Genomic DNA, 57671 nt, shown 5'->3' with positions numbered 1-57671 from the left:
GGCCGCCACCGACCGGGCGGAGCTGGCGCGGCTGCTGAACATTTCAGACAATCAGCTCTCCTACATCACCAACGTGGATTCCGGCCGCGGTCTTATCAAGTGCGGCAGTGCGATCGTTCCCTTTGTGGACAACTTCCCCAGGCATACCCAGCTTTATCAGCTGATGACCACCAAGCCCTCGGACTCCGATGCCAGATACGACGGAGGGCAGGCGGCGTAATGCGGTCTGTCCAGGAGAGGGGGGTGTGGTGATGGATAAGATCAAAGAGAAACCAAAGGTCGCTGGCACTGTGCGGGAAAAAGCAAAAAATGCACCCAAGGAACTGGTGCGCCGCGGTATGGAGAATGGAACGGAGCGCCTGAGAAGTCAACTGCGGGATACCGCACAGAACGGCCAGCAGGATGAATATGGCGGCGACCAGATCGAGGACACTGCGGCCGGAAGTCTGCGCCGTATGGAACGTGGGGCCGGGAAACTCATTAAAGGACGAAAACCGAAACAAATATCTGAGCCTGCCGTTGGGCCTGCCGAATATGGGGATACTGGCACACCGCCCATCATCCGTACTAAGGAGGCCGAGCCTGTCGGAAACACACGGTATCAGGTTCAACCCCGGCAGCATAGGCAGGCATCCGGGCATTCCGTCAAGACAAAGGACTCCTATGTGCAGGGGCAGGCAGCGACGCAGGTCACAGAGCTTCCCCCGGAATACACCCAAGGCAAACAGGCATTCATCCGGGAACGCGGGCGGTTGTCTGCGGAAAGGGCAGCGGAGCGCCGTGGAATGGAGTGGAACCAACGGTGGCCGGTGCAAGCGACGGAGCGGCAGGTCATACAAAATGCTCCGCAGGCGGATCGACTGGGAAGAACACGCCAGTCGAAGCCTGTTGCTCCTTCTGCGGATAAACCGCCTAAAGGTACTCTGGCGGTGAAAAAGCCGCAAATCAAGGAAGTCTCTCATTCATCTAAACCAGCAGAACGGACTGCGGGACGGGCAATCAAGACCGTCGGAGACCTGAATCAAGCCCCTGCGTCCACGGTACAGACAGCCTCCCATGCCGCAGCTCAGAGTGCAAAAACCATGCAGGCGGCACAGCAGGCGTTCCGCTATCAGGAAACAGTAAAAGCGGCAGGCAGCGCGGCCGAAAAAGCAGTCCACGCTGCCGGAAAGGCCCTGCGGTCGATTCTGGCCGCAGCCAGAAGTCTGATGGCGGCGCTGATGGCCGGTGGTACGGTCACGCTGTCTCTGCTGATTTTGATTTGTTTGTTCGGTATGCTGGTGGTCTCGCCCTTCGGTATCCTATTTATTTCTGAGCCGACTGAAGAAGGAACCGTGGCACTCTCTACAGCCATCGCTCAGGTCAATATGGAATATGCTGCAAAGCTTGACGAACTGCAGGCCGGTGATTACGACGAGATCATCGTCGACGGTGCACCGCCTGACTGGAGAGAGGTGGTCGCTGTGTTTGCGGTCAGGACTGCGGGAGCGGATGACGGCGTGGATGTGGTCACGCTGGACGGTGACCGGATAGGCCGGCTGAAAGCGGTGTTCTGGGATATGACAGAGCTCTCCTCTGAGGTGGAGTCCATAGAACACAGCGACAGCGATCCGAATGACGGAGTTGATGACAGCTGGACGGAGACTATCCTGACCATCACCATCACCGCCAAAGCTGTCGATGATATGCGGACGCAGTACGCCTTTACCGCGCAGCAGAACAACACACTGGATGAACTATTGGAGAATCTGGGTCTGCTGGGTGGGCTGATCGAAAACCTCAGTGTGACGGAAGCTGACGCAAAAGCATTGTTGGCAGCGCTGCCGGAGGATCTGAGCGCCGAGCGCCGGGAAGTCCTCAAAGCCGCCTGTTCCCTCGTCGGCAAGGTCAATTACTTCTGGGGCGGCAAGTCCCTTGTGCTGGGCTGGGATTCCCGCTGGGGAACCACCATGAAGGTCACGGCGGAGGGCAGCTCCACCACCGGCACCTACCGTCCCTACGGCCTGGACTGCTCCGGCTTTGTCGATTGGGTGTTCTACAATGCCACGGACGGAGGCTATGTCATCGGCCATGGAGGCGGCGCGGCAACACAGCACATCTATTGCACCAGTATCACCTGGAATGAGGCTATTCCCGGCGATCTGGTGTTTTATGACGATGACGAACATGTGGGCATTGTCGGCGGCAGAGATGAAAACGGCGCCCTTATGATCATCCACTGCGCCAGCGGATACAACAACGTGGTCATCACCGGACAGGAGGGCTTTACCTCTATCGCCCGGCCGATCTACTACACAGAATGATGGACCGCGCCCCAACTGGGGCGCGGTTTTACTTACGAGAGAAAGGAACGAACCATGAAAACATCTTACAAGAAACTGTTGCCCGGCGTACTGGCACTTCTTTTGGCCTTTTCGCTGGTTATGCCTGCTTCTGCCGCGGAATGCGGCTTTTCGGATGTCTCCGCAGATTCCCTATGGTATGAAAGTGTGGCATATATTGCGGAGCGTGGTATTACTGTCGGGACCGGCGAGGGACGGTATTCTCCGGATACGCCCATCACGACACGCCAGTGGGCAGTCATGCTGTGCAGGGCCTACGGCAAAACCGAGGCGCTGGCCGGAAACGCCGGCGAATTTGGCGCCGCATGTCTGGCGGAAGCCTATCGCAGCGGATGGCTGTCCGCGGAAGCTATGATGCAGTCAGATACGCGGATGTGCCGGGGCGCTTTGTATCAGAGTGCCTTTGCCGCCATTGGCCTGCCGGTCTATGATTCTACGCTGTATCCCGGTGGTATGCCCATGTCTGATTATGAAAACTGCCTGCGGATCGGGGGGGAATTGGGCCTCTGCCCGGAGGGAACAAGTTCTGCTGAGATCGTCACCCGCGGTGAGACAGCAGCATTGCTCCATGCCATTTTGACACAGGAATTTCGGGTTGACGAACCGCCTATTCTTTCTGAGTTTCCCATTCAGAACAATTCGGGGATAAACATGAACGACTTTCTATTGGCACTACAGGAAGTGCCGGAGCCAATTCTTCAAGAATTTCAGGATATGGGATGGACATATACGGTGGATTTTGATTATCTTGCTGACCTAAGTGAGCGTTATGGAATGTCCTGTATTGGTGCTGCAGACTACGGAGCCAAACGAATCTATGTCTCTCAAGCTGATGCCACGCTCCATGAATTCGGACATTTTCTGGATAAAATCCTGGGATTTCCTTCGGAGCACGAAAAGCTATTCCTTAACGAGGTGGCTAGCTCGGGGTTAAGGGACTATGCAAAAACAAACAGTCATGAGTATTTTGCGGACTATTTCGCATGTTGGCTGCGATTTCACAGGGATTCAAAGCGAGCAGAAAAAATGCGTGAACTCACACCACAAACTTTTGGGTATTTCTCAGTGCTCTCGGAAGAAAACTGGCAGCACTTCTTGAAATAATTACAATGGTATCTGACATTCCGCGATATCTCTGAACAGCCGTTGACATATACATTCTGATATTTTTGTGCTGCACTTTCGTAAACATTTTTCGACATCATTCGCAGAACGTCGATGATAAAATAAATCAAATATTAAATTCAATATTTCGGGATGCCTCTCTAAAGGGGTGGCATCTAAGGTGGAATGGGGTGCGAGTCCCCGCGAACAGGTCACCGTGAAGCTCCAACCCAGGGAGATAAGTCGGACACACACCGAAAAAGGAATGATTCTGCACACGCCTGAACCCGGGGTGCAGACAGAGCAGGACGGTCTGCCTTTTCGTATGGAGCGTACTGCTGTCTGTCTGTGTCTAAAAGCGCAGATGGACTTTGCAAGAAAGAGCCTTTCGCAAAGTCTGCCACTTTGCGAAAAATCAGAGGGAATCCCGCATTATACCGCACTTAATGCCCAGGCATGACGGCTGTTTCTGACGGCGAATTCCATTTCACGCACTTTGGGCCCTGCCAGGGGAAACTAATGTGTTGACTGCGCAAATATAGTTGCGCTTCTGCTGCATGCTGGGATGCACATAGATCTGGAGTGTGGTTTTGACATTGGAATGGCCGAGGATCTCGCTCAGCGCTTTGGCGTCCGCGCCGCTGGAGATACAGCGTGTAGCAAAGGAATGACGGAGTGTGTGGAAATTCCGCTTCCGCAGGCCGTTTCGGGCCAGGAAGCTCTGAAAGCGGTACTGCAGTGTGCGCGGCTCCATTGGCTTATCACAAGATCCTGTCAGCACATAGGCATCTTCCGGTGCATCGCACCGAAGTGCTTTCAGCAGAGTATGCATTTCTGCTGTTAAAGGGATAAAACGGTCGGATGTGGAGCTCTTGGGCGTTTGCACCGCGAGTTCTGTCTTGTTTCCGGTTTTCAGCCGCAGGACCGTCCGCTGCACATGAAGTACATTCTCATCAAAGTCGATATCTGACCATTTCAGTGCACAGATCTCACCCAACCGCAGCCCGGAATTCAAACTGAGCAGGTAGGCAGCGCCGTTCAGATCCGGAGCTAAGAGGACGGCGGCGGATAATGCGGCCGTTTCCTTTTCCCCGAATGTGTCGATTATCTTCTGATGAGCTACGGGCGCGCTGATCTCAGAGAATAATTCGTTCGGAACCGCATACGTCTTTCCTGCATACCGCAAGGCGGATTTCAAGACTACTACCAGATCATTGACCGTCTTTGGCGACAGTCCGCCTTCCCCGTTCACTCTTCCAGAGCGCAGTTCCCATTCAATATATTCTCTGAGTTTCTGCACCGCCAGTCGGTCGACACGGTACGCTCCAAGGCGCGGAATGATGTGTTTCTCTACCAGAACGGAGTACCGGCCAAAGCTGGATGGTTTTACAGAAAGGCGCTTTTGAGCAAGCCAGAACTCAAAAAGTTCTTTTACCGTCAAAGGACATCGAGGCAGCTGCGGCTTTTCCTCTGCGCGCTTCTGCCGCAGCTTTTCCTTTACCTCTGCATAAGTCCGGCCATAGATAGAACCGTATTGAGCGGTCCCATCTTCTTTTCGTCCTCGAATAAAGCGTCCCTCCCAGCGCCCATCACGCCGTTTATAAATGTTCTCACCTTTCCTTGCCATGAGAGCCTCCTTTGCTGACCACATTTTCGACGGCGAATTCTTCTGGTATCACATGTAGCGAGTCTGTTCCCACCACAAAATTGGATGATCATACCAATTGCAAACCTGCATCTGAACACATTGGAACAAGTGCGTTTTGTGCCAGCCCTTTTTAAAGCAAAAAATGGAATGGATGATTGACATTTTTTTGGCTTGTGCTATACTGGAAGAGGAATAACAGGCAAAGATTCTTTCGCAAAGTGGCAGACTTTGCGAAAAAGATGCTGAATTTAGCATCTTTCGTATGGAAAATCGTCTTAAACTATGCATAAACTGAAAACTGAATATCACATCCGGCTTTTGTGGCAAATGCGCGACCCGTTCCGCATCGTGGAATGGACACGCATCCTTGTTCGGCTGAACAAGGGAATCAGGTGAGAGTCCTGAACATGTTTTGCAGCAACAACTGAGACGAAAGTTTCGGCAGACGTGCAATTCAATAGCTGTGTTTGTGGAGTGTATTCGTTTTCTGCGAAAGCAGGTCACTGGCGGTCGTAATGGCTGAGCTGGGAAGGCAACGGATATGCGATGGCGGTTTTAAAACCGCTGGGACACATGAGTCAGAAGACCTACTAAGAGCTCACCCCCGATCTTCGGGGCTGCTCTGATAAAAAATGCCTGATGAAATGTACGCACACATGCAAATGTGTGTTTTGTGTGCATGCATTTCACCCTCCGAAAGGAGCAGAAGCGGACGTATTGGATACGTCCGCTCTTTTTGCTTTCGGGGACAAAGACGGACGTATTCTATGCGTCTGTCTTTTTTTGTTAATATTGCCTTTTTCTGTGGCCCGCAAGGGGCTGAACAAGGGAAGCCGGTGAGAATCCGGCGCAGGCGCGCTGCTGTATATGCGGCGCTGCGGCACAGCCATTGCTCTTGCAGAGTGAGAAGGCGCCGCGGCGGTCATCCGCATGAGCCAGAAGACCTACAGGAAAGCATGAAATCTGCAGGACGCGGTACTCCGAACGATCTCACAAATCTGCATATGGGCGAACTGCGCCCATACAAGGAGGTCGTTCCGTGAGCGATAAACGTTTTCATGGAGATCAATGGTTCAACAAGAAAGCTGAAGGCCGGACAAAAGAAGCGCTGCGAAAGCGCAACGCGGAATTTGCACGGGAACACAGCGGCACAAGCGATGAGGAGCTGCTGGAATATGTCCGCGAGCAGGCCGGACGGCTCGGCTTCACGCCCAATGCCGGTGAGATCATCGGCGGAGAATACATCTCTTCCCGCTTCGGCGGCTGGAACAGCGTAGTGGCCCTGGCGGGGCTGCGCTCTCCCAAAAGGCAGCCGCCGATCACAAAGCGGCAGATTTATAAGGAAGAGTTCAAGCGCCAGGCCCAGATCTTCAAGAAGGAACGGGAGGCCCAAAAGGAAGCGCTCCGGGCGGAACACCGGGCAAGGAATGACGCGGCCATAGCAGAGCAGCAGGTCCGCGCAGTGCGGGATATGGCCTGGGGCGAGGAACACCGGGAGGACACAGACGGGGAGATCCTGGAGTATGTCCGCCAGTGTGCCGCCGAGAATGGCCGCACGCCCTTTGAGAAGGAAGTCCTGGGCGGCGTGTACATCCGAGAGCGGTTTGGGAGCTGGCCGGTGGTGATCCATCTTGCCGGGCTGCCTCCACGGCACGGCATGAAGCCCGTGAAGGCCACAACATTGAACGCATATCTGAAAAAGAAAAAAGCCGGGGAAGCCCCGGCAGAGAAAGAACCAACATCAGAAAGCTGACAGCGGGCCTTTGCCCGTTTCCATAAACGGCGATTCGCGCCGACAACTGAATAGCCACATCGGGAGAGAATACCGGCTGCGGGGAAGCACGCGAAGAAATGAGCGTGCCAAGGGTCGGACAACCTGGTCCACGTCGCGGCGGGCGGGAGCAGAGGAACCGGTACTGATATGTGGTGCAAGAAGAGAAAATAATGACGGCCAATGAATAAGCGCTGCGGCAATGCATGGCGTCTGTCATGCCAGATGCCGCGCGATGTTGCTTTTAGCTATACCTGTCAACCGGGCCATCTGCTGAATGGACAGGTCATTTTCCAGCAGGATATAAAAGAAGCGGATTTGTTCCGCTTTTGGCAAACGGATAAAACTGGCGGCAGAGTCCAGCCCGGTAACGGAACGTAGAATCTGCTCTGCCTCGCGGTCGGAAATGCGCTCCGGGAAAGGGTGGATATTCGGCTGCTCGGAACGAATGAACGCATCCAACTGCTCTGCGGTGATGTCCACCGGCAGTTCAGCGTAGGGGACGGTTACTTTGTCACACCCGCAGGGTGGGACTAAGGAACTGTCCCCGGAGCCTCCGGAGTTATCCCCGTATCCCCGGTACCCGCACCAGCGGTATTTTCCCGCTTCACCGCAGAGCCCGGCCTTGACCGGGTTCAATGCGATATAGCGATATACGGCAAGAAAATATGCGTCATCGTCCACCGGCTCACTGCGAAAACGGTCCTGAAAGAGATGCCCGGTGCGTTGATATTTCCAGTTGTAGTAGGAGGCAAAACGCACACCGATCCGCTTCATCAGTGTGGAGAGCCCCTCGCGCCCTTCCCGTAGAAGCAGATGCACATGGTTCCCCATCAGACAATAGAGGTAGACTTTTGCTTCAGCGTCAGCGTAGGGGACGATTACTTTGTCACACCCCGCGTAGGGGACGGTTTCTTTGTCACACCCGTAGGGTGGGACTAAGGAACTGTCCCCGAAGCCCCCAGAACCCCCGGAGCTCCCGGAACGGAGGCAGTTTCCCAGCACCTGCAAAAACTTCTCGCAGTCCTCGTCATCGTGGAAGATTGTAGAGCGGTTGATCCCGCGCAGCATCACATGGTAGATGCCGCTGTTGCTTTTTTGTCTGGCTCGTCTTGGCATAGGATATCACCTAAATTCATTGAGAAAGGGGTTTTACTATGAATAGAATCACACAAGCTGATCGAGAACACAAGGAAAAATGGGACAAAAGAACCGTCCCCAAATACCCAAATACCATGCATCACTGGGCACCAACCCCGTTTTTACGCCCGAGGGCGATTATATAGATATATAAAAGAAAGGAAAGTGTGAACTGATGAGAAAAAGAGTATTGTCTCTGCTTCTTACAATTGTCATGCTGCTCGGTATGCTGCCGGGCACGGCGCTGGCATGGACGGGAACGGAAGATTATGTAATCGTCACAGCCGAAAAGTATGACGCCGCAGGAAACGGCACATTTTTGCTGAAGCCGATGCGGATCAGCAAAGTAAGCGCCGGTGACATGGCTGAATGGATTTCGCAAGCCTATGGAAGCAGCAATGTCAAGATGGAAGAAGATGACTGGGGTCCTTGCGACATAACAGGCTATGTGGATGCAACGCAGACAGATGGCTGGTTGGACAACGGCGATCTGGGCGAATCCTCCAAATGGCTGGTATGGCTGCGGGCCACCAACCAATACGGCGAGGACAGAAGATATACTATCCCGGTTGATTATCGTAAAATTTCCGCCCTGGATATGGTGCGTCTTGTCTTTGTTGCGGATGGCGCGCAGATCGATATGGACACGGTCAAGAAGGATGATCTGCTCATCCTGACTTCCGGGATGAATGATGACCAGATTGACGCCGCAGGCGTGGCTTATCAGGGCGCTCTGGACATGCTTCTGAAGAAAAATGCCACACAGGATGAGGTCGATAAGGCGTATGCGGCGCTGGAGCGCGCGCTGCTTCCCTCGAACCCGGCAGTTGGTATCCAGGTCAGCCCGAATCCTGTGGAGGTCAGCGTTGGAAAGACGAAGGATCTCACCGCTACGCTGCTGACAGTGGAGGGCAATGAGAGCACCGACACGGTGACTTGGGAAATCGCAAACACGAGCATTGCCACAGTCAGTGCAGAGGGCACTGCAGCAGCTGTCACAGGTGTTGCCGAGGGCGAAACGACTCTGACCGTCAGAGCGAATGAGACTATTTTTGTGACCGTTCCTGTCAAGGTAGGCGATATCCCGGCTACCGGCATCACCCTGCCGGAGACGGCAAGCGTGGAGGAGATGAATACCACGCGCCTTATTCCCACGCTGACACCAGCGGACTCCACCGACACCGTGACCTGGAGCGTTGCGGATTCGACCATTGCCACTGTGGATCAGGAGGGCCTTGTCAGGGGTCTTACGGCGGGCGTGACCACAGTCACTGCTACGGCCAACGGCCACAGCGATACCTGCACCCTGACGGTCACCGCAGCTCCCTATGTGTACTTCGAGTACAGTGACGGCACCAAGAAGCTTCCGGAGGACGGCTCCTTCACTCTGACCTCTCTGGATGTGGGCAAGTTTGTTGTAGCAAACAGATCGGGCGCTGTCTGGAGTTGCAACGGTAATGTTCCTGACCCCAACCCCGAGTATCCCGACGCAGTTCGGACGCATTATTGGATCAACTCGGAAACCGGCGTGTGGACGCCCTCCGGCACCCAGCCCACCACTGCGACTGTGTCGGCAGGCGGTTTTAGCGACAGCTTCACGATCAACTATCAGACTGCCTCCGGTATCACCGAGCTGAAGACCCTTGTCAATGGTGTGGAAGCCAACATGGAGACTCCCTTCTCCATGGATGGTACCGGCAAAGCCGGCATCGTCACCCAGGGTCTGCTGAACGGCGAATGGATCACTGTGCCCCAGCAGGCGCTGAAATACACCACCAGCGATACCACATACAACATCCGCATTCTCGGCAACGAGCTGATTCTCGGCATGGAAGGCGGGGCCACCCTGACCGCCACCATGATCGGTGAGAGCGTGAGCGCCTCCTTCCAGGCACAATGCGGGAGTGTTCCCTTAACCGGCTTTACCATCGCAACGCCGGAAACCTTTACCATTACCGGCGAGAAGAACTTCATGAACGATCAGTACTATGGACTGGAGTTGTACTCGCAGAATCTGGTCATTACCTACGAACCCAGCAATACCACCCAAACGGAACTGGAATGGGAGTGCTTGACCCCCGACATTGCGTTCTATACAACAGAGCATCTCGCCGGTATCGTTCCCTTGAGATGCGGTACCGCGCAGTTCAAGGTTACCAGCAAAAGCAACTCCGAACTGACACAGACTGTTACGGTCAAATTCCTGTATCAGAACCCCCTGATAAGCGCATCGCTTGCAAAGACGGCATATACCCTTGAGGTGGGCCAGAACGAAGCTCTGAATTTCACTTTCACTCCTGAAAACGCAACCGATAAGGGCTTTACCTATTCCTACGACAAAGCAGGAATCGTAGAGGTCAAGGACGGTAAGATCTTTGCACAGGCTGTGGGTCAGGTGACTGTAACCGCAACGCCCTCTGACCAGACCATGGACTGCCAGCCTGTCACCTTCACCGTCACGGTAAACAGAGACAGCTCCACTCCTTATGAGAACGTCAAGCTTAATGTGGGTGAAAGCAAAACCTACATTGACAACACCGGCGACTATACCGGCGCTTCGCTTGAGGGTCTCAACACCGATGTAGCGACGGTCACTCTGGAGGCTGAGACGTCTGATCCCATCGTCATCGGCAACCTCGGCAATGATAGCAGCTTCAACAGCGCCACGGTTGATATTTCCAAGTGCCTGTACAATTTCAAAAAGAACGACGACGGCACCTGGACCATTACCGGCACCGATGCCAGCGGCAATACCGTTTACCTGTACCCCGGCAACGGCAAGGATGTGGCGAACGGCGACAGAACCGCCGGCTATCCCAACGCCGCTGCGGACAACTCGCAGTTGGATGGCATGACCATCACCATTTCCCAAGGTAATGATGACGGCTCCTTCTATATCTGGAGTAACGAGAACGCCTGGCAGAACGAATACGGTGGATACCTGTACTTCAACCGTATGGATTATAACTGGAATCGTTCGCAGACCATCACCAGCGATACCGATCGGTCCTACTGCTCTATGTTCCTGTACAGGGCAGCTGCGGACGACGAGACCTCCAGTGAAGCGATCCCTGGCTATGTCCGCGTCACCAGTGTTGACGCTCTGACCGACGGACAGTACCTGATCGCGGCGCCCGGCGGCGACGGAAACTGGTATGTGGCTTACCCCAGTGCCAGCACTGCCAGCCTCTACGCCCAGATCGCCCGGGTTTCCTCCAGCTCTGCGGCCAGCACGAAGATCACCATCACCGGCGTAGCCGCCGGCGAGACCTCCGTGACGGTGAACGGCGTTGCGTACGAAATCACGGTCGTCGAAGCGGATCGGACTCTGACCTCCGACTGGCCGAGCTTCCGCGGCAATGACTACAACAACGGCGTCACCTCCTATCGTACGCCCAGAAACGCCGCAGAAACGGCACAGAAATGGGTCAATCAGATCAGCACCGGCTGGTCTGATACTCCCAGCCCCATGATCCTGGTGGACGGCGATCTTGTGATCATGTCCGGCAGTACGCTTTACAAACTGAGCACCGCTACCGGCGCGAAAGTCGATTCCGCTACCATGGCCGCAGCTCCCAGCTATGCCACGACCCCGCCGCTTTTTGCGGACAACATGATCTTCTGTCAGCTGGACGGCGGCAAGGTTCAGGCCTTCAATGCAGACACGCTGGAGTCCCTGTGGGTCTATACCGATGAAAACGGCGGTCAGGCGCAGAGCCCCATCGCCTATTCCGACGGCAAGCTCTATGTGGGCTTCAACTATAACGACAATGGCACCGGTAATTGCAGCTTCGTCTGCCTGAACGCCGAAGACGGCACTCTGGTCTGGCGGGATGTGGATGGCTACGGCTACTACTGGGACGGCGCCGTTGTCGTGGGTGACTATGTCATCTATGGCACCAATGGCGGCAAGGTTGTCAGCCGGAACAAAGCGGACGGCGAGGTTGTAACCACTTTGGATGTGGGCAACAAGGTTCGCTCCTCCATCTGCTACGAAGCCGGTAAGATTTACTTCGCGGACTATGCGGCAAACCTGTGCTACGCGGATCTGAACACCGCCACCGGCGCGCTGTCTAACCTGACCAAGGTGGACTGCTCCGTTTACGGTTCCTATTCCACCAGCACGCCTGTGGTGTACAAGGGCATTGCCTACTTCGGCGTGGGCGGCTGGAGCGGCAATAAGAGCATTGTCGCTGTGGATGTCGAGACCAATGCCATCAAGTGGGCCATCGAAGAGCCTGCCTATCCGCAGTGCTCCATCTTGCTGTCCACCGCCTATGAGGCGACCGACGGCTACATCTACCTGTACGTCACCTACAACAATAACCCTGGCGGCGTCAACGTCATCAAGGCGAAGGCCGATGGCAGCGAAGCCGCCCAGGAAACCCTCTATACTCCCGCATCCGACTATCAGCAGTACTGCATCTGCAGCGTGATCGCCGACAGCGACGGCACGCTGTACTACAAGAACGACTCCGGTGCCATCTTCGCGCTGGGTAAAGCCGAGAATGCGGCAGATGTGGCGGCGGCTGCTGCAGTCATTGCCTCCATCAACGGCATCGGCACTGTCACGCTGGGTAGCGAGACCGCGATCACCGCAGCCCGCGCTGCCTACAACGCATTGACCGACGATCAAAAGGCGCTGGTCACCAACTATAGCGTGCTGGTTGCCGCTGAGGCCGCGCTGGCTCACCTGAAGAATCCCGGCACCACGCCCGACCCTGAGGATGACAAAATCACCGTTACCTTCCGTCTGATCGGCGCTGAGAAGGCGACGCAGGACGTGGATATGAAGAATTCCGACTATGTGCCAGAGTATGTTACCTGGATCAAGACCACTACCTACAAGGTCGATGAGGACGCCAAGGTCTACGATGTTTTCATGAAGGCGCTGGACAAGGCCGGCCTTGACCAAAGCGGTGCGGAAAACAACTATGTCCGTTGGATCACGGCACCGGCATCTCTGGGTGGCTACCGGCTGGGAGAGTTCACTAACGGCCAATATTCCGGCTGGATGTACACCATCAACGGCCAGCATGGCGACTATGGCTTGAAGGAGCAAGGCCTGGAAGATGGCGATGAGATTGTCTGGCATTATGTGAACGACTATCGCTATGAGATTAAGGACTGGTACGGCGGTTCCGACGGCGACGAGAGTACGTGGAACAAGTGGCTGGACGCCAAGGACGTCAATCCCGCTTCCTCCGGCAGCGGCGCCGGCGGCGCCGGAGGCGGTGCTGTGAGTGCCGCCGACCAGAATGCCGCCGACAAGGTTGCTGATCTGATCACAAACATCGGTACCGTTACCAAGGACAGCGGCAGTAAGATCGAAGCCGCCCGCAAGGCCTACGATGCCCTGACGGACGCCCAGAAGAAGCTGGTCGGCAACTACGACAAGCTGGTGGCCGCCGAGTCCGCCTATGCGCAGCTCACGCTGGGTCTGCCCTTCACCGATGTGAAGGAGAGCGACTACTACTATGAAGCGGTGAAGTGGGCCGTGGAGCAGGGCATCACCAATGGCACTACGGATACCACCTTCAGCCCCAATGCGAGCTGCACCCGTGCCCAGATGGTGACCTTCCTGTGGCGCGCCGCCGGCTCTCCCGAGCCTGCCGGCAAGGCAAGCTCTTTCACCGATGTGAATGAGGACGCCTACTACTTCAAGGCGCTGTTGTGGGCCATCGAAAACGGCATCACCAATGGCACCTCCACCACGACTTTCAGTCCGGACATGACCTGCACCCGCGGTCAGATGGCGGCCTTCCTGTACCGCAGCGCCAAGACGCCTGCTGTCAGCGGAAGCGCGTCCTTTACGGATGTGAACGATGGTGCGTATTACAGCAGCGCCGTTGTGTGGGCCGCCCAGGAGGGCATCACCAACGGCACCGGGGATGGCACTACCTTCAGCCCGGACGCCACCTGCACCCGCGGTCAGATGGTAACTTTCCTCTACCGCTATCTGGCGGATTGACGTGTTTCCCCTGTTGTTTGCGGTTTTAGACAAGCTGCAAACATGCGTTTCTCCCTTTCCGGCGGCCTCCCCCGGGGCTTTTGGCCCCCGGGGGAGGCTCCGCCGCAGCAACTGAACAGAAACAAGATTGCAAAGAGAAAACTCCGTGAGATCCGGGACGGGCCTGCCCCCGCCGTTACAGTCGGCCATCTTTGCAGAAGTACGGCGGGAGATGAAACAGCAGTCGGCTCTGCTCCCTCCACCGGGAAGCAGAGCCTGTTTTTATCTTCCGAGCCCGGCAGTTGATTCAGAAAACAGATCTTTTCAGAGCAAGGAAGAGATTTTATGAATACAGACAACATGACAAAGGACGACCTCAGCCGCGCCAGACAGGAGCTGGAACGCCGCAACGCAGTTTCCCGGGTGAATGGCTTTGAAACGGAATGGTGTGAGGCATGGGTCTGGCAGTATTATCATCCTGACGGGGTGAGGGGACGACAGATCTATCGGAGCTATTCCGACGAGGAACTGCTGGATATCCTGATCCCGGTGATGGACCAGCCGGGGCACAAGCCGCAGTTTGACCGGGTCCATCACATCTATAAGCTCTATCTGACCCGCCGCTTCCAGGACCTCAGGCGAGCTAAGGACAAAGCCAGAGCGCGGCGGAAGGCGCTGGAGCAGCAGGCAAAGTGGCCGCCGGACTGGCCGGAGGCTGTATCTTCCGAACCGGTTTACCGGCGAATCGGAGAACAGGGAAAAGAGATCACGGAGCAGGACCGGGCAGCCATAGAGAGCCTGTGTGAACAGGTCCGGCAGACAAGGCTTCCGCCGGAGTTGTCCGATCCGGTCTGCCAGCCGCTGAAAAAATACTGCGGCATCAAGAAAGCCCTGGAGATGATGAACATTCCCGCGCTGAACAAAACGGAACGCAGATTTATGCTCCGCTATTGGCAGAAAAAGCGCACGTCATAAACTCCGGTGGGCGTACCCGCAGAAAAATTGTAGGAGGAATACTCATGGCTCAAGTGAAAAAACGGGCGGTCAATCTGCTGCTGGCATGCATCATGCTATTCAGCCTTTCCGTCAGCGCCCTTGCGGTTTCGGGCAGCACGCTGTCCGGCGCTGTTACAGATACGGCGCAGTACATGTATAAGACCGTCAAAAATCCCCAGGTGGGTTCCATCGGCGGCGAGTGGGCGGTGCTGGGCCTGGCTCGCAGCGGCTATGCGGTCCCGGAGGAATACTACCAAGACTACTGTGCCACCGTGGAGAAGTATGTGGAGGCCTGCAAGGGCGTGCTCCACGAGAAAAAGTACACCGAATACTCCCGCCTGATTGTGGCCCTCTCCTCCATCGGAAAAGACGCCCGAAATGTGGCGGGCTACGACCTGACCTATGCACTGGGCGATTACGACAAGACCATCTGGCAGGGGCTCAACGGTCCCGTCTGGGCCCTCATCGCCCTGGACAGCCGCAATTATCCCATGCCTCAGAACAAGGATGCCAAGACCCAGGCCACCCGACAGATGTACATTGACCGCATTCTGGCGTGCCAGCTCCCAGACGGCGGCTGGAGCCTGTTCGGCGGAACTGCCGCCGCGTCCAGCGGAGATAATGTCTCCGACCCGGACATCACCGGCATGGCTTTACAGGCTTTGGCAAAGTATCAGGATCAGCCCGCTGTCAAACAGGCTACGGAGGAAGCTCTGGCCTGTATGTCCGAAATGCAGAATGCCAACGGCGGCTTTGGATCCTGGGGCACGGCCAACTCCGAAAGCTGCGTCCAGATGATCGTGGCCCTGTGCGAGCTGGGCATTTCTCTGGATGACCCCAGATTTGTGAAGAACGGAAACACCCTGCTGGACAACCTTATGACCTATTACCTGCCGGGGAACGGCTTCCTCCACACCGCCGATGGCTCCGGCAGCAACCAGATGGCAACAGAGCAGGGCTTCTATGGCCTGGTGGCTGCTCAACGTGCTGCCCAGGGGAAGAACAGCCTGTACCGCATGGGGGACGCCATTACCGTTTCCGCCGGGGAAGGCCTGCAGTCCGGACAGGGGCTGGCGGGCAAGCACCCCGACGTGAAGGCCCAGCCCATTACCAACCCCGGCAAGACCTTTGCGGACATCTCCGGAGTCAATGCCCACGTCAATCAGGCGGCCATAGAAGCCCTGGCCTACCGGGGCATCATCAACGGCTACGATGAGAGCCGTTTCGGCCCCGACCAGACCATGACCCGCGCCCAGTTCGCCGCCGTCGTCGTCCGGGCTCTGGGCCTGCCCCAGAAGCCCACGGACAATTTCACCGATGTGCCCTCTGATGCCTGGTGCGCTTCCGTTGTAGGCGCAGCCTACACCTATGGCATCGTCAACGGCACCACGGCCACTACCTTCAACCCCAACGGCACCATCACCCGGCAGGAGGCTGCCGTCATGGTGGCCCGGGCCGCCAGGCTCTGCGGCATGGATACGGCCATGGACAGCGCGGCTATACGGGATACACTGGCACAGTTCGGAGACTACGTGACCACCGGCGAGTGGGCACGGGAGAGCCTGGCGTTTTGCTATGACGCAGGCATTCTGGATCAGAGCGAGCTGAACATCCAGCCCAAAGCCGCCATCAAGCGCTGCGAGATCGCCCAGATGATCTTCCATCTGCTGGGCAGCGCCGATCTGCTGTGAGGAGAACTTCTATGTGGTGGAAACAGAACAAATGGAAAGTCATCGTCCCCGTGCTGATCGCAGCCGTTCTGGCGGCGGCCTTCTGGTACGGCGGCGGAGCACCCGGCATGCAGGGCTGGGAGGTCGGCAAGAACGACACATCCCTGTCTGCTCCCACAGAGCCGGTACAGTCTGTGACGGACAGCACGCCCGGTCCGTCCGAACTGGATGAGACCCTGAGACCGGACGTTACCCCCGAACCAGTGGATACAGAGCCGTCAGAACCTGCCTCGGAGCCTACCCCTGAAACGGGGATTGATAGCCGCCCCGGTGGTCTGGAAGGTGACATGAGCGTCCAGGAGAAACTGGAGGCCGCTGAGAAGATTGCGGGCGGCAATTCTCCCGGAGTGGAAAGCGGCGACCAGGGTTACTCTGAACAGCAGGGCATGGTCATCGACCCGGCCACCGGCAAGGACAAATATCTCACCGATCCTGTCCCGGAGGGCAAGCCCATTCCCGTGGAGCCCCAGGACGTGACCATCTCCGATGTGGCGCACACCTGCACCATCTCCATCTCCTGCGCCACCATTCTGGACAACATCGACTGGCTTGATCCGGAGAAGGTGGATCTGGTACCTGCTGACGGATGGATATTGCCTCCGACTGCGGTTACTTTCTACGAGGGAGAGAGCGTGTTCAATGTGCTTCAACGCACCTGCAAACAGCAGGGCATCCATATGGAATTTGAGAATACCCCTATGTACAACTCGGCCTATATCGAGGGCATCCACAACCTGTATGAATTTGACTGTGGGGAGTTGTCCGGCTGGATGTACAAGGTCAACGAGTGGTTCCCCAACTACGGCTGCAGCCGCTACCAGCTCAAAGACGGTGACGTGGTCTGCTGGGTCTACACCTGTGATCTGGGCATCGACGTGGGCGGCTATTATGCCACGAACTGACATTAAATCTTCCCTTCGGGAGTTGAAACCATGAAAAACAGAGATACCTTTTCCAGCTGCCATCCCTTGGTCAATTTCCTGTACTTCGGTTTGGTGCTGGTGTTTTCCATGTTCTTCATGCACCCGGCGAGCCTGCTGATCTCCCTGGCCTGCGCCATTGCCTATAACGTCTATCTGAACGGGCGGAAGGCGGTACGCTTTCAGCTTTTATACATGCTGCCCATGATGGCGATGGCGGCGCTGGTGAACCCCGCCTTCAACCACGAGGGAGCCACACTGTTATGCTATCTGCCCACGGGCAACCCCCTGACGCTGGAGAGCATCCTCTACGGCGCGGCCGCCGCCATGATGCTGGCCGCTGTCATCACCTGGTTTTCCTGCTACAATGCGGTCATGACCTCGGACAAGTTCGTATACCTGTTCGGGCGGGTCATCCCGGCTTTGAGTCTGGTGCTCTCCATGACGCTGCGCTTTGTGCCCAAATTCAAGGCCCAGTTCCGGGTGGTCAGCGAGGCCCAGCGCTGCGTGGGGCGGGACACGTCCACGGGCAGCGTGCTGCAGCGGCTGAAAAATGCCATCACCATCCTGTCCATTATGGTGACCTGGAGCCTGGAGAACGCCATTGAGACGGCGGACAGCATGAAGAGCCGGGGCTACGGCCTTCCGGGCCGCACGGCCTTCTCCATTTACCGCTTCGATGACCGGGATCGGGCGGTGCTGTTGTGGCTGGGCTTCTGCGGCTTTTATATCTTCGCCGGGTGGATGGCGGGCGGCCTGTATTGGCGGTATTATCCAACCGTCAAAAGCGCCCCGGTCACACCCTTTACCGTCAGTTTTCAGCTGGTGTATCTGGCCCTGTGCCTGACGCCGGTGATCCTGGACCGGCATGAGGACCGCACCTGGCGGAGTTTAGAGAAGGAGAAACGAACCTGTGCATGAACTTAGTTATACAGTGGAGCGTCTGGAGGTCTCCGTGCCAGTGGAGGAATATACAGCGGCTTGTGTGGACGTTCCGAAATTTCTTGCCTATTGTAAGGATTGTCCTAATTACAATACCCGTTGGTCATGCCCTCCCTTTGATTTTGATCCTCTGGAAATTTGGAGCAGATACGATACCCTGCGACTAATCGCCTGTGTGCTGTCTTTTGCCCCTGGACAGGATGCGCAGTCAGCTGTGCAGGCGCTGAAAGAGGTCAAGAAGGACCTGGTGGAGGAATTGCTGGCATTGGAGCAGTCCGTTCCCGGTTCTTTCGCCTTATCTGCCGGAACATGCGAATATTGCGAGCGGTGTGGGAAAGCAGACGGTATGCCCTGCCGGGCGCCGGAGCGTCTGCGCTACTCCATTGAGGCTCTGGGGGGCGATGTGGGAAAGACCATGGAGAAATATCTGCAAAAGCCGATCCGGTGGATCCGGAACGGCACTGTGCCGGAATATCTGACGCTGGTGGGCGGGCTTCTGATGAACCCAAAAGATAATGGTTCCGGTTTGACATCCAAGGGATAGGGAGAAAGTACATTTTGAATAGTTTTGAGATACGAGACCTGAGTTTTTCCTATCCAGAGCAGGAAAAAAAGGCAATAGATAACTTAACACTGTCCGTTCAACAGGGCGAGTTTATCGTGCTCTGCGGCCCCTCCGGCTGCGGCAAGAGCACGCTGCTCCGCCAACTGAAAACCGTGCTGGCGCCTCATGGACGGAGAACCGGTGAAATTCTTTTTGAAGGTACGCCGCTGGACGAACTGGATCAGCGGACACAGAGCCAGAAGATCGGCTTTGTGCAGCAAAGCCCGGAAAACCAGATCGTTACGGATAAGGTCTGGCATGAACTGGCTTTTGGCTTGGAAAGCCTCGGCTGCGATACCCCCACCATCCGCCGCAGGGTGGCGGAGATGGCCTCCTTCTTCGGCATCCAGACCTGGTTCTATAAAAGTGTTACCGAGCTCTCCGGCGGACAGAAGCAGCTGCTGAATCTGGCTTCCGTCATGGTGATGCAGCCCTCGGTCCTGATTCTGGACGAGCCCACCAGCCAGCTGGACCCCATCGCGGCCAGCGATTTTCTGGCCACGCTGGGCAAGATCAACCGGGAGCTGGGCACCACCATCCTTCTGACGGAGCACCGTCTGGAGGAGGCTTTCCCTCTGGCCACGACGGTGGCGGTCATGGACAAGGGCAGGCTCCTCTGCACCGGCACGCCTTATGAGGTGGGTACGGCTTTGAAGAACGCCGGACACGCCATGTTCCTGGCCATGCCCACCGCCATGCGGGTCTGGGCGGCGGTGGAGAACGACGCGGCCTGCCCCATTACAGTCCGGGAGGGCCGGGACTGGCTGACGGTCTTTGCGGCGACCCATCCTTTACAGGAACTGCCCGCCGAAGCCCAGTATGCCTACCCCAACGAGACCGCCATTCAGGCGGAAGAGCTGTGGTTCAAGTACGAAAAGGACCTGCCCGACGTGGTGAAGGGCCTGTCCCTGACGGTGAAAAAAGGCGAGTTTATGGCACTGCTGGGGGGCAACGGAACCGGCAAGACCACCAGTTTGAAGCTGTTGGCTGGGCTTCTGAAGCCTTACCGGGGGGCGGTCCATATGAACGGCAGCGTGGGGGTCCTGCCCCAGAATCCCCAGGCGCTGTTTGTGAAAAAGACGGTCCGGGAGGACCTGTTTGAGATCTTGAAGGGACGGCAGATGAGCCATCCGGACAAGGATGCCGCCGTGGCCCGGATCGTGCGGCTCTGCCGTCTGGAGGAGCTGCTGGACCGCCACCCCTATGACCTGTCCGGTGGCGAGCAGCAGCGGGCGGCCCTGGCCAAGGTGCTGCTGCTGGACCCGGATATTCTGCTGATGGACGAGCCTACCAAGGGCCTGGACGCAGAGTTCAAGCAGGTGTTCGCGGAGATCATACAGGTGCTGCTGCGCCGGGGCGTCACCATCCTCATGATCAGCCACGACATTGAATTCTGCGCCCGCTATGCCCACCGCTGCGCGCTGTTTTTCGACGGCGGCATCGTCACCGAAGGGACACCCCGGATCTTTTTCTCCGGCAACAGCTTCTACACCACCTCCGCCAACCGTATGGCCCGCAGTCTGCTGCCGGAGGCGGTGACGGCGGAGGATATGATTGCCGCCTGCGGCGGGGCAATGCCCCCGGCGCCAGAGCTGCCAGAGGATGACTTCACGCTGCCCCAGCCCAGGGAAGACACGGCGGACTGGAGGCCCAAACCCCTGCCCTGGTGGCGGAAGCTTCTGGCGGCGGTGTCCGGCGCGGCTGTCATCTTCCTGCTCATACAAGCTTTGGGCATTACAGACCTGACCGCGCTGATCGGGCAGGAGGGTATAACAGCCATAGCGGGCAGCCAGCTTCAGATGTACGGCATCATGCTTCTGTGTATGTTCGTTTTTGCCTTCTCCATCTCCCGCCGCAGCCACCGGCCGAATTATCTGGTGCAGACACCCAGAGAGAAGCGGAAGCTGACAAAACGAACCCTGGCAGCCACGATCCTCATCCTGCTGCTGATTCCTCTGACCCTGTTCATCGGCGAGACGTATCTTGCAGGGAAGAAGTACTATTTCATCTCTCTGCTCATTCTGCTGGAGTGCATGATTCCCTTCTTCCTGATTTTCGAGAGCCGCAAGCCCCAGGCCCGGGAGCTGGTCATCATCGCGGTGCTGTGCGCCATCGGCGTGGCGGGCCGGGCAGCCTTCTTCATGCTGCCCCAGTTCAAGCCCGTCATGGCCCTGACCATCATCGCGGGCGTGGCCTTTGGCGGTGAGACGGGCTTTCTGGTGGGAGCCATGACCATGCTGGCCTCCAACGTGCTGTTCTCCCAGGGGTCGTGGACGCCGTGGCAGATGTTCTGCATGGGCATCATCGGCTTTTTGGCGGGGGTCCTGTTCCGCAAGGGCTGGCTCCGCCGCAGCCGGCTGTCCCTGTGTATCTTCGGCGCCCTGGCCGCCATCCTCATCTACGGCGGCATCATGAACCCGGCCTCCGCCCTCATGTGGACCACGGAGCTGAACTGGAAGATCCTGATGACCTACTATATCTCCGGCTTCCCCATGGACTGCATTCACGCCGCGGCCACCTGGATCTTCCTCTGGTTCGCCGCTGAGCCTATGCTGGAAAAGCTGGACCGCATCAAGGTCAAGTACGGCCTGGTGGAATGAGCCGCAGAGAAGGATTCGCTTGTGGCTATGATTTCTATTAAGGACACAGATGAGGCGCATCATGTCATTTGCACAGATATCCAATATGGTGCATCTACATTGAACTGCCACCCTTGCAACTTGCTCAGGAGAACAGAATAAAATGTATATGTTCAAGAGACGATTTTATGAAAAACAAAGCACAAGTCAGATTGCAGCTCCTGCAGAAATATCTGCTGGAATATACAGATGAACAGCACGCTGCGTCAGTTTCAGATATTTTATCCTTTTGGGCAGAGAATGGCATCCAAGCCAGCCGCAAGAGTGTCTATGCAGATATTGAGCTATTACAGGATAGTGGCATGGATGTCATCTGCATCAGAAGCACTCAAAACCGATACTTTGTAGGGAATCGGCTGTTTGAATTGCCCGAGCTGAAGTTGCTGGTAGATGCGGTGGAATCATCGCATTTTATCACTGAGAAAAAGAGTAATGTTCTGATTGAGAAGCTCGGTCACTTGGTCAGTACAAGACAGGCTGAGCAGTTGAATCGTCATATCTATATGGATGGCATGGCCAAGCCAACTAACGAAGCGATTTACTACATAATTGATGCGCTCCAAACCGCTATCCAAGAAAAATATCCGATTTCGTTCCAATATTATGAATATACACAGGGCAAAGAGAAGATCCTGAAACACGACGGATATCGCTATGTGTTCAGCCCGTATGTCCTGATTTGGAATCGGGATTATTACTATGTAGTCGGTTGGTCTGAGCGCCATGGGAAGCTGGCACAATTCCGAGTTGATCGCATTACTGGAATTGAGAAAGCGGAGACCGAGTATTTAGAAGATGCTGCATTTGATCCGGCAGTCTATGTCAGGGAAGTTTTTGGAATGTACAACGACGATTCTGCAGAAGTGACATTATTGTGTAAAAACGAGACCATGCGAAGCGTGATAGATCGATTTGGTGAGACTGTCAATACAATCCCTGTTGACACAAAACACTTTCGGGCCATTGTAAACGTTGCTCCGACTCCTCCGTTTTTCGCTTGGATATTTACTTTTGGAGGTGCCATTCGAATCGAAAAGCCTGCAGCGATACAAGAGAAGATGCGAGAAATGGCCGCATGGCTATGCGAATAGGGAAAAGACAAGGTCGCCAAATTGGCGACCTTGTCTCATGCTCATGAACGATTTTGTTTACTTACCCTTGTGGTGCGTCCCCATTACTGGCGTCCCGGTTTTTTATGTGCTGGCAAGGGATTTTACTTGCAAAGCGTCAAAATGAAGTCTATAATGGTCTTATAACGGATAAAACAAGGTAAGGAGTGTATAGGAACCGGACGGATCTGCTTGGAGGTGGGATCGTGTTTCAGGTAGGGGACAAAATCGTTCACCCGATGCACGGCGCTGGTGTTGTAGACAGCATCGTGCAGAAGAAAATCAACGGTGTCGTACGGGAGTACTACATCCTGAAGCTGCCCGTGGGCGGGATGCTGGTGATGATCCCCACGGCCAACAGCGAGGAGATCGGTGTGCGCCCGGTGGTCAACGGGGAGGAGGCGGACCGCGTCATTGCCGCCATTCCCGGCATCGAGGTGGATATGACCCCCAACTGGAACCGCCGTTACCGGGAAAATATGCTCCGGCTGAAAAGCGGGGACCTGCTGGAGGTGGCCCGGGTGGTGAAGGGACTGACCCACCGGGACGAGGAGCGGGGGCTCTCCACCGGAGAGCGCAAGATGCTCCACTCCGCCAAACAGATCCTGATCTCAGAGATCGTGCTCTCCCAGAACGCCAGCTACGAGGACGTGGAAAAGCGCATCAATACCGCTATGGCGTAATAGGAATACAACGGCGGGACGGTAAGCCGCCCCGCCCATATCAGGCAAAGAAAAGGGGCCGGCAGGCTCCTTTTTTGCAGAAGGAGGAACCAATATGGCAGGCATATTTTCCCGGCTGTTTCATCGGGAGGGGCCGGAATCCCTCCGCTGCGGCGCGGTGGTGCCTGCGGCGGGCAGCTCCACCCGGATGGGGCAGGACAAGGTGCTGCTCCCCCTGGACGGGGTGCCGGTGATCCTCCGTACCCTGCGGGCCCTGGACAACTGCCCCCTCATTGACGAGATCGTGGTGGTCACCCGGGAGGATCTGATTGTGCCCATCAGCGGCTTGTGCCGGGATGCCGCCCTGTCCAAGGTGCGGAAGGTGGTACGGGGCGGGGAGACCCGCACCCAGTCGGTGCTGGCCGGGGTGGAGGAGCTGAGCCGTAAGATCGAGCTGGCCGCCATCCACGACGGCGCCCGGCCTCTGGTGAGCCAGCGGGTGCTGGAGGAAGTGATCCGACGGGCCCACCAGTGCGGCGCCGCCGCCCCCGCTGTGCCGGTAAAGGATACGGTAAAGGTGGCCCGGGACGGCCTGGTGGAGTCCACCCCTGACCGGTCGGCCCTCTACGCCGTCCAGACTCCCCAGGTGTTCCAACGGGATCTGATCCGGGGCGCCCTTACCAAGGCACTGGAAGCGGAGGCCGCTCTCACCGACGACTGCTCCGCCGTGGAGCGGCTGGGCATCGGGGTGGCTCTGACCCAGGGCGATTACTGTAACCTGAAACTGACCACGCCGGAGGATGTGGCCATGGCTGAGGCTCTGTTGGCCTGGAGGGAGGACGTATGAGAATCGGACACGGATATGACGTACATAAGCTGGTGGAGGGCCGGAAGCTGATTTTGGGGGGCGTGGACATCCCCTGGGAGAAGGGGCTGCTGGGCCACTCCGACGCCGACGTACTGACCCACGCCATTATGGACGCCCTGCTGGGGGCGGCGGCCCTGGGGGACATCGGCAAGCTGTTCCCCGATAATGACCCGGCTTACGCCGGAGCGGACAGCCTGGTGCTGCTGGAGCGGGTGGGAGAGCGTCTCACCCAGGCCGGGTACCGGGTGGGCAATATCGACGCCACCATCCTGGCTCAAAAGCCCAAGCTGGCTCCCCATATCCCTCAGATGCGAGCCAATCTGGCGGCACGGCTGGGACTGGACGTGGATCAGGTCAGCGTGAAGGCCACCACCGAGGAGGGCCTGGGCTTTACCGGGACCGGGGAGGGCATGGCCGCTCATGCCGTCTGCCTGCTGGAAAGGCTCTGAGTGCGGGCGACCATAAAGGTCGCCCCTACGACGGATGTTCACACGCACGTTCCGCTCCTCTTGCACATATGCTGGTGCGAGAGGAGCGTTTTTTATGGTCTATTATCTCATTGTCTGCCGCTCCCTGACCTATGCCCAGCGGACAGCCGCCGCGCTGGAGCGGGCGGGGATCACGGCGCGGATCCTTCGATCCCCCAAACTCATCGACCGGGAAGGGTGCAGCCACTCGGTGAAGGTGGCCGAGCGCAGCCTCACCGCCGCGCTGGTGATCCTCAACCGGGCGGGCCTCACACCCAAGCGGATCTTCCTCCAGGCGGAGGATGGCGGCTACCGGGAGGTGGGGCTGTGATCTATCTGGACAGCGCCGCCACCACCCTGCAAAAGCCACCCACCGTGGCCCGGGCGGCGGCCTGGGCGGTGGGAAATCTGGCCAGCCCCGGCCGGGGCGGCCACCTGCCCGCTCGCCGGGCGGCGGAAACTGCCTTTGCCTGCCGTCAGGCGGCGGCGGAGCTCTTCGGCATGGAGAGCCCTGAACAGGTGGTATTTACCTCCAACGCCACCCACGGACTCAACATCGCCATCCGCTCCCTGGTGAAGCCGGGGGACCGGGTGCTCATTTCCCCATGGGAGCACAATGCCGTCACCCGCCCGCTCCACGCCCTGGGGGCGGAGATCCTGATAGCCCGCGCCCCGCTGTTTGACCGGCAGGGACTGCTGGATGCCTTTGAGGCCGGTCTGGAGGCCGACCCGGCGGCGGTGGTGTGTACCCATGTCTCCAATGTGTTCGGTTTTATCCTGCCTATGGAGGAGATATCTGCCCTGTGCCGCCGCCGGAGGATTCCCCTCATCGTGGACGCTTCCCAATCCGCCGGCTGTGTGCCGGTGCGGCAGGAGAAGCTGGGGGCGGCCTTCATCGCCATGCCCGGCCACAAGGGGCTGTACGGCCCCCAGGGGACCGGGCTGCTCCTCTGCGCCGGGGAGGCGGTTCCTCTGATCCATGGGGGTACCGGCAGCGCCTCGGCCCTCCAGACCATGCCTGACTATCTGCCTGACCGGCTGGAGGCGGGGACCCACAACCTGCCCGGCATTGCCGGACTGCTGGCGGGGCTGCGCTATGTGACCGCCCGTACCCCGGAGGCCATCGGCAAACGGGAGGGGGCTCTCATCCGCCGGGCGGCCCAGGGGCTTGCCCGGCTGCCCCGGGTGATCGTTTTTCAGGCCCGGGACCCGGCCTGCCAGAGCGGGGTGCTCTCCTTCCAGGTGGCAGGTCTGGACTGCGAGGCGGTGGGGGAGGCCCTGAGCCGACGGGGCATCGCGGTGCGGGCGGGGCTCCACTGCGCCCCCCTGGCCCACGAAAACGCCGGCACTTTGGAGGCGGGTACCGTCCGGGCCAGCGTCTCTGACTTCAACACGGCGGCGGAGGTGGACCGGTTTGTGTGGGAACTCTCCCGGCTGGTCCAGTCATCCCGCTGAGCGAAATGCCCTCCAAGGCCCTGGGCCCGGAGGGTTTTTTGCTGCCCGAAGGGCGTCGGACCCCGTCAGATGCGGGGGAAGGATGAACGGAATTCACAGAAAATTGATCTTGCTTACCCTTGTCAATCACAGGGGAATACAGTATAATAAATTGGTTAAAGTAGGTCGGTCCGACAGGCCCGGCCGGGGAGCAATGACCGGCGCCGCCGGAGAGCGGGAGACGTGGGAGTATGGAAGGCATTTTATATCTGCTGCAGCAGCTCAAAGGGATGGTGACCCCCATCGGGATCTTCGATATCATTGATATCCTGATCATGGCGTTTATCATCTACAAGCTTATCATGCTCATCCGCCGCACCAGCTCCGGGGCGGTGGCCAAGGGTGTATTGGTGTTCATTGTGGCCCTGTGGATCTCCAGTATGATGCAGCTCAACACCGTCAGCTTTTTGCTGGGCAAGCTGGTGGAGTGGGGCGGCGTGGCACTGGTGGTCATCTTCCAGCCGGAGATCCGCCGCTTCCTGGAGCAGATGGGCCGCACCAGCATCGGCAAGGTCTTTACCCATGTCGAGGAGCGCAATGAGCTGGATGGGGCCATCACCCAGACCGTGGAGGCCTACGCGGCTCTGTCCAAGTCCAAGACCGGCGCGCTGATGGTATTTGAGCGGAAGAATATGCTGGAGGACGCCATCAAGACGGGTACCGCTCTGGACTGCTCGGTGAGCGCCGAGCTGCTGAAGAATATTTTCTGGAACAAAGCCCCCCTCCATGATGGCGCCGTCATCGTCCGGGGCGGCCGGATCGTGGGCGCGGGCTGTATGCTCCCCATGTCGGGCAATGTGAACCTGTCCCGGGAGCTGGGTATGCGCCACCGGGCGGGCATCGGCGCCAGCGAGCACACCGACGCGGTGGTGGCCATCGTGTCGGAGGAGACCGGCTCTATCTCAGTGGCGGTGGGCGGAATGCTCAAGCGGCATCTGGCCCCCGAGACCCTGGAGCGGCTGCTCCGCAATGAGCTTATGCCCGAGCAGGAACAGACCGAAGCGCCCTCCAAGTTCAAATTCAAGACACTGTTCCGGGGCGGAAAGGGGGAGAAGCAGAATGGTGAGAAAGATCACTGATTCCAAGTGGTTTTATATTCTGGTCTCCCTGCTGCTGGCCTTTGCCCTTTGGATCTATGTGGGTAAGGAGGCCAACCCCATTACCACCGGTACCGTCCGCAGCGTTCAGGTAGTGTTCAGCGGCCTGGACGTACTGGAGGAGCGGGGCCTGATGATCTCCCAGGGAGCGGAGCAGACGGTGAGCCTCAACATCCAGGCCCGCCGGGAGGTATTCAACCGCCTGTCCCAGGGAGATGTGACGGTGAACGTCGATGTGTCCTCCATCACCGAGCCGGGGGAGCAGTCCATCCCCATCACCACCCGCATCATCAGTTATCCCCGGTCGGTTACCTCCACCGACGCCATTGATCTGCGGTACACCAGCCCGGCTACAGTGGATTTCACTGTGTCCCGATGGACGGAAAAGAATGTACCGGTGCAGGCGGTCTTTGAGGGCAGCGTGGCCGAGGGCTATCAGCGTGGCGAGTTCTCCATCACCCCGGAGACCATTACCATCAGCGGCCAGGAGGAGCTGGTCAACGAGGTGCAGTATGCTCAGGTAGTTGTGTCCCAGCAGGACCTGACCAGCACCTACAGTGAGCAATGTCAGGTGACCCTCATTGATCCCAACGGCAATCCTGTGACAGGTGTCAATATCAAGGCTGAACCCCAGACGGTTCTGGTGACCCTGCCGGTGGAGATTCTCAAGGAGGTGCCCCTCACCGTCAACCTCATCGAGGGCGGCGGCGCCACGGCGGCCGACGCCAAGGTGACCTTCAGCCCCACCGACACCATCATGGTGTCCGGCGATCAGGCCGACGTGGAGGGCCTGAAGGAGATCTCACTGGGCGATATCAAGCTGGCCGACGTGTACGGTACCAATACCTTTACCAAGGAGATCGAGCTCTCTCCCGAGCTGACCAATGTCAGCGGCATTACCGAAGTCACTGTGACAGTCAGTATCCAGGGTCTGGCCACCCGTACCATGAAGGTGGACAATATCGAGATCATCAACAAACCTGTGGGTTATCAGGCGGAGGCCATTACCAAGTCGTGCAGCGTCCTCATCCGGGGGCCGGAGGAGGAGGTCAACCGAATCACCGAGTCCCAGCTGCGCATCGTGGCCGACCTGTCCAACACAGATCTCTCCACCGGCAGCCGCACGGTTCCTGTCAAGGTCTACCTGGACGGCAGCAGCAGCGTGGGCGTGGTGGGTGAATACGCCATTTCCGTGTCCCTGACGTAGATTTCTGTCATAGAACAAAGAGAAAATTCAAGGTGATCCCATGATTCAAACTGCAAAAGTAACCAAAGTATTTCCCGACGGCCGGGCGGAGGTGGCGGTAAAGCGTCAGTCCGCCTGCGGCCACGACTGCTCCAAGTGCGGCGGCGGGTGCAGTGAGCTGATGGTCAGCTCCACCGTGGCCGTCATGGCGGCCAACCCGGTGCGGGCCATGCCCGGGGACATGGTGCGGGTGGAGTCCTCCACCGGCGGCATCCTGAAGGCGGCGCTGGTGGTCTACCTGGTGCCCTTTGTCCTGTTTTTCCTGGGCTACTTCGTCTGCGCCGCTCTTCAGCTCAGCGGCGGTATCAGCGCTGCGGCGGGCGGCATCGGCTTTGCCGTGGGCGTGCTGCTGGCGGTGCTGCTGGACCGGCAGGTGCGCCGCAGTCGCTCCATCACCTTCTGCATCACCGCCATCAATCCCGCTGACTGATGTTTGGCTATGTGCGTCCCTGGCGGGACGAACTGAAGGTACGCCAGAACCGGGATTATGAGGCTCTCTACTGCGGGGTGTGCCACGCTTTGGGCAAACGCCACGGCTTCATGGCCCGGATGTTTCTCAACTACGACTTTACCTTCCTTGCCATGCTGCTGGACGGCGCAAAGCCGGAGCCTGCCTCCAAACGGTGCCCCGCCCGGCTGTGGTGCAGGAAGAAAAACTGCGTCCTCTCCACTGGAGTGGACGCGGCTGCTGACGCCGGTACCATCCTCAGCTACTGGAAGCTGCGGGACACGGTGGATGACAGCGGATTCTGGAAGGGGCTGCCCGCCCGGCTGCTCTCCCGGCTGCTCCGCCGGGGCTACCGGAAGGCTGCCGCCGCCCGGCCCGACTTTGACGGTACGGTGCGTCGATGTCTGGGGGAGCTGCAGGAACTGGAGGGAGAGAAGTGCCCCTCCATCGACCGGACGGCGGATACCTTTGCCCGGCTGCTCACCGCCGCCGCGCCCCCCTCGGGGGACCGGGCGCGGGACCGGGCCATGGAACAGCTGCTCTACCACATCGGGCGGTGGATCTATCTGGTGGACGCCTGGGACGATCTGGAGGAGGACAAGCGCACCGGCGCCTACAATCCCATCCTCATTCGCTTTGACGGCAGGCCGGAGGAGGGACGGGAGACCATGCGCACCACCCTGCGCCACTCCCTCAATCTGGCCCGGTCGGCCATGGCCCTGCTGGAGCTGGGCCACTGGCAGGAGACGGTGGAGAACATTCTCTATCTGGGCCTGCCCGCCGTGGAAGAACTGGTTTTTACCGGCCGATGGAAGGCCGCCAATCATACAGACAGGAGAAAACATACATGAGCGATCCTTACAGCGTATTGGGTGTAAAGCCCGACGCCAGCGACGACGAGATCAAGCGGGCGTACCGGGAACTGGCCCGAAAGTACCATCCCGACAACTATCAGAACAATCCTCTGGCCGATCTGGCGGAGGAGAAGATGAAGGAGATCAACGAGGCCTACGACGCCATCACCAGGATGCGCTCCGGCGGCGGCCACCAGGGCGGAAGCTACCAGGGGGGTTATCAGCAGTCCTACGGCTCCTCCTCCCAGGGGTCCAGCCTGTACAATCAGGTCCGCCAGGCCATCAACATGGGGGATCTGAGCCGGGCCGAGCAGCTGCTCCGCTCCGCCCCCAACCAGGACGCCGAGTGGCACTTCCTCACCGGCTCTCTGGCCTACCGGAAGGGCTGGCTGGACGAGGCCACCCAGCACATCCAGATGGCCTGCAACATGGCCCCGTCCAACGCGGAGTACCGTCAGGCCCTGATGATGATGCGTCAGGGCGGTCAGGCCTACCGGCCCTACGGCTACGGCGACGGTCCCGACGCCTGCGATATGTGTACCGCCTGTATGTGTCTCAACTGCCTGTGCGGCGGCTGCGGGAACTAAACCATGGCAGGGCGTGGTTCTTACCGCGGCGGCGCGGGCCGGACGGCACTGGTGGGTCTGCTCACTGGCCTGTCCCTCATCTCACTCTACCTGGCCTTCCTGGCGCCCAGCGGCAAGCTGGCGCTGGTAGCGGTGGCGGGGCTGTTTCCGGCGGGGGCGGTGGTGTCCGCCAGCCTGGCCGCCGGGTTCTTCTGCTACGGCGCCACCGGCATCCTGGGGCTGCTCCTCATCCCCAGCAAGAGCGTGGGACTGCTCTATCTGATCTTTTTCGGACTGTGGCCCATGGTGAAAAGCCTGCTGGAGCGGCTGCCCAGCCGGGTGCTGGAGTGGGTGGGCAAGCTGGCCTGCTGCAACATCGCCCTGGCGGTGCTGTGGTTCGGGCTGAAGGCTCTCTTTCTGCCCTTTCTGCCTGCCGCCCTCAGCCAGAGCTGGATGATCTTTGCCGCCGGCAACATCGGCTTTGTCATTTATGACATGGGCTTTTCCAAGCTCATTGCCTTCTATGTGGCCCGGGTGGACAGGGGCTTGCGGAAGAATCGGTAGTCTGATATAATTATGCGTAATGAACAAAACTGGAAGTCTTGAAAGCCAAAGCTTTCAGGACCAAATGGCTTTGTTCAGGTGCAAGGTTTTTGGTCGAAGTTGTCCAAAAAACCTTGCGCCTTCCATTGGTGCGTCTCAACGCACCAATGGAAATACGCATTATAATAAATAAGATTAAATACTTTCATACGAACAGGGGGAACCCCATTTGGTCAAGAGTATGACCGGCTACGGCCGGGGAGAGGCCAACCTCAGCGGCCGTCCCATCACGGTGGAGCTGCGCTCGGTGAACAACCGCTATCTGGACTGCACCGTCAAGCTGCCCCGCATCTATGTGTTTGCCGAGGACGCGGTGAAGAGCCGGGTGCAGAGCCGGATCTCCCGGGGCAAGGTGGACGTGTACATCACCATCGGCCCCTCCGCCAATGGCGACGTGGCCATTTCGGTGAACAAGCCGGTGGCCGACGGCTATTACGCCGCCCTGAAGGATCTGCGGGATACCTACGGTCTGCGGGACGATATCTCTGTATCGCTGCTCTCCCGGTTCCAGGACGTGTTCCTGGTGGAAAAGACCCAGGAGGACCTGGAGGCCCTGTCTGCCGATATCTGCGCGGTGCTGGACCTGGCTCTGGACGACTTTGACGCCATGCGTACCCGGGAAGGGGAGAAGCTGTGCCAGGACGTCCGGTCCCGGGCGGCCACCATCGAGGGCCTGGTATCCAAGGTGGAGAAGCGTTCTCCCGGCATCGTGGCCGACTACCGGGCCAAGCTGGCGGCCCGGATGAACGAGGTGCTCCAGAACACCCAGATCGACGAGAGCCGCATCCTCACCGAGGCGGCCATCTATGCCGACAAGGTGGCGGTGGACGAGGAGACCGTCCGCCTGCGCAGCCATCTGTCCCAGCTGGACCATATGCTGGGCCAGGGCGGCGCCATCGGCCGTAAGCTGGACTTTTTGATCCAGGAGTTCAACCGGGAGGCCAACACCATCGGTTCCAAATGCAGCGATATTGAGACCGCCGGCTATGTGGTGGATATCAAGGCAGAGATCGAGAAGATCCGGGAACAGATCCAGAACATCGAGTAAGGAGCGGCCCCATGAAACTGATCAACATCGGCTTTGGCAACATGGTATCGGCGGGGCGGCTCATCGCCATCGTCAGTCCGGAATCCGCCCCCATCAAGCGTATGGTACAGGAGGCCCGGGATAAGGGCAACCTGATCGACGCCACTTATGGACGGCGTACCCGGGCGGTGCTCATCATGGACAGCGACCACATCGTGCTCTCGGCCCTCCAGCCGGAGACGGTGGCAGGCCGACTGGGCGGAAAAGAGACAGAAGCCGCAGAGGAGGAAGAAGCGCCTTGATGGGAAAGAAAAAGGAACGGGGCACGCTCATCGTGCTCTCCGGCCCCTCGGGGGTGGGAAAGAGCACCGTGATCGCCGAGCTGCTCAGCGAACGCAAAGACATCCATTTTTCCGTGTCCTTCACCACCCGGCAGCCCCGGGTGGGCGAGGAGGACGGAGTCAACTACAACTTCGTCGCCCGCGAGGAATTTGAGCGGATGATCGCCAACGACGAACTGTTGGAATACGCCGAATATGTCCATAATTACTACGGCACCTCCCTGCGGGTGATCCGGGAGAAGCTGGACGCCGGTATCGACGTGCTGCTGGACATCGAGGTACAGGGTGCCGCCAAGGTGCGCTCCAAGTGCCCCGACGCGGTGTGTATCTTCATCGTACCTCCCTCCTTTGAGGAGCTGTCCCGCCGGCTGCACCGCCGGGCAACCGACAGCGAGGAGGTCATCCAGGGCCGGCTCCAGAAGGCCCGGGAGGAGTACCGGGAGATCCCCAATTATGACTATCTGGTGGTCAACGACAAGGTGTCCGACGCGGCGGGGGAGATCATTTCCATCCTCACCGCCGAGGGATGCCGCACCAAAAACCGCATGAATCTGGTAGAAGGAGTCTGATATAATATGATGCTCGAACCCCCTATGAATCAACTGCTCAAGCAGGTGCCCAGCCGCTATATGCTGGTGAACGTGGTGGCCCAGCGGGCCCGTCAGGTGGCCACCGAGGCGGAGGACGCCGGCATCTCTCTGGATGATAAGCCCGTCACCATCGCCATCCGTGAGGTGGCCGAGGGTAAGGTGGAGCTGGACCAGGAAGAGGCCTGATATGAGAGGAATGAGAGGCAAGCGACAGACTTTCCGGCCTGTCGCTTGCCTCGGGCTGTCATTAGGGCAAATGGTGGGGAGGAGATGGACATGGTAGCGAAAATCGCCCTCAAGGCCGCCACCTACGCCATCGACAAGCCCTACGACTACGCCGTGCCCGCCGAGCTGGCATCCCGGCTGGCTCCCGGCATGAGGGTCATCGTGCCCTTTGGCGCCGGCAACCGCCGCACCGAGGGCATCGTGCTGACCCTGGAGGCCCAGGGACCGGCAGGCGTGTCCCTAAAGCCGGTGCTCACCGTGCTGGACGAGGGCCCGGTGCTGGACGGGGAGGCCATCAAGCTGGCCCTGTGGATGCGGGAGCGGTGGTTCTGTACGGTGTACGACGCCGCCCGGGCCATGCTGCCGGCGGGGCTGTACTATGCCCTCCAGGACCAGTGGAAGGTGGCCGAGGGGGTGGACCGGGAGGCGGCCTTTGAGGCGGCCGGCAAGTCGGACCACGCCCGGCAGGTGGTGGAGCTGCTCTTTGCAAACGGCGGCTGCGCCGACGTGACCGCCATCCGGGAGGCCTTCGGCACCAAAGACCCCAATCCGGCCCTCAAACTGCTGAGGGACAAGGGGATCATTACCCTGGAGACCAGCGCCGCCCGGGGTGTGGGGGACAAGACGGAACAGGTGGCGTCCCTGGCCATGCCCGCCCAGGAGGCCCTGGATCAGGCTGCCGCACGGCGGCGGACCGCCCCGCTGCAATACGCGGTGGTGGAGCTGCTGTGTGCCATTGGCGAAGCTTCCACCAAGGAGCTGTGCTACTTTACCGGGGCCAGCTCGTCCACCCTCCGCGCCCTGACCAAAAGCGGGGTCATTACCCTGGAAAAGCGGGAGGTCTACCGCCGGGTGCAGGTGGAGGGCGTGGAGCAGCTGGCTGAGCCGGTACTCAACGGCGAGCAGCAGGCCGCCTTTGACGGCCTCAACGCTTTGACTGCTGGAAATAAGCCTGCCGCCGCTCTGCTCTACGGCGTCACCGGCAGCGGCAAGACTCAGGTGTATCTGAAATTGATCTATGAGACCCTGCGGCGGGGCCGCACCGCTCTGGTGCTGGTGCCCGAGATCTCCCTGACCCCCCAGCTGATGCGTCTGTTCTCCTCCCACTTCGGGGAGCAGATCGCCGTGCTGCACTCCTCTCTGAGAGCGGGGGAGCGGTACGACGAGTGGAAGCGCATCAGGGCGGGGGAGGCCCGGGTGGTCATCGGTACCCGCTCCGCTGTTTTTGCACCCCTGAAGGACCTGGGCCTCATCGTGCTGGATGAGGAGCAGGAGGGAACCTATCAGTCGGAAAACGTGCCCAAGTACCACGCCCGGGACGTGGCCAAGTTCCGCTGTGTCCAGCACAAGGCTCTGCTGCTGCTGGCCTCGGCCACCCCGTCCATCGAGACCATGTACCAGGCCCGGCAGGGCGCCTATCAGCTGTTTACCCTGAAGCAGCGGTATAATCAGCGGCCTTTGCCCCCGGTGGAGATCGTGGATATGAAGGGGGAGCTGCGCTCCGGAAACGGCACAGACCTGAGCGGCGTGCTTACCAAGGCCCTGGCCGATACCGCTGGGCGGGGGGAGCAGGCCATTCTGCTGCTCAACCGCCGGGGAGCCAGTCGGATGGTGAGCTGCGGGGAGTGCGGCGAGGTGCCCACCTGCCCCCGATGCTCCGTCCATCTCACTTACCACTCGGCCAACGGACGGCTTATGTGCCACTACTGCGGCCACTCCCAGCCTTTGCCCCCCGCCTGTCCGTCCTGCGGCGGTACCCTGAACTTCATCGGGGCGGGCACCCAGAAGGTGGAGGAGGAGCTGACCGAGGCCCTGCCCGACCGGGAGGTGCTGCGGATGGACGCCGACTCTATTTCGGCCACCCACAGCCACGAGAAGCTGTTCGCCCGGTTTGAACGGGAGAACATCCCGGTGCTGCTGGGTACCCAGATGGTAGCCAAGGGCCTGGACTTTCCCAATGTGACCTTGGTGGGGGTCATCAATGCCGACCAGTCCCTGTATGTGGACGACTACCGGGCGGGGGAGCGCACCTTCTCTCTGCTCACCCAGGTGGTGGGAAGAGCGGGCCGGGGCGAGAAGGGGGGACGGGCTATCATCCAGACCTATACTCCCGACAACGACGTGATCCGCTGCGCAGCCCGCCAGGACTACGACGGCTTCTATCAGCAGGAGATCGCCCTGCGGCGGCTGCGGGGGTGCCCGCCCTTTCGGGATCTGTTTGTGCTCACCGCCTCCGGCAAGCTGGAGGCGGCAGTGCTGCGGACCTGTATGCGGCTGCGGCGTACCCTGGAGGGATGGATGAGGCTGCCCGCCTATCAGGGTTTGGAGGTCCAGCTGTTGGGCCCCGCCCCGGCCTCTATCGCCAAAATCAACGAGCGCTACCGCTACCGGCTCACCATGGCCTGCGCCAACACCAAGCCGGTGCGTGAACTGATCGCCGCCCTGCTGCGGGCGGCCCAGACCGATAAAGAAAACAAAGGGGTGTCGGTGACCGCCGACGTGAACCCACTGGATTAGGAGGAAGAACATTATGGCACTGCGTACCATTCTCACCGACGGCGATCCCGCCCTGCACAAGGCCTGCCGTCCCGTGACCCAGTTTGATGAAAAACTCCACGACCTGCTGGACGATATGAAGGAGACTCTGGCCCAGGCCAACGGCGCCGGACTGGCCGCTCCCCAGGTGGGCATCCTCCGCCGGGCGGTCATCGTGGTGGACGCCAACGACCAGATGCTGGAGCTGGTCAACCCGGAGATCATTGCCCGGGAAGGGGAGCAGGAGGGCTTTGAGGGCTGCCTGTCCGTCCCCGGCCGCTGGGGCGTGGTCAAGCGCCCCATGAAGGCCAAGGTGCGGGCTCAGGACCGCAACGGCAACTTCTTTGAGGTGGAGGGCGAGGAGATCGTGGCCCGCTGCTTCTGCCACGAACTGGACCACCTGGACGGCCACCTGTTTACCGAGCTGGCTGGCCGCCTGTACACCAGCGAGGAGCTGGAAGAGCTGATGGCGGAGGAGGACGAGGCATGAGAATCCTCTTTATGGGTACCCCCGATTTCGCGGTGCCCTCCCTGGAGGCCCTGATTCAGGCGGGCCACCAGATCTGCGGGGTGTTCACCCAGCCCGATAAGCCCAAGAACCGGGGCATGAAGCTCCAGCCTCCGCCGGTGAAGGAGTGCGCTCTGGCCCACAATATCCCGGTGCATCAGCCCACCAAGCTGCGGGATGGTACCGCCCTGGCCCTGATCCAGGAACTGGCCCCCGAGCTTATCGTGGTGGCCGCCTACGGCCGTATCCTGCCCGACGACATTCTGGCCGCGCCCCCCAAGGGCTGCATCAACGTCCACTCGTCCCTGCTGCCCGACTACCGGGGCGCCGCCCCCATCAACTGGGCGGTGCTCAACGGGGATAAGGAGACCGGCGTGACCATCATGCACATGGCCCACGACCTGGACGCCGGAGATATCATCTCCCAGGCATCCACCCCCATCGACCCCGATGAGACGGTGGTGACCCTCCACGACCGGCTGGCCGTGCTGGGGGCCCAGCTGCTGGTGGAGACGGTGGCCCAGATCGACGCCGGTACCGCCAAGCGCACCCCTCAGGACCATGACAAGGCCACCCTGGCCCCCATGCTGGGCCGGGAGCTGTCCCCCATGGACTTTGGCCGCACCGCCCGTCAGCTCCACGATCAGGTCCGGGGCCTGATCCCCTGGCCCGCCGCCGTAGCTACCTTGGGAGACAAGCGGTGTAAAGTATTTAAAACTGTCGTTTCTGAGGAGCACACCAACGCCGCTCCCGGCACTGTTCTGGCCGCCGGGAAGGAGGGCCTGGCAGTGGCCTGCGGGGAGGGCACCGTGCTGCGGCTGGAGGAGATCCAGCCTGACGGCGGCAAGCGCATGAAGGCTGCTGACTACCTGCGGGGCCATCCCATTGAGGTGGGAACCGTGCTGTCCCTGCCGGAGCAGGGGAAATGAATCTGATCTGGACCCTGGTGGTCACCGGCGCGGTGGCCGCCCTGGGTTTGTACCTGGTGCTGCGGTGGCTGGGGGTTGCCGGTCTGCCGGTGCCCCTGGCCGCCAAAGGACTTGCAGCCAAGGGCTATATGCCTGACAGCAGAGAATGTGTAAAGGTTTTTGCCGTTACATTTGGATTCCGTGTTTTGATCTTTCTGCTGGTGGGGTTGGCGGCCTGTCTCGCGCTTTATCCCGGCTCCGGGCCAGACGCCTTCCTGTGGATCTGGAAGCGCTGGGACGGCCTGCACTACGTCAATTTGGCGGAGCTGGGCTATTCCGGCTATGTGGAGGACGGGAAACATCTGTTTCTGGTGTTTTTCCCCCTGTATCCCTGGCTGATGCGGGTGATTTCCCTCATCACGGGCAATACTATGGCGGCGGGACTGCTGATCTCCTTTGTCTGCTACGGGGCGGGCTGCGTCTTACTCTATAAGCTGGCCGCCTTTGAGCTGGGCAGGGGAGCGGCAAAACGGACGGTGCTCTTTCTGTCGGTCTATCCCTACGCCTTCTTCTTCGGCGGCATCATGACGGAGAGCTTGTTCCTGCTCACCACCGCCGCGGGGCTGTGGTACATCCGCCGCCACCGCTGGTGGCTGGCGGGGGTATGGGGGCTGTTGGCCGCTATGACCCGGATGCACGGCGTCCTGCTCATTGGGGCCGCGGCTGCCGAGCTGGTGGAAGATATGGGCCGCTTTGATTGGAAAACCATTGCCCGCAGGCTGCCCGCCCTGCTGCTGCCTGCCGTGGGTACCCTGATCTATCTGACGCTCAACTGGTCTGTGACTGGCAACCCGTTTGCCTTTACAGTCATGCAGCAGCACTGGAGTCAGGGCTTCTGTCCCATTGCCGATACCCTGTGGTATGTGCTGCAAAACGCCCTGAGTTACCCTGCGGAGCTGGTGCGGTACCAGATTTGGATCCCCACCATTGTGCTCTTCCCGGTGTTCTTTGCCCTGCTGGTATGGGCACGGAACAAGTTCCGGGGTATGTACACCCTGTACGGCTTTGTCTACCTGGTGCTCAACTATTCTCTGTCCTGGCTGCTCAGCGCCGGACGCTATCTGTCCTGCGCCCTGCCCTTTTTCCTGTTTGCCGCCGCCCTCACGGAAGGGAGGCCCAAACTGACGGCGGCGATCACCGCCGCCATGGGGGCGGGATTCCTGCTCAATCTGTTCTGGTTCCTCACCGGGGGCCAGGTCATGTGACTGGAGGTCATTATGCCCTTTTTCTACTATTTCGACACCTATTACTGGATCATTTTGGTGCCCGCCATGCTCATCGCCCTGCTGGCCCAGATCAACGTGTCCTCGACCTTCAACCGCTATTCCCGCATTGCCAGCCGCCGGGGCCTCACCGGCGCTCAGGCTGCGGAGGAGGTGCTGAAGGCCCACGGGGTGTACGGGGTGCGTATCACCCAGGTGTCCGGTAAGCTCACTGACCACTACGACCCCCGGACCAATACCATCCGGCTGTCCGACGCGGTGTACGGCTCCACCAGCATCGCCTCGGTGGGGGTTGCCGCCCATGAGGCGGGCCACGCCGTTCAGTACGCCCAGGAGTACGGTCCCATCAAACTGAGAGGGGCCATCATCCCGGTGTGCAATTTTAGTTCCCAGATATCCATCCTGCTCATCATTCTGGGCTTTGCCATGTATTCCCGGCCCCTGTTTGCCGTGGGTGTGGTGCTTTTCTCTGTGGCAACCTTCTTCCAGGTGGTCACTCTGCCCGTGGAGTTCAACGCCTCCCGCCGGGCCATCCAATCCTTGCAGGATACCCATATGCTGGACGACCAGGAGCTGCGGGGGGCCAAGAAGGTGCTGGGCGCCGCCGCCATGACCTATGTGGCCGCTCTGCTGGTGTCCATTGCCCAGCTGCTGCGCTATATCCTGGCTTTCAACAGCCGCCGGAGGGATTGATATATGACAGCCAGAGAAGCGGCCCTCCGGGCCCTGGTGGCCTGCGAACAGCAGGGCGCCTGGTCGGACGGCTTTTTGAAGAAAATCCTGCGTACCGCCGGACTGGACAGCCGGGACGCAGCGCTGACTACCCGGCTGTGCTTCGGCGTGCTCCAGAACAGGCTGCTGCTGGACCACTACCTGGGCAAGTTGTCCACGGTACGCCTGGAGAAGATGGAGCCCGCTGTCCGCAACAGTTTGCGGCTTGGGGCTTATCAATTGCTTTTCCTTGACAGAGTGCCCGACCATGCCGCTGTCAGCGAGGCGGTGGATCTGGCCCAGAAGGGCTCCAAGAACCCCCGGTCCGCCGGTCTGGTGAACGGTGTGCTCCGGTCTCTGGTGCGGCAGAAGGACAGCCTGGAGCCGCCGGAGGACCCGGCGGTGCGGTACAGCCATCCCCAGTGGCTGGCCGATCTCTTTACCCGCCGGTTGGGCAGGGAGGAGGCTGCCGCCCTCATGGCCGCCGACAATGGGGAGCCGCCCACCTGCGCCCAGGTAAACACCATCAAGGCCACGGTGGAAGAAGTGACCGATTCCCTCAGGGCGGAGGGGGTGGAGGTCCAGCCTCACCCCTGGCTGCCCGACTGCCTGCTGCTGTCTCATACCGGCAGTCTGGAGGAGTTGACCGCCTTCCAGGAGGGGCTCTTTTACATTCAGGATGCCGCCGCCAAGCTTGCGGTACTGGCCGCCGGGCCCAGAGAAGGGATGGATGTGCTGGACGCCTGCGCCGCCCCCGGCGGCAAGTCCTTTGCCGCCGCCATGGCCATGGGGGGTGAGGGAAAGGTGGTCTCCTGCGACATCCACCCACATAAGGTGGACCTGATCCGGGCGGGAGCCAAGCGGTTAGGCCTGGGTTGTATTGCGGCGGAGGTGTTGGACGGCAGGGAGTGTAAAGAAGAATTCCTTGACGGATTTGACCTGGTGCTGGCCGATGTGCCCTGCTCGGGACTTGGCATCATCCGCAAGAAGCCGGATATCCGCTATAAGGACCCCAAGCCTCTGGAGGGACTGCCCCGGGTGCAGAAGGCCATTCTGGACAACGTGTGCCGCTACGTCAAGCCGGGCGGTGCGCTGCTCTACGCCACCTGCACCCTGTTGGAGCGGGAGAATGAGGACGTAGTGCGGGCATTTTTAGACAGGCATAAAGACTTTACATTAGAGGGCTTTGAAGTGCCCGGCGACTTTGAGGGGGCCGGGGAGGGCATGGTGACCTGCTGGCCCCACCGCCACGGCACCGACGGCTTTTTCTTTGCCAAGCTGAGGAGGAAGGCATGACCGACATCAAATCCATGGATCTGGCGGAGATGACCGCCTATTTGAAGGAACTGGGGGAGCCCGCCTTCCGGGCCAAGCAGGTCTTTCAGTGGCTCCACCGGGGGGTGCGCTCCTTCGATGAGATGACCAACCTGTCCAAGGCTTTGCGGGAGAAACTGAAGGCAAGCTGTATCCTGTGCCCGCCGGAGGTGGAGCGCAAGCAGGTATCTGCGCTGGACGGCACCATCAAATACTTATGGCGGCTTTCCGACGGAAACTGCATTGAAACCGTTTTGATGCGCTACCATCATGGGAATACTGTGTGTATCTCCTCTCAGGTGGGCTGCCGCATGGGGTGCGCCTTCTGCGCCTCCACCCTGGGTGGCAAGGTGAGAGACTTGACCCCTGCTGAAATGCTGGACCAGGTACTCTTTACGCAGATCGATTCCGGCCACACCATCAGCAATATTGTGCTCATGGGCATCGGCGAACCCCTGGACAACTTTGACACAGTGCTGCGGTTTCTCTCCCTGGTCAACAGCCCCGACGGACTCAACATCGGGATGCGCCACATCTCCCTGTCCACCTGCGGCCTGGTCGAAAAAATTGACAAACTGGCCGAGCATCAGTTACAATTAACCCTATCGGTATCTCTCCATGCGCCCGACGACGAGACCCGCAGCAAGCTGATGCCGGTGAACAGAAGCGTGGGCGTGGAGAAGCTCTTTGACACCTGCCGCCGGTATTTTGAAAAGACCGGACGGCGGATCTCTTATGAGTACGCCATGGTGGACGGGGTGAACGATTCCGACTGGCAGGCGGACCTGCTGGCCAGTCACCTGAAGGGCACCCCGGGCCATGTGAACCTGATCCCCCTGAACCATGTGGCGGAGAGCCCTCTCAAGCCCAGCCGCCGGGTGGCCCAGTTCCAGAAGCGCCTGGAGTCCCACGGCGTCACTGCCACGGTACGGCGCAAGCTGGGCGGGGATATCGACGCCTCCTGTGGTCAGCTCCGCAGGAAGGCCATGCTGCATACCGATGATTGAGCTGCACTGGCTCCCAAAGCCAGGTCATTGTTTTTGCCGCAGGCCCGGGCAGCAGGGCCGGCCGGCTGGAAAAGAGGCTGATTCACTATGATCAAAGCGTGGGGCATCACTGATAAAGGTGTGGTGCGTACCCAGAATCAGGACGGGTATTACTTAGATGTGCCGTCGGAACACCTGGCTGTAGGCGTGGTGTGCGACGGTATGGGCGGCGCCAAGGCAGGCAATATCGCCAGCCTCATCGCCGTGGAGACCTTCGTGGATACCCTCCAGCACGCCCAGGGCGAGCCGGACACCCCGCCGCCCGCGGTGCTCTCCCGTGCGGCGGAGGAGGCCAACGGTGCGGTATACCGCCGGGCCACCTCCGACCCTGACTGCTTCGGCATGGGCACCACCATGGTGGCGGTGATGGTGGTGGAGAACACCGCCTACCTGCTGAACATCGGAGACAGCCGGGCCTACCACATCAACGAGGAGGGCATCACCCGGCTCACCCGGGACCACTCGGTGGTGGAGGACATGGTGGCTCGGGGAGACATCACCCCGGAGCAGGCACGCACCCATCCCCGAAAGAACCTGATCACCCGGGCTCTGGGCGCGGAGGAGCGCATCCGGGCCGACCTGTATGAGCGGGAGCTGGTCAGCGGGGACTACCTGCTGCTGTGCTCCGATGGCCTGAGCAACATTCTTTCTGACCAGGAGCTGCTCTACGAGGTCATCCACGGAGGCGATCCCGATGACTGCTGTCAGCGGCTGCGGGACATCACCATCTCAAGAGGAGCGCCGGACAACGTGACGGCGGTCCTCCTCCAGATCCTTTGAGAAGGGGGTAATGAACTATGGATCAGTACATAGGGAAATTACTCGACAACCGATATGAAATCCTGGAGCGCATCGGCATCGGCGGCATGGCCGTGGTGTACAAGGGCCGGGATCACCGGCTCAACCGGCTGGTGGCCATCAAGATCCTGAAGGAGGAGCTGGCCTCCGACGCCGAGTTCCGCCGCCGCTTCCACGATGAGTCCCAGGCCGTTGCCATGCTGTCCCATCCCAATATCATGGCGGTGTATGACGTGTCCCACACGCCCGAACTGGACTATATCGTCATGGAGCTGCTGGACGGCATCACCCTCAAGCAGTATATGCAGAAGAAGGGGGGCAAGCTGGCCTGGCGGGAGGCCCTGCACTTCATCACCCAGATCATGAAGGCCCTGTCCCACGCCCACGGCCGGGGCATCATCCACCGGGACATCAAGCCCCACAATGTGATGGTGCTGCGGGACGGCTCCCTGAAGGTGGCCGACTTTGGCATCGCCCGGCTCACCTCCTCGGCTCAGGCCACCCTGACCCAGGAGGCCCTGGGCTCGGTCCACTATATCTCGCCCGAGCAGGCTCGGGGCAGCCACATCGACGCCCGCAGCGATATTTACTCCGCCGGCGTGGTACTCTATGAGATGGTGACCGGCCGCCTGCCCTATGAGGGGGATTCTCCGGTGGCGGTGGCCATCCAGCACATCAATTCCATCCCGCTGTCTCCCCGGGAGATCGATCCGGAGATCCCCGAGGCACTGGAAGCCATCACCATGAAGGCCATGGCCTCCGACGTGAACCAGCGGTATATCTCCGCCGACGCCATGCTGGCCGATCTGGAGGAGTTCCGCAAGAATCCCTCCATCAACTTTGACTACACTCCGGCGGACCTGCTGGTCACCGAGGGGGATGAACCCACCCAGGTGCTGGGTGCCAACACCCCCAGCAATGTGCGGGCTCAGCCCGCCCACGCTGACCGCTATGAGGAGGATACCTGGACCCGGTCCAGAGGTCCCCGGCGGGAGGAGGACCCCCGCGCCCGTACCAAAAACAAGCGGTACGAGGATGACTATGAGGAGGTCCGGGGCGGCGGCAGCCGCCTGCCCATCTTCCTGGCCATCGGTGCGGTGGCTCTGTTCCTGGTGGGCATGGGCGTGTTCCTGTGGTTCTCCTTCTTTAACGGTTTGGGCGGCGGCGGTTCCACCCAGTATAATGTGCCCAAGCTCACCGGCATGACAGTGGAGGAGGCCGAGCAGCACTCCGGCGTGGTGGAGGCTGGCTTCCATATCGTAGTCGGTAATACGGTGAACAGCAGTCTGCCCGCAGGCCAAATCGTATCTCAGGACCCGGAGGGTGGCCGCAACGCCCAGGCGGGGGCTACCATCACCGTGGACCTGAGCAATGGCAGCGACTCCGACGAGCTGAAGAAGGGCGTTATGCCCAACCTGGTGGACCGGGACAAGCGGATTGCCATCAGTGAGCTCAATGCCCTGGGCTACAGCGAGGAAAAGGGCAGCCTGGTGATCCAGGAAGAGGCCAGCGAGGACGTGACCAAGGATTACGTCATTTCCACCGACCCCAAGGCTGACGCCAGTCTGGAGGGCGTGGACAAGGTCACTCTGGTGGTGAGCACCGGCCCGAAGGAGGAACCGGTCACCGTCATCAACTTTGTGACCATGACGGAGCAGGATGCCCGGGAGGCCGCCGACAAGCTGGGTCTGGTGGTTTCCGTGGAAGAGGTATATGACGACTCTGTGGAGGCCGGCCGGGTATGCTGGCAGAGCATTGACCCCAAGACCGAGGTGGAGAAGGGCCAGGCCATCCGTCTGCGGGTGAGCAAGGGGCCTGATCCCTCCGCCGGTGAGCCTACCACCGAGCCCACCCCGTCCCCCAATGAATCCACTCCGCCCACCGATCAGCCCACCCAGTCCCCCAGCGGTGAGCTCAAGTCCCTGCCCATCAACGTGAACCTGCCCCAGGATCGGGAGACGGTGACGGTGGTGGTGACCGTGAATGGTCAGGAGCAGTACCGGGACACCCTGCCCACCGTCCAGCAGCTGGTGGTGGTCACCCTGAAGGGCAGCGGGGAACAGACCGTGAGCATCTACTTCGATGGGGAGCTGAGCTCCACCAAGTCCTATAATTTCGGCTGATATGGAAGGGATCATCTTAAAAGCCCTCAGCGGCTTCTACTATGTGGACGACGGCTCCGGCAGGCTCACCGCCTGCCGGGGTCGCGGCAAATTCCGCCACCAGAAGGTGAGCCCCCTGGTGGGGGACCGGGTGGAGTTTACCCCCCTGGAGGGGGAGAGCGGCATTCTGGACGCCATTCTGCCCCGGAAAAATGAGTTCCAGCGCCCGGCGGTGGCCAACATCGACCAGCTGGTGGTGGTGGCCTCCGGGGCCATTCCGGTCACCGACCCCTTCCTCATTGACCGGGTGGTGTCCATCGCCGAGGGGCGGGACTGCGAAAGCATCATCATCCTCAACAAGTGCGACCTGGACGGGGCGGACAGCCTGTACAACACCTACACCAGGGCGGGCTTTACCACCCTGCGGGTGAGCGCCGAGACGGGGGAAGGCATTGACACCCTTGCTGCTGCAATCGCAGGAAAGGTTTCTGCCTTTACAGGAAACTCCGGCGTGGGCAAGTCCTCCATTCTCAACGCCCTCCAGCCCGACTTCCGTATTCGGGTGGGGGAGGTGTCCGATAAGCTGGGCCGTGGCCGCCATACCACCCGCCATGTGGAGCTGTTCCGGCTGGACAACGGGGCCATCGTGGCCGACACCCCCGGCTTCTCCTCCTTCGATACCGAGGAGATGGAGCTGCGGCGGCCGGAGGAACTGCAATACACCTTCCGGGAGTTCGCCCCCTATCTGGACCAGTGCCGGTTCACCGGCTGCGCCCATGTAAAGGAAAAAGGCTGTGCAGTGCTTGCGGCGGTGAAAGCGGGGGAGATCCCGGCCAGCCGTCACCAGAGCTATGTGCGGCTGTACCAGCAGGCAAAGGAAGTGCCGGAATGGCAGAGAAAATAACCAAACAGGCCCTCATCGTCGGCGCAGCCCCCTGCGCCGACCTGGCTTTTCTGGAGGATTATCTGGAGGGGGAGGACTGGACGGTGATCTGCGCCGACGGCGGGCTGCAAACCGCCCTGGCCGCCGGGCTGAAACCGGACTACCTGATTGGGGACTGGGACTCCGGCGGCGGCCCGGCCGGGAACGTGCCCTATGCCACCCTGCCGGTGGAGAAGGACTTCACCGACCTCCAGGCGGCGGCCCACTGGGCTCTGGAGCAGGGCTGCAAGGAGCTGCTGCTGTGCGGCTGCACCGGCGGGCGGCTGGACCACACCGCTTCCAATCTGGTGCTGCTGGAGTGGATCGCCCACCGGGGCGGCAAAGTCGTCATGGCCGACGGGGACAACGAGGTGCGTTTTCTGGAGAACGGCGCCCTTACGCTGGAAGATACGCCCCACTACCACTATCTGTCCATCATTTCCCTGGACAAGATTGTAAAGGGTGTTACCTTGCGGGGAGTCAAGTATCCTCTGGAAGGAGCGGAACTCACCCGTGGGGACACCCTGACCGTCAGCAACGAGCCCGCCGCACCGGTGATGGAGATCGGGGTGGAGGAGGGGGCGGTGCTGGTGATCCGCAGCCAGCGGGAACCGTAAAAGCATACCGAATACCCCACAGGGGGCGGCAAAAGCCGCCCTCTATTTTGTTGTCCGCCTCTGGGGCATGAACACAACCGCTTTCCTGTGCGTATACTGGGACAGAACCAGTGAAGGGAGGCGGCTGTTTTGACGTTGGAGGGCAAGAAGGCCCTTGCCGCGGCGGCGCTGTGCGGCGCGGGCGCGGTGCTGCTGTTTCGTCCGGGCACTCTGGCGGTCTTTGTGGCCGGGGCCTGGCTGGGCCGCCGGGGCTTTGGCTGGCTCAAACGATATTGGCTTGACAGGGAGGCATAAGGTATGAAGATCGTGGTAGTGAAGTCCCCCAAAGCCCTCAGCAGCCTGCTGAGGCTGGTATTCGGCATCAAAAAATCCGACCTGGCGCCGGAAAGCCGGTCATAGCCGGACCCCCTTGTACATATATTGCCCTAGCAGCAATCAGTCTGGGCAATGGCCCGTACAAGGAGTGGAACGCTATGGAACTGGAACTGGAACGGACGGCGCTGGACGGATTTCGCGGGGTGCTGGACGCCGCCGTGGCGCAGGAGGAGACGGTAGAGAGCATCGTACCCGACGCCTGCCCGGACCTGCTGGAGGTCTGCGATACCGAGGGAGTGGTGTGCCTCCATAGGAAGGAGGCCATGGAGGGCCGGGTGGAGCTGTCCGGCACCATCCACGCCCTGCTGCTGTGCCAGCCCGACGGGGAGGTGGGTCTGCGGAGGCTGGAGGTGGATCTGCCCTTCACCTGCACTGCTGATTCCCCCGACATCACCCCCGGCTGCAAGGTGGTGGCCCAGCCCCGGCTGCGGGGGGCGGACGCCCGGCTGGTCAACCCCCGGAAGGTGCTGGTACGGGCTGATTTGGTGGTGGACGTTCAGGTATTCTCCCCGGTGACCGACTGGGCCCCTGCCTCGGTGCTCGACCCGGAGCAGGCGGGGGTGGAGCAGCTCAGTCAGAACTGTAACACTTGTGTAACAGTATGTGTACAGGAAAAACCCTTCCCATTTAGCGATGAGCTGACCCTGCCTGGCAGCCGCCCGGAGGCGGAGGCCCTGCTGAAGTGGCGGGTGTCCCTGGAGTGCGGGGAGGCCAAGGTCATCGGCAGCAAGCTGATTTTCAAGGGCTCCGCCCGGCTCCAGGTGCTCTACCGCTGTGCCGACGGCGGGCTGAGCACCGGGGAGTTTGAGCTGCCCATCTCCCAGCTGATGGAGGTGAGCGGCGCTGGGGAGGAGGCCATGTGTCAGGTGGGGCTGATCCTCACTGATCTGAGCTGTGAGCTGGACGACGGGGACGGGCGCACCATCAGCGTATCCATGGGCCTGCTGGCCCAGGCGGTGATCCGGGAGGAGCGGAGCCTCACCCTGCTCACCGACGTGTACTCCACCCTCTATCAGCTGGACAACGAGACCCGCACCATGGACCTGAGCCGGGTGGCCGACCGTGGAGAGCGGGAGGTGGCTGTCCGGGAGCTGCTGGAGACCGGCGTGGCTCCTCAGGATGTGCTGGACGCCTATGTGACCATGGGAGACGTGACCCAGAGCCGGGAGGGGGAGCGGGTATCCCTCACCGTTCAGGCCAATGTACATCTGCTCTGCCGCACCGAGTCGGGGGAGACGGCGGCTGTCACCCGCACCATCCCGGTATCCTGCCCGGTGGAGCTGCCCGAGGGGGCCCGGTGCTCCTGCCGGTGCGCCTGTACCGCTCCGGTATATGGGGCGCCCGCCTCCGGGGGCGCGGAGGTCCGGTTCCCGGTGCGATTTGCCTGGCTGGCTCTCACCGGCAGCAAGGCTGCCGCCGTCAGCGCCGTGTCCTTCGATGAGAATGCCCCCATTGACCACGCCGGTCAGCCCTCCATCGTGCTGCGGATGGTGAGCGGGGGAGAGCGGCTGTGGGACATCGCCAAGGCCTACGGCACCACCGCCCGGGACGTGATGCAGGCCAATGCCCTGGAAGAGGAGGAGCTGCCCGACGGACAGCTGCTGCTCATCCCCAGAAAACGATAAGCCGGGAAAATGGCCGCCATTTGGCGGCCATTTTCATGGGGAGGCGGCCGGAAGCAGGCGTAGGGGCGGGGTTCATCCCCGCCCGCCGTCTGCCGCCCGGGTCACGCGGGCGACTATAAAGGTCGCCCCTACGGAGTTGACGTTGATTTCCTCTTGCATTTTGCGCTTGGTTTTGTTATATTAGTAATTGCTTAATTACTTAATTATCAGGAGGACGATCTATGGCGTCAAAGCGTTATGCCGCTGTGGGGAAGCACTGTGTATCCTGCGGCTGCTGTGTGAAGGTGTGTCCCTTGTCGGCCATTTCCATCTGGCGGGGCGTGACTGCCCGGGTGGACTGGGAAAAGTGCGTGGGCTGCGGCAAGTGTGCCAAAGAGTGCCCGGCGGGCACCATTGAACTGCGGGACCGGGAGGTGGGCGCATGAACCAGAAAAAGCACTGGTACGACTATCTGTGGATCGTCACCCCCATCTATCTGGGACTGGGGTTCTTCAATATCCTCTTTGCCTGGCTGGGCATGATCTTCTTCTGTCTGCCCCTGCTCATCGCCATCTTCGGCGGCAGCAAGCTGTACTGCAACCGCTACTGCGACAGGGGCCAGTTCCTGTCCCTGCTGGGTGGGCGGCTAAAGCTGTCCCGGAACAAGCCCACTCCCCGGTGGATGCGGACCAAAGCATTCCGGTACGGCTTTCTCATCTTTTTCTTCCTCATGTTCTTCCAGATGCTCTTTACCACCTACCTGGTAGGGGTGGGCGCCAAAGACATTGGAGCGTTCGTCAAGCTGTTCTGGACCTTCCAGGTGCCTTGGCACTGGGCCTATCACGGTACCCTTTTTGCCCCCTGGGTGGCCCAGTTCGCTTTCGGGTTCTACTCCATCATGCTCACCTCTACCCTCATCGGCCTCATTGTCATGGTATTGTTTAAGCCCCGGACCTGGTGCGTATTCTGCCCCATGGGCACCATGACCCAGCTGATCTGCACCCTGCGTGCGGGCAAGGCTCCGGCGGAAGGCTGCGCCTCCTGCTCCGGCTGCCGGAGGTGAGCATATGGACGAACAACTGCGGGAAAAGGCCCAAACCATCGCTTCGCTGATGGCCCAGATGGCCAACGAGAATCGGCTGCTCATCCTGTGCGCTCTGCTGGACGGACCTAAAACCGTAGGGGAGCTGGGGGAGAGCGTGCCCAACATCACCGGCCCCGCCCTGTCCCAGCACCTGCACAAGCTGAAGGATGGGGGACTGGTCCAGGGGGAGAAGCACGGACAGTTCGTCACCTATTCCATCAAAGACAGCCGCCTTCAGGCCCTGATGGCAGTGCTGAAAGAACAATATTGCGCCCAATGAACAGACAGCGCGTCCCATTTAGTGTGGGACGCGCTGTCTGTTCTCCTAATTCCTGGTTCTCATATGGGAAAAATTTTGTCAAAATACCATAATTCCTATTGACATACAGTGTTTACTGTGTTAGGATTGCCTCACAAATAATGATTCTTATTATTGATTTAAAATAAAGACAAGGAGGACGACACCATGCTGTTCAAGACCACGGAGCAACACGAGGCCCTGCGGGCCCAGATCCGGGCCTTCGCCGAGGCGGAGGTGAAACCCCAGGCATTCCTGATGGACAAGGAGAATCTGTTCCCCGATGAGGCCATCAAAAAGCTGGGGAAGCTGGGGCTGATGGGCATCCCTTATCCCAAGGAGTACGGCGGCGCAGGATTGGACGCCCTGAGTTACGCCATTGCGGTAGAGGAGCTGTCCCGGGTGGACGGCGGCACCGGCGTTATCCTGTCGGCCCATGTGTCCCTGGGCTCCTGGCCCATCTTCGCCTACGGCACCGAGGAGCAGAAGCAGAAGTATCTGGTGCCTCTGGCCAAGGGTGAGAAGATCGGCGCTTTCGGCCTCACCGAGCCCAATGCCGGTTCCGACGCCGGCGGCACCGAGACCACCGCTGTGGACAAGGGGGACCACTGGCTCCTCAACGGCGGAAAGATCTTCATCACCAACGCTCCTAAAGCGGACACCTATGTAGTCTTTGCGGTGACCACCCCCGACATCGGCACCCGGGGCATTTCCGCCTTCATCGTGGAGAAGGGCTGGGAGGGCTTCACCTTCGGCGATCACTACGACAAGATGGGCATTCGTTCCTCCTCCACCGCCGAGCTGATCTTCAACGATGTGAAGGTGCCCAAGGAGAACCTGCTGGGCAAGGAGGGCCAGGGCTTCAAGATCGCCATGTCCACCCTGGACGGCGGGCGCATCGGCATCGCGGCTCAGGCCCTGGGCATCGCCCAGGGGGCCTATGAGGCCGCCGTGGAGTACGCCAAGGAGCGGGTCCAGTTCGGCAAGCCCATCGGCTTCAACCAGTCCATCGGCTTCAAGCTGGCCGACATGGCCACCAAACTCCGCTGCGCCCGGCTGCTGGTCTACTCTGCCGCCGACCTGAAGGAACATCATGAGCCCTACGGCACCGAGTCCGCCATGGCCAAGATGTATGCCTCCGACATTGCCCTGGAGGTCACCAACGACGCCGTCCAGATCTTCGGCGGCACCGGTTTCCTCAAGGGTATGGACGTGGAGCGGATGTACCGGGACGCCAAGATCACCACCATCTACGAGGGCACCAACGAGATCCAGCGGGTGGTCATCTCCGCCGCCATCATGGGCAAGCCCCCCAAGAGCGAGGGTGGCTCCTCCAGCCGGCCCAAGAAGCCCGCGCCCGTCACCGGCGTGCGCAAGCGCATCCTGCTGAAGGAGGGGAGTGCCGCCGACCAGGTCAATGCTCTGGTGGAGCACCTGAAGAAGGACGGCCATGACTTTACCGTGGGCATCCCCATGGATACTCCCATCAGCCAGGCCGAGCGTGTGGTATCCGCCGGTCAGGGCATCGGGGACAAGAAGAACATGAAGCTCATTGAGAACCTGGCCCGCGCCGCCGGCGCCGCCATTGGCTCCTCCCGCCCGGTGGCCGAGACCCTGAAGTATGTGCCCCTGGACCGGTATGTGGGTATGTCCGGCCAGAAGTTCAAGGGCAACCTGTACATCGCCTGCGGCATCTCCGGCGCCATCCAGCACCTGAAGGGCATCAAGGACGCCTCCACCATCGTGGCCATCAACAAGAACGGCAACGCCCCCATCTTCAAGAACTGCGACTACGGCATTGTGGGCGATGTCAACGAGATCCTGCCCCTGCTGGCCGCCGCCCTGGACACCGGGGAGAAGCAGCCCGCGCCTCCCATGGTGAAGATGAAGCGCCCTGCGCCTCCCAAGCCCGAGCCCATCGGCAAGCGGTACGTCTGCGGCGGCTGCGGCTACGAGTACGTGCCCGAGCTGGGCGACCCCGACGCCGAGGTGGCTCCCGGCACCCTGTTTGAAAACCTGCCCGAGGAGTGGGTGTGCCCCGAGTGCGCGGAAAAGAAAGACATGTTCATTGAAGCCTGAGTAAGAAGGAGGGAATACCATGTATTGTGTCCGCAATGTGACGGAAGATCTGTACTGGGTGGGGGCCAACGACCACCGGCTCCACCTGTTTGAAAACATCCATCCCATTCCCCGGGGCGTCAGCTACAACGCCTATCTGCTGCTGGACGAAAAGACCGTCCTCTTCGACACCGTGGACTGGTCCGCCTGCCGCCAGCTGCTGGAGAACGTGGAGCATCTGCTGGGGGAGCGGCCCCTGGACTACCTGGTCATCAACCACATGGAGCCTGACCACGGAGCCTCCATCGAGGAGATCCTGCTGCGCTGGCCCGATGTGAAGGTGATCTCCACCGAGAAGTCCTTCCTCTTCATGCGCCAGTTCGGCTTCCAGATCGACGGCCATGAGCTCATCGAGGTGAAGGAGGGGGACACCCAGACCTTCGGCAAGCACACCGTCACCTTCGTGGCCGCCCCCATGGTCCACTGGCCCGAGGCCATGGTCACCTTCGACACCACCAACGGCGTGCTCTTTTCCGCCGACGCCTTCGGTTCCTTCGGCGCCCTGGATGGCAAGCTGTTCGCCGACGAGGTCAACTTTGACCGGGACTGGATCGACGACGCCCGCCGTTACCTCACCAACATCGTGGGCAAGTACGGCCCCCACATCCAGCTGCTGCTGAAGAAGGCCGGCGGCATTCTGGACCAGATCAAGTACATCTGCCCCCTCCATGGTCCCGTATGGCGGAAGGACCTGGGCTACTTCATCGACAAGTACGACAAGTGGAGCCGCTACGAGCCGGAGGAGAAGGGCGTCATGATCGCCTACGCCTCCATGTACGGCAACACCGAGGCCGCCGCCCAGGCCCTGGCCGCCAGGCTGTGCGAGAAGGGCGTCACCAACGTGTGGGTGTACGACGTGTCCAACACCCATGTGTCCTACCTGGTCAGCGAGTCCTTCCGGCTGAGCCACATCGTGCTGGCCAGCGTCACCTATAACCTGGGCATCTACCCCGTGATGCACGACTATCTCATGCACCTGAAGGGGCTCAACCTCCAGAACCGCACCTTCGCCATCGTGGAAAACGGTTCCTGGGCCCCCAAATCCGGCGACCTGATGCAGAAGTTCGTGGATGAGGAGCTGAAGAACATGACCGTTCTCAATGACCGGCTGTCCATCGCCTCCGCCCTCCTGGCCGACAAGGCCGCTGAACTGGAAGCCCTGGCCGACGCCATTGTGGAGTCCATGCAGTAAGCCCTAGCGGGCGCTCTCACAAAATTTGTGGGAGCGCCCGCTTTTTTGTCACGAACTGGAGGAGTTTACAATTAACTGCGTTGACAAAGCGTTTCTTTTGTGCAACTATTTGTTTAGGACCGGAAACATCCGGAATCCGTTGGAGAGAAGGGAGGCCATTTTTCCGCGACCCCGTACCACAATCACAAAATAAGGAGATGTGTACGACCATGAAAAAGTCCTTTCGCATCCTGTCCGCGGCGCTGGCGGGCACTGTGCTGCTGAGCACCAGCGCGCTGGCCTGCACCGGCGTCTATGTGGGCAAGGACGTCAGCGATCAGGGGACCTATCTCATCGCCCGCAGCGAGGATCAGGGCCAGGGCGACTACAACAAGATGTTCCGGGTGCAGCCCCGGGTGGAGAACGTGCCCGGCCGCTGCATCGAGGACACCGCCACCGGCTTCAAGATCCCTCTGCCGGATACCACCTACAAGTACACCTATGTGCCTGACTACACCCGGGGCGACGACGGTATGTACCCCGGCTCCTGCACCAATGAGTACGGCGTGAGCATTTCCGCCACCGTGTCCACCTCCACCTGCGAGGCCTGGGAGAAGGCCGACCCCTTCGTGGAGCCCGGCCTGCGTGAGGCCATTCTGGCCGCTTCCGTGGCCGCCGTGTCCACCAACGCCCGTGAGGCCGTGGACGTGCTGCTGGGCTATGTGGACCAGTACGGCTCCGAAGAGGGCAACACCGTCATGATCACCGACCAGAAGGAAGCCTGGATCGTGGAGATCTACGGCGGCCATCAGTACTGCGCCATGAAGATGCCCGACGACAAGGTGGCGGTCTTCGGCAACCAGAACATGATCGGCCTGGTGGACCCCAAGGCCACCCCCGAGGATGGCTACATCTACTCCGACGGCCTGTTTGCCCTCATTGACCAGCTGGGTCTGGCGGTGAAGGAGGGGGAGCTCTACCATCTGGCCAAGAGCGTCACCAACAATACCCGCGAGGACTACAACAATATGCGTAACTGGATGGGCATGAAGATCCTGGCCCCCTCCCAGGTGGGCGAGTACGACACCAACACCTTCTATCCGCTGTTCTACAGCCCCGATGAGAAGGTGAATGTCCTCACCGTCATGGACATCTACCGCAGCCGCTATGAGGACACCCCCCTGGATGTGACCCTGCCCGGCCAGGAGGAGAATCGTGTCATCGGCACCGAGCGCTCCTCCCAGATCCATATCCTCCAGACCTTCCCCGAGTGGCCCGCCCACTGCTCCTCCATCGACTGGCTGGCCCTGGGCAACGCCGAGCACTCCGTGTTCATTCCCTTCTTCTCCGGCATCACCGACACCGCCGATGCCTACAAGGTGGACGGGGACACCTATGATCCCGCCGGTGCTTTCTGGATGTTCAAGCGCATCTGCACCATCGCCGAGCAGGACCGTACCCTGTACGGCCAGGGCGTGAAGGACTTCTGGAAGCTGCAGGAGGGCCTGATGTACCAGACCATGCTGGAGCAGACCCCCATCGTCATGGCCAAGTACCAGGAGAGCCGGGCCGCCGGCGACGCCTACGTCACCCAGCTGGGCATTGACATGGCCGAGCATGAGATGAAGCTGTCCGATAACCTGTACGCCAAGCTGCTCACCACCATGATGCACAACACCGGCCTGGCCTCCGGCAAGACTCCCACAACCTTCCTGGCCGACGTGCCGGTGCGTGAGGTGGCCGAGGCCAAGGGCTATACCGTCACCTGGAACGGCGCCGACAGCACCGTCACCCTCACCAAGGGCACCACCACCTACACTCTCACCCTGGAGAGCTACACCTGCAAGGTGGCGGGCGGCGACGACATCGAGCTGACCCACTACTGCTATGCCAAGGACGGCCTGACCTACGTCCCCATGGATTTCGCCAACCAGCTGTAATCCAGGTTTCTGCCAAAAGAGCGCGCTTCGGCGCGCTCTTTTGCTGTCTGCACGGCGGACCCGCCTCCAGGCATATTCCACGGCTTATCCCCATACCTATGTAGAGAAAACGCCGGCTTAACATGGCCGAAGGAGGAATTGCCAGTGGAACAACGCAAGCTCTATGAGGATATCGCCCTGCGGACCGAGGGGGATATCTATATCGGCGTGGTGGGGCCGGTGCGGACTGGAAAATCCACGTTCATCAAGCGGTTCATGGAGACCATGGTCATCCCGGGCATCGAGAACGTCTACCGCCGGGAGCGGGCCAAGGATGAGCTGCCCCAGAGCGGCTCGGGCCGCACCATCATGACCGCCGAACCAAAATTCGTCCCCGAGGAGGCGGTGGAGGTCACCATGGACAGCGGGGCCACCTTCAAGGTACGGCTCATCGACTGCGTGGGCTATCTGGTGCCCGGGGCGGTGGGCTCCCTGGAGGACGATGTGCCCCGGATGGTGACCACACCCTGGTTCCCCGAGCCCATCCCCATGACGGAGGCCGCCGAGATCGGCACCCGGAAGGTCATTGCCGAGCATTCCACCATCGGCATTGTGCTCACCACCGACGGCACCGTCACCGACATTCCACGGGAGGACTACCTGGAGGCGGAGGAGCGGGTCATCACCGAGCTGAAGGAGCTGGGCAAGCCCTTCCTGGTGGTGCTCAACTCCGCCCAGCCCCGGTCGGAGCGGGCCCAGGCCATCCGGGCGGACATCGCCTCCCGGTACGACGTGACCTGCGTGTGCGTCAACTGCCTGGAGCTGGAGGAGGAGGCGGTGACCGGCATCATCAAGGGGGTGCTGTACGAGTTCCCGGTGAAGGAGCTGGACCTGTTCCTGCCCCCCTGGGTGGATGCCCTGCCCTGGGACCACCCTATCAAACACGGCCTGTACGCCGCTATCCGGGAGAGCGCCAAGGGGATGCGCCGCATCCGGGACGTGGAGAGCACGGTAGCCGCCATGGGGGAGTGCGACACGGTGAGCCGTGCCCAGGTCACCACCATGAATCTGGGCACCGGTCTGGCCGCTGCCGACCTGGAACTGCCCCGGAGCCTGTTCTACGATACCCTGTCCCAGCAGTCCGGCTTCACCATCCACGACGACGGGGACCTGCTGGAACTTTTGAGCCGCCTGTCCCGGATCAAGGCCGAGTATGACAAGGTGGCGGGCGCTTTGGAGGAGGTACGGACCACCGGCTACGGCATTGTGGTGCCCGGCACCGACGAGCTGGTGCTGGAGGAGCCGGAGATCGTCCGGCAGGGAGGCCGGTACGGGGTACGCCTCAAGGCCTCGGCCCCCTCCATCCATATGATCCGGGCCGACATCGAGACCGAAGTCTCTCCCATCGTGGGCAACGAGAAGCAGAGCGAGGAGATGGTCAACTTCCTGCTTCAGGAATTCGAGGGGGACACCAAGGCCATCTGGCAGTCCAACATCTTCGGCAAGTCCTTCCACGAGCTGGTCAGCGAGGACCTCAACGGCAAGCTCAAGCGGATGCCGGAGGACGCCCGCTCGAAATTACAGGAGACCCTCCAGCGCATCATCAACGAGGGCTCCGGCGGGCTGATCTGTATCATTCTGTAAGAAAAAGCAGGAGGATGGGCGGTATGTCTTGCTTTGAATTGGAAAATGTTGTATCATAACAGCCAGAGAGGACCCAGAAAGAGAAAAAGGGGAGATACCAATGAAACGACGTACCATGTGTGTGGTAGCTGCCATGCTGGTGTGCCTGGTGGCGCTGGCGGGCTGCTCCGGCGGTGACGGCCTTGTGGGAAATATCTACACCTATGACCATGTGTCCATAGAGCTGCCGGAGGGCTATGAGGTGGACGAGAGCGGTTCCTTCCCCATCATCTACTGCCCTGACTACCCGGAGCGGACCGACAATATCAACATCCTAAAAAGCGGAGCGGATAGCATTGGTAACTACGATGCCGACAGGATCGACAACTATTACAGCACCTCCTTCAACGGTTACAATGGGATGCGGTCCTTTGAGAAAACCAAGGTGGACGGTGTTGACGCCATCATCTGCTCCTATGACGTCGATCTGAACGGAGTGGAGATGGTGGGTACCCAGTATTATCTGTTCGGCAAAAACTTTACGGATGTGATCACCTTTACCAGCGTCTCCGGCGACTATGACAACGACTTTGAAGACATTGCCCAGTCCATCGCCGTGCATTGAGTACAACAGAAAAACCGCTGCAATCCCATAAGGATTGCAGCGGTTTTTTGCGTCTTTGGTTCAGTGTTCCATACCCATGAGGATCTTCTCTGCGGTGATAGGCAGGGAGCGCACCCGCACGCCGGTGGCGTTGTATACCGCCTGGGCGATAGCGGGGGAGGGGGTGTTGATGACCACCTCGCCGATGGATTTGGCGCCGAAGGGGCCGTTGGGCTCGTAGCTCTCCTCAAACTCCACCCGGATCTCCGGCAGGTCGGTGCGGCTGGGGATCTTGTAGGTCATGAAGGTGGAGTTGACCATCTGGCCCTTGGGGTCGTAGTTGATGTCCTCCAGCAGGGCCATGCCGATGCCCTGGGCGATGCCACCCTCGGCCTGGACCCGGGCCAGGTTCTTGTTGATGACGGTGCCGCAGTCCACCACGCCTACATAGTCCACAACCTTGGTCTCGCCGGTCTCCAGATCCACCTCCACCTCGGCAAAGCCCGCCATGAAGGGCGGGGGAGAGGTGGGGCTGCAGTGGCTGGCGCTGGCGGTGAGCCACTGGGTGCCCTCGCCCACCACCAGGTCCTGGGCCAGCTTGTCCAGGGTGATGGAGGTCTCGGGATTGGTGCGGTCGTACACCTTGTTCCCGTCAAACTCCGCCCGCTCGGGGTGGATGTTCAGGCGGCGGGCCCCCTCGGCGGCGATCTTCTCGTTGAGCTCGGTGCAGGCCTTCACCACAGCCATG

At 60.1% G+C, this 57671-nt stretch carries 52 protein-coding genes and 2 riboswitches (2 of these 54 only partly in view); of the genes, 49 read left to right on the top strand and 3 right to left on the bottom strand.

What is annotated here, in order from left to right; genetic code table 11:
* The 3 genes in view from WHJ28_RS02225 to WHJ28_RS02215 are tightly spaced (at most 54 nt apart) and all read left to right on the top strand, a layout consistent with a single transcriptional unit that may run on beyond the window.
* Positions 1-220, top strand: the 3' end of a protein-coding gene (locus WHJ28_RS02225; protein WP_340039461.1) for a VirB4-like conjugal transfer ATPase, CD1110 family. The gene continues 2159 nt to the left of window position 1, outside the view; the window shows 220 of its 2379 coding nt (coding positions 2160-2379); its start codon lies off the left edge, out of view; the stop codon is at positions 218-220.
* Between the two features lie 31 nt (positions 221-251).
* On the top strand, positions 252-2303 hold the full coding sequence (locus WHJ28_RS02220; protein ID WP_340039459.1) for a C40 family peptidase: 2052 nt from the start codon (positions 252-254) through the stop codon (positions 2301-2303).
* A gap of 54 nt (positions 2304-2357) precedes the next feature.
* A complete protein-coding gene (locus tag WHJ28_RS02215) occupies positions 2358-3446 on the top strand; it encodes an S-layer homology domain-containing protein (protein WP_340039458.1) in 1089 nt (362 codons plus the stop codon).
* A 487-nt stretch (positions 3447-3933) separates the two neighbouring features.
* Here the strand turns inward: WHJ28_RS02215 and WHJ28_RS02210 are convergent, their stop codons facing one another.
* On the bottom strand, positions 3934-5073 hold the full coding sequence (locus WHJ28_RS02210) for a tyrosine-type recombinase/integrase (protein ID WP_340039457.1): 1140 nt from the start codon (positions 5071-5073) through the stop codon (positions 3934-3936).
* Between the two features lie 403 nt (positions 5074-5476).
* Positions 5477-5683: riboswitch (cobalamin riboswitch) on the top strand.
* A 196-nt stretch (positions 5684-5879) separates the two neighbouring features.
* A riboswitch (cobalamin riboswitch) is annotated at positions 5880-6060 on the top strand.
* A gap of 73 nt (positions 6061-6133) precedes the next feature.
* Here WHJ28_RS02210 and WHJ28_RS02205 point away from each other — a divergent pair.
* A complete protein-coding gene (locus tag WHJ28_RS02205; protein WP_340039455.1) occupies positions 6134-6847 on the top strand; it encodes a homing endonuclease associated repeat-containing protein in 714 nt (237 codons plus the stop codon).
* A 234-nt stretch (positions 6848-7081) separates the two neighbouring features.
* Here WHJ28_RS02205 and WHJ28_RS02200 read toward each other — a convergent pair whose 3' ends face one another.
* On the bottom strand, positions 7082-7699 hold the full coding sequence (locus WHJ28_RS02200) for a transposase (protein ID WP_425461092.1): 618 nt from the start codon (positions 7697-7699) through the stop codon (positions 7082-7084).
* Between the two features lie 481 nt (positions 7700-8180).
* Here WHJ28_RS02200 and WHJ28_RS02195 point away from each other — a divergent pair, with 481 nt between their 5' ends.
* The 45 genes from WHJ28_RS02195 (at position 8181) to WHJ28_RS01975 (ending at position 56944) form a co-directional block, all read left to right on the top strand.
* The gene (locus tag WHJ28_RS02195) at positions 8181-13976 is read left to right on the top strand and encodes an S-layer homology domain-containing protein (protein WP_340039453.1); all 5796 of its coding nucleotides are present in this window, start codon (positions 8181-8183) and stop codon (positions 13974-13976) included.
* A gap of 324 nt (positions 13977-14300) precedes the next feature.
* Positions 14301-14930, top strand: a complete 630-nt coding sequence (locus WHJ28_RS02190; protein WP_340039452.1) for a hypothetical protein — start codon at positions 14301-14303, stop codon at positions 14928-14930.
* Positions 14931-14974: 44 nt separating this feature from the next.
* On the top strand, positions 14975-16642 hold the full coding sequence (locus WHJ28_RS02185) for an S-layer homology domain-containing protein (protein ID WP_340039451.1): 1668 nt from the start codon (positions 14975-14977) through the stop codon (positions 16640-16642).
* An 11-nt stretch (positions 16643-16653) separates the two neighbouring features.
* Positions 16654-17583 (top strand): DUF4430 domain-containing protein, encoded by a 930-nt coding sequence (locus tag WHJ28_RS02180; RefSeq protein WP_340039450.1) that lies wholly within the window; start codon positions 16654-16656, stop codon positions 17581-17583.
* A gap of 30 nt (positions 17584-17613) precedes the next feature.
* The gene (locus WHJ28_RS02175) at positions 17614-18522 is read left to right on the top strand and encodes an energy-coupling factor transporter transmembrane component T (RefSeq protein WP_340039449.1); all 909 of its coding nucleotides are present in this window, start codon (positions 17614-17616) and stop codon (positions 18520-18522) included.
* A complete protein-coding gene (locus WHJ28_RS02170) occupies positions 18515-19087 on the top strand; it encodes a DUF2284 domain-containing protein (protein ID WP_340039447.1) in 573 nt (190 codons plus the stop codon). Before WHJ28_RS02175 ends, WHJ28_RS02170 begins: the two co-directional genes overlap by 8 nt.
* Before the next feature lie 14 nt (positions 19088-19101).
* Positions 19102-21747: an ATP-binding cassette domain-containing protein gene (locus WHJ28_RS02165; protein ID WP_340039446.1), complete on the top strand. Its 2646-nt coding sequence runs from the start codon at positions 19102-19104 to the stop codon at positions 21745-21747.
* Positions 21748-21914: 167 nt separating this feature from the next.
* Positions 21915-22877 carry a helix-turn-helix transcriptional regulator gene (locus WHJ28_RS02160; protein ID WP_340039444.1) on the top strand — a complete coding sequence of 321 codons (963 nt, stop codon included), beginning with the start codon at positions 21915-21917 and terminating at the stop codon, positions 22875-22877.
* A gap of 224 nt (positions 22878-23101) precedes the next feature.
* Complete coding sequence (locus WHJ28_RS02155; RefSeq protein ID WP_340039442.1) at positions 23102-23578, top strand: CarD family transcriptional regulator; 477 nt, start codon at positions 23102-23104, stop codon at positions 23576-23578.
* Between the two features lie 94 nt (positions 23579-23672).
* On the top strand, positions 23673-24404 hold the full coding sequence (gene ispD, locus WHJ28_RS02150; RefSeq protein WP_340039441.1) for a 2-C-methyl-D-erythritol 4-phosphate cytidylyltransferase: 732 nt from the start codon (positions 23673-23675) through the stop codon (positions 24402-24404).
* On the top strand, positions 24401-24874 hold the full coding sequence (gene ispF / locus WHJ28_RS02145) for a 2-C-methyl-D-erythritol 2,4-cyclodiphosphate synthase (protein ID WP_340039440.1): 474 nt from the start codon (positions 24401-24403) through the stop codon (positions 24872-24874). The genes ispD and ispF overlap by 4 nt, the downstream gene beginning before the upstream one ends.
* Positions 24875-24968: 94 nt before the next feature.
* Positions 24969-25223: a putative Se/S carrier protein gene (locus WHJ28_RS02140; protein WP_204704927.1), complete on the top strand. Its 255-nt coding sequence runs from the start codon at positions 24969-24971 to the stop codon at positions 25221-25223.
* Positions 25220-26347, top strand: coding sequence for an aminotransferase class V-fold PLP-dependent enzyme (locus WHJ28_RS02135; RefSeq protein WP_340039437.1), 1128 nt, complete (start codon positions 25220-25222; stop codon positions 26345-26347). Before WHJ28_RS02140 ends, WHJ28_RS02135 begins: the two co-directional genes overlap by 4 nt.
* 230 nt (positions 26348-26577) lie before the next feature.
* Entirely contained in the window at positions 26578-27465 is an 888-nt protein-coding gene (gene cdaA, locus WHJ28_RS02130) for a diadenylate cyclase CdaA (protein WP_340039436.1), read from the top strand.
* The gene (locus WHJ28_RS02125) at positions 27446-28690 is read left to right on the top strand and encodes a CdaR family protein (RefSeq protein ID WP_340039435.1); all 1245 of its coding nucleotides are present in this window, start codon (positions 27446-27448) and stop codon (positions 28688-28690) included. Before cdaA ends, WHJ28_RS02125 begins: the two co-directional genes overlap by 20 nt.
* 40 nt (positions 28691-28730) lie before the next feature.
* Positions 28731-29159 carry a SoxR reducing system RseC family protein gene (locus tag WHJ28_RS02120; RefSeq protein WP_340039434.1) on the top strand — a complete coding sequence of 143 codons (429 nt, stop codon included), beginning with the start codon at positions 28731-28733 and terminating at the stop codon, positions 29157-29159.
* Positions 29159-30028 (top strand): DUF5685 family protein, encoded by an 870-nt coding sequence (locus WHJ28_RS02115; protein ID WP_340039433.1) that lies wholly within the window; start codon positions 29159-29161, stop codon positions 30026-30028. Before WHJ28_RS02120 ends, WHJ28_RS02115 begins: the two co-directional genes overlap by 1 nt.
* Positions 30025-30618 carry a J domain-containing protein gene (locus WHJ28_RS02110; RefSeq protein ID WP_340039432.1) on the top strand — a complete coding sequence of 198 codons (594 nt, stop codon included), beginning with the start codon at positions 30025-30027 and terminating at the stop codon, positions 30616-30618. Before WHJ28_RS02115 ends, WHJ28_RS02110 begins: the two co-directional genes overlap by 4 nt.
* Before the next feature lie 3 nt (positions 30619-30621).
* Positions 30622-31161: a hypothetical protein gene (locus WHJ28_RS02105; RefSeq protein WP_340039430.1), complete on the top strand. Its 540-nt coding sequence runs from the start codon at positions 30622-30624 to the stop codon at positions 31159-31161.
* A gap of 208 nt (positions 31162-31369) precedes the next feature.
* Positions 31370-32248: a YicC/YloC family endoribonuclease gene (locus WHJ28_RS02100; RefSeq protein ID WP_340039429.1), complete on the top strand. Its 879-nt coding sequence runs from the start codon at positions 31370-31372 to the stop codon at positions 32246-32248.
* 11 nt (positions 32249-32259) lie between these two features.
* Positions 32260-32529: an extracellular matrix/biofilm regulator RemA gene (gene remA, locus WHJ28_RS02095; RefSeq protein WP_087187926.1), complete on the top strand. Its 270-nt coding sequence runs from the start codon at positions 32260-32262 to the stop codon at positions 32527-32529.
* Positions 32529-33137, top strand: coding sequence for a guanylate kinase (gmk, locus tag WHJ28_RS02090; protein ID WP_340039481.1), 609 nt, complete (start codon positions 32529-32531; stop codon positions 33135-33137). Before remA ends, gmk begins: the two co-directional genes overlap by 1 nt.
* A gap of 6 nt (positions 33138-33143) precedes the next feature.
* The gene (rpoZ, locus tag WHJ28_RS02085; protein ID WP_317323182.1) at positions 33144-33344 is read left to right on the top strand and encodes a DNA-directed RNA polymerase subunit omega; all 201 of its coding nucleotides are present in this window, start codon (positions 33144-33146) and stop codon (positions 33342-33344) included.
* 90 nt (positions 33345-33434) lie between these two features.
* On the top strand, positions 33435-35900 hold the full coding sequence (gene priA, locus WHJ28_RS02080; protein WP_340039427.1) for a replication restart helicase PriA: 2466 nt from the start codon (positions 33435-33437) through the stop codon (positions 35898-35900).
* 13 nt (positions 35901-35913) lie between these two features.
* Complete coding sequence (gene def, locus WHJ28_RS02075; protein ID WP_340039426.1) at positions 35914-36408, top strand: peptide deformylase; 495 nt, start codon at positions 35914-35916, stop codon at positions 36406-36408.
* Positions 36405-37355, top strand: a complete 951-nt coding sequence (fmt, locus tag WHJ28_RS02070; protein WP_340039425.1) for a methionyl-tRNA formyltransferase — start codon at positions 36405-36407, stop codon at positions 37353-37355. The genes def and fmt overlap by 4 nt, the downstream gene beginning before the upstream one ends.
* On the top strand, positions 37352-38599 hold the full coding sequence (locus WHJ28_RS02065) for a glycosyltransferase family 39 protein (RefSeq protein ID WP_340039423.1): 1248 nt from the start codon (positions 37352-37354) through the stop codon (positions 38597-38599). The genes fmt and WHJ28_RS02065 overlap by 4 nt, the downstream gene beginning before the upstream one ends.
* A 12-nt stretch (positions 38600-38611) precedes the next feature.
* Positions 38612-39310 carry a zinc metallopeptidase gene (locus WHJ28_RS02060; RefSeq protein ID WP_340039422.1) on the top strand — a complete coding sequence of 233 codons (699 nt, stop codon included), beginning with the start codon at positions 38612-38614 and terminating at the stop codon, positions 39308-39310.
* A gap of 3 nt (positions 39311-39313) precedes the next feature.
* The gene (gene rsmB, locus WHJ28_RS02055; protein WP_340039421.1) at positions 39314-40624 is read left to right on the top strand and encodes a 16S rRNA (cytosine(967)-C(5))-methyltransferase RsmB; all 1311 of its coding nucleotides are present in this window, start codon (positions 39314-39316) and stop codon (positions 40622-40624) included.
* Positions 40621-41649, top strand: a complete 1029-nt coding sequence (rlmN, locus tag WHJ28_RS02050) for a dual-specificity RNA methyltransferase RlmN (RefSeq protein WP_340039420.1) — start codon at positions 40621-40623, stop codon at positions 41647-41649. The genes rsmB and rlmN overlap by 4 nt, the downstream gene beginning before the upstream one ends.
* 87 nt (positions 41650-41736) lie before the next feature.
* Positions 41737-42468: a Stp1/IreP family PP2C-type Ser/Thr phosphatase gene (locus WHJ28_RS02045; RefSeq protein ID WP_340039419.1), complete on the top strand. Its 732-nt coding sequence runs from the start codon at positions 41737-41739 to the stop codon at positions 42466-42468.
* Positions 42469-42485: 17 nt separating this feature from the next.
* Positions 42486-44609 carry a Stk1 family PASTA domain-containing Ser/Thr kinase gene (gene pknB / locus WHJ28_RS02040; RefSeq protein WP_340039418.1) on the top strand — a complete coding sequence of 708 codons (2124 nt, stop codon included), beginning with the start codon at positions 42486-42488 and terminating at the stop codon, positions 44607-44609.
* A 1-nt stretch (position 44610) separates the two neighbouring features.
* Complete coding sequence (gene rsgA, locus WHJ28_RS02035) at positions 44611-45492, top strand: ribosome small subunit-dependent GTPase A (RefSeq protein ID WP_340039417.1); 882 nt, start codon at positions 44611-44613, stop codon at positions 45490-45492.
* Positions 45477-46127 (top strand): thiamine diphosphokinase, encoded by a 651-nt coding sequence (locus WHJ28_RS02030; protein ID WP_340039416.1) that lies wholly within the window; start codon positions 45477-45479, stop codon positions 46125-46127. Before rsgA ends, WHJ28_RS02030 begins: the two co-directional genes overlap by 16 nt.
* 129 nt (positions 46128-46256) lie before the next feature.
* Positions 46257-46421, top strand: coding sequence for a hypothetical protein (locus WHJ28_RS02025; RefSeq protein WP_204704960.1), 165 nt, complete (start codon positions 46257-46259; stop codon positions 46419-46421).
* Between the two features lie 3 nt (positions 46422-46424).
* Positions 46425-46526 carry a stage V sporulation protein SpoVM gene (gene spoVM, locus WHJ28_RS02020; RefSeq protein WP_140399822.1) on the top strand — a complete coding sequence of 34 codons (102 nt, stop codon included), beginning with the start codon at positions 46425-46427 and terminating at the stop codon, positions 46524-46526.
* Positions 46527-46600: 74 nt separating this feature from the next.
* Positions 46601-48127, top strand: a complete 1527-nt coding sequence (locus WHJ28_RS02015) for an SPOCS domain-containing protein (RefSeq protein ID WP_340039415.1) — start codon at positions 46601-46603, stop codon at positions 48125-48127.
* Positions 48128-48348: 221 nt separating this feature from the next.
* Positions 48349-48552 carry a 4Fe-4S binding protein gene (locus tag WHJ28_RS02010; RefSeq protein ID WP_340039414.1) on the top strand — a complete coding sequence of 68 codons (204 nt, stop codon included), beginning with the start codon at positions 48349-48351 and terminating at the stop codon, positions 48550-48552.
* Entirely contained in the window at positions 48549-49169 is a 621-nt protein-coding gene (locus tag WHJ28_RS02005) for a 4Fe-4S binding protein (protein WP_340039412.1), read from the top strand. The genes WHJ28_RS02010 and WHJ28_RS02005 overlap by 4 nt, the downstream gene beginning before the upstream one ends.
* A 4-nt stretch (positions 49170-49173) precedes the next feature.
* Positions 49174-49470 carry an ArsR/SmtB family transcription factor gene (locus WHJ28_RS02000; RefSeq protein WP_340039411.1) on the top strand — a complete coding sequence of 99 codons (297 nt, stop codon included), beginning with the start codon at positions 49174-49176 and terminating at the stop codon, positions 49468-49470.
* Positions 49471-49656: 186 nt separating this feature from the next.
* Positions 49657-51567, top strand: a complete 1911-nt coding sequence (locus tag WHJ28_RS01995; protein WP_340039410.1) for an acyl-CoA dehydrogenase family protein — start codon at positions 49657-49659, stop codon at positions 51565-51567.
* Positions 51568-51586: 19 nt separating this feature from the next.
* Complete coding sequence (locus tag WHJ28_RS01990) at positions 51587-52798, top strand: FprA family A-type flavoprotein (protein WP_340039409.1); 1212 nt, start codon at positions 51587-51589, stop codon at positions 52796-52798.
* Between the two features lie 209 nt (positions 52799-53007).
* Positions 53008-54717, top strand: a complete 1710-nt coding sequence (locus tag WHJ28_RS01985) for a C69 family dipeptidase (protein WP_340039407.1) — start codon at positions 53008-53010, stop codon at positions 54715-54717.
* A 144-nt stretch (positions 54718-54861) separates the two neighbouring features.
* The gene (spoIVA, locus tag WHJ28_RS01980) at positions 54862-56340 is read left to right on the top strand and encodes a stage IV sporulation protein A (RefSeq protein WP_340039406.1); all 1479 of its coding nucleotides are present in this window, start codon (positions 54862-54864) and stop codon (positions 56338-56340) included.
* A gap of 100 nt (positions 56341-56440) precedes the next feature.
* Entirely contained in the window at positions 56441-56944 is a 504-nt protein-coding gene (locus WHJ28_RS01975; protein WP_340039404.1) for a hypothetical protein, read from the top strand.
* Between the two features lie 60 nt (positions 56945-57004).
* Here WHJ28_RS01975 and WHJ28_RS01970 read toward each other — a convergent pair whose 3' ends face one another.
* Positions 57005-57671 carry the 3' end of a xanthine dehydrogenase family protein molybdopterin-binding subunit gene (locus WHJ28_RS01970; protein ID WP_340039480.1) on the bottom strand. 1613 nt of this gene lie beyond the right edge of the window, so only the last 667 of its 2280 coding nucleotides appear in the window; its start codon lies beyond the right edge, outside the window; its stop codon occupies positions 57005-57007.

Origin of the sequence: Flavonifractor porci (assembly GCF_037572415.1) — a bacterium.
In the GTDB taxonomy this organism is placed as follows: Bacteria; Bacillota; Clostridia; order Oscillospirales; family Oscillospiraceae; genus Flavonifractor; species Flavonifractor porci.
Note: the sequence above shows the minus strand (reverse complement) of the source record. Positions and strands in the feature narration are given on the sequence as shown.

Coding starts and splice junctions, on each gene's coding strand:
- WHJ28_RS02175 (WP_340039449.1), top strand. CDS start 17,614: ATGAAAAACAGAGATACCTTTTCCAGCTGCCATCCCTTGGTCAATTTC.
- WHJ28_RS02160 (WP_340039444.1), top strand. CDS start 21,915: ATGAAAAACAAAGCACAAGTCAGATTGCAGCTCCTGCAGAAATATCTG.
- WHJ28_RS02210 (WP_340039457.1), bottom strand. CDS start 5,073: ATGGCAAGGAAAGGTGAGAACATTTATAAACGGCGTGATGGGCGCTGG.
- def (WP_340039426.1), top strand. CDS start 35,914: ATGGCACTGCGTACCATTCTCACCGACGGCGATCCCGCCCTGCACAAG.
- gmk (WP_340039481.1), top strand. CDS start 32,529: ATGGGAAAGAAAAAGGAACGGGGCACGCTCATCGTGCTCTCCGGCCCC.
- cdaA (WP_340039436.1), top strand. CDS start 26,578: ATGGAAGGCATTTTATATCTGCTGCAGCAGCTCAAAGGGATGGTGACC.
- WHJ28_RS02065 (WP_340039423.1), top strand. CDS start 37,352: ATGAATCTGATCTGGACCCTGGTGGTCACCGGCGCGGTGGCCGCCCTG.
- WHJ28_RS02185 (WP_340039451.1), top strand. CDS start 14,975: ATGGCTCAAGTGAAAAAACGGGCGGTCAATCTGCTGCTGGCATGCATC.
- WHJ28_RS02060 (WP_340039422.1), top strand. CDS start 38,612: ATGCCCTTTTTCTACTATTTCGACACCTATTACTGGATCATTTTGGTG.
- WHJ28_RS02045 (WP_340039419.1), top strand. CDS start 41,737: ATGATCAAAGCGTGGGGCATCACTGATAAAGGTGTGGTGCGTACCCAG.
- WHJ28_RS02220 (WP_340039459.1), top strand. CDS start 252: ATGGATAAGATCAAAGAGAAACCAAAGGTCGCTGGCACTGTGCGGGAA.
- WHJ28_RS02105 (WP_340039430.1), top strand. CDS start 30,622: ATGGCAGGGCGTGGTTCTTACCGCGGCGGCGCGGGCCGGACGGCACTG.
- rsgA (WP_340039417.1), top strand. CDS start 44,611: ATGGAAGGGATCATCTTAAAAGCCCTCAGCGGCTTCTACTATGTGGAC.
- WHJ28_RS02005 (WP_340039412.1), top strand. CDS start 48,549: ATGAACCAGAAAAAGCACTGGTACGACTATCTGTGGATCGTCACCCCC.
- WHJ28_RS02120 (WP_340039434.1), top strand. CDS start 28,731: ATGATTCAAACTGCAAAAGTAACCAAAGTATTTCCCGACGGCCGGGCG.
- WHJ28_RS02140 (WP_204704927.1), top strand. CDS start 24,969: ATGGTCTATTATCTCATTGTCTGCCGCTCCCTGACCTATGCCCAGCGG.
- rsmB (WP_340039421.1), top strand. CDS start 39,314: ATGACAGCCAGAGAAGCGGCCCTCCGGGCCCTGGTGGCCTGCGAACAG.
- WHJ28_RS01995 (WP_340039410.1), top strand. CDS start 49,657: ATGCTGTTCAAGACCACGGAGCAACACGAGGCCCTGCGGGCCCAGATC.
- ispD (WP_340039441.1), top strand. CDS start 23,673: ATGGCAGGCATATTTTCCCGGCTGTTTCATCGGGAGGGGCCGGAATCC.
- remA (WP_087187926.1), top strand. CDS start 32,260: ATGAAACTGATCAACATCGGCTTTGGCAACATGGTATCGGCGGGGCGG.
- WHJ28_RS02115 (WP_340039433.1), top strand. CDS start 29,159: ATGTTTGGCTATGTGCGTCCCTGGCGGGACGAACTGAAGGTACGCCAG.
- WHJ28_RS02015 (WP_340039415.1), top strand. CDS start 46,601: ATGGAACTGGAACTGGAACGGACGGCGCTGGACGGATTTCGCGGGGTG.
- priA (WP_340039427.1), top strand. CDS start 33,435: ATGGTAGCGAAAATCGCCCTCAAGGCCGCCACCTACGCCATCGACAAG.
- WHJ28_RS01990 (WP_340039409.1), top strand. CDS start 51,587: ATGTATTGTGTCCGCAATGTGACGGAAGATCTGTACTGGGTGGGGGCC.
- rpoZ (WP_317323182.1), top strand. CDS start 33,144: ATGATGCTCGAACCCCCTATGAATCAACTGCTCAAGCAGGTGCCCAGC.
- WHJ28_RS02110 (WP_340039432.1), top strand. CDS start 30,025: ATGAGCGATCCTTACAGCGTATTGGGTGTAAAGCCCGACGCCAGCGAC.
- WHJ28_RS01985 (WP_340039407.1), top strand. CDS start 53,008: ATGAAAAAGTCCTTTCGCATCCTGTCCGCGGCGCTGGCGGGCACTGTG.
- ispF (WP_340039440.1), top strand. CDS start 24,401: ATGAGAATCGGACACGGATATGACGTACATAAGCTGGTGGAGGGCCGG.
- WHJ28_RS02180 (WP_340039450.1), top strand. CDS start 16,654: ATGTGGTGGAAACAGAACAAATGGAAAGTCATCGTCCCCGTGCTGATC.
- WHJ28_RS02200 (WP_425461092.1), bottom strand. CDS start 7,699: ATGGGGAACCATGTGCATCTGCTTCTACGGGAAGGGCGCGAGGGGCTC.
- WHJ28_RS02190 (WP_340039452.1), top strand. CDS start 14,301: ATGAATACAGACAACATGACAAAGGACGACCTCAGCCGCGCCAGACAG.
- WHJ28_RS02000 (WP_340039411.1), top strand. CDS start 49,174: ATGGACGAACAACTGCGGGAAAAGGCCCAAACCATCGCTTCGCTGATG.
- WHJ28_RS02195 (WP_340039453.1), top strand. CDS start 8,181: ATGAGAAAAAGAGTATTGTCTCTGCTTCTTACAATTGTCATGCTGCTC.
- WHJ28_RS02215 (WP_340039458.1), top strand. CDS start 2,358: ATGAAAACATCTTACAAGAAACTGTTGCCCGGCGTACTGGCACTTCTT.
- WHJ28_RS02125 (WP_340039435.1), top strand. CDS start 27,446: ATGGTGAGAAAGATCACTGATTCCAAGTGGTTTTATATTCTGGTCTCC.
- WHJ28_RS02030 (WP_340039416.1), top strand. CDS start 45,477: ATGGCAGAGAAAATAACCAAACAGGCCCTCATCGTCGGCGCAGCCCCC.
- fmt (WP_340039425.1), top strand. CDS start 36,405: ATGAGAATCCTCTTTATGGGTACCCCCGATTTCGCGGTGCCCTCCCTG.
- pknB (WP_340039418.1), top strand. CDS start 42,486: ATGGATCAGTACATAGGGAAATTACTCGACAACCGATATGAAATCCTG.
- WHJ28_RS02010 (WP_340039414.1), top strand. CDS start 48,349: ATGGCGTCAAAGCGTTATGCCGCTGTGGGGAAGCACTGTGTATCCTGC.
- spoVM (WP_140399822.1), top strand. CDS start 46,425: ATGAAGATCGTGGTAGTGAAGTCCCCCAAAGCCCTCAGCAGCCTGCTG.
- rlmN (WP_340039420.1), top strand. CDS start 40,621: ATGACCGACATCAAATCCATGGATCTGGCGGAGATGACCGCCTATTTG.
- WHJ28_RS01975 (WP_340039404.1), top strand. CDS start 56,441: ATGAAACGACGTACCATGTGTGTGGTAGCTGCCATGCTGGTGTGCCTG.